We start from the raw sequence: 57050 nt of genomic DNA, 5'->3' as shown, positions 1-57050 counted from the left end.
CGACGATGCGCCGTCGATGCCGGTGTCGCCGGCGCCCATGGCCTGCGTCAGCACACCCACCACGGCGCCCTGCTTGTGCTTGCGAAAGCACCGGCGCACCAGCTCGGCGACCAGGCGCTGCGGCCCCATCACGTTGACCTGCCACTGGGCCAGCATGTCGTCGGCCGTGATCTTGCCGAACGGGGTGAGTGCCAGCAGTGGCGAGCCGGCGAGCACCACCCCCGCCAGGCGAGGAAGGGCTTCCAGGCGCTCGGCCGCGGCGAGGATGGAGGCCTCGTGGGACAGGTCGAGGGCCAGTGCCAGGCCGCCGGTGCGGGTGGCCACGGTGTCGGCCGCGGCGGCGTTGCGGTGGTAGCCGACGACGGGCACGTAGCCCCGCGCGGCGAGCTGGTCGCACACTGCGGCGCCGATGCCACCGGAGCCCCCGGAGACGAGGAAGTGGGGGGTGTCAGGCAACAAGGATCACCTCCGCACGGCCCTTGGCCAAGGTCTTGCCGTTCGCGCGGACCACGAGGGTCAGCACCACCATGCCGGTGGACGTGGACACCTCGGCCACGGTGCCTTCCACCTGCGCCGGCTGGTTCACGAAGAGTGGCCTGCGGAAGTCCATGGCGATGCTGGCCCACACGCTGTCGCGGCCCGGCAGCCGCATGCCGATCAGCTGCGATACCTTGGCGATCAGCAAGGCGCCGTACACCACGGCGCCGTCGAACTTCTTGCCCCGCGCGAACGTGTCGTCGGTGTGCAGCGGGTTGAAGTCGCCGGAGAGTTCGGCAAACGCCTGCATCTGCGCGGGCGTCACGGTGAAATCGACGGTGGCGCGCTGTCCTTCCTGCAGGTCGGCGAGCGTCAGCACCTGGGCGGTGTCGGGCACGAGCGTGTCCATGGTCAGGCGGTGGTGGCTTTCGCTTCGATCAGCGCGACGAATTCGCCCACGTTTTTCAGGCGGCCCACTTCGGCGGCCGAGAACTTCAGGCCGAACTGCTTCTCCACGGCGAGCACCAGGCGGATGTGGCTGAGGCTGTCCCACTCGTCCACGTCGTCGGCGGTGAGTTCGGGGGTGACCTGGATCGTGTCGTCGTCGAACACGTCGTGGAACAGGGCAGTCAGCTTGGCGTAGATGGCTTCGTTGGACATGGGGTTCTCTCTCGCAGCGGTGTTGTCGTGGGGTCGGTGCGGCTCAGTTGGCACTGGCCGCCTGGGTGCCAGGGGGCAAGACGTCGGCCGCCACGGCGGTGGCCAGGCGTTGCGCCCACAGGTTCGTCACGCGGGGTTTCGGGTGAACCTCGTCGCTGAAGTCGTCGTCTTCGGTGCCGAAGGCCGGCACCACCTTCACGCCCGGGCGGGCCTTCAGGCGGGCGAGCAACGGGTCCACGCGGCGGCGGTAGTCGGCCTGCAGCACGGCGCCCTGCGCGTGCCACGCGGGGATGGGCATGTCCACCAGCACCACGCGGCCGCCGTCGGCGAGGATCTGCTCGACGGTGCCCTCGAGCACGAGGAATGGCGCGTCGTTCAGCGTCTGGGCCGAGCCCATGTACGTGCGCCAGAACGCGAGGTACTTCTGCCGTTCGGCTTCGCTGATCACGGTGGCGTTGCGCTGTTCGTCGGTGATGACCTTCGGCTTGGCGGCGAGGTAGCTGCGCAGCGAGCGGGTGAGGTCGCGGGCCGTGCGGTCGAGCACGAGGTACGGGTGGATCAGCACCACGCCCCAGTCGAGGCGTTCGGGCGGCAGCACCGGCGCCGGCCCGTGGGCCGTGCGGCGGTAGAAGCCGTAGCGGTAGCGCTCGATGTCGATGTCGGTGTCGCCGGCATGGCGGTCTTCCGTGTACCAGCGGGCCTTGTCGTCGGCGAACAGGCCGTACCAGAGGCCGATCACGAAGGTGTTGTGGCGGCGCACCTCGGGTGACTGCACTTCACGCACGAGGTCGACGATCTGGCCCACCTGCGTGATGTTGGAGCCCCCCACCGACAGGTTGTGCACCTCGGCCTGTGGCAGCTGGGCCTGCATCTGCGCCTGGCGGAAGCCCGCCTGCATGTTGGACGCGCCCACCAGCAGCAGCTTGTCGGACGGGGTGTTGAGCTGGCCGCGTGCAAGGAACACGTACTTCGGCTCGGTCATGTAGAGCGATTGGGTGGCCTGGCCGGCGTCGAGCCGCTGGCCGAGCTGGGCGCGTGGCACGAGCAACAGGCTCAAGGCCAGTGCGGCGCCGTACAGGGCCACCATGGCGCCGATCAGCAGCGCGGTCTGTTTGAGGATCAGCTTCATTCAGAAGGCCCGGTAGACGAACTCGGGCGCCTTGTGGAAAAACGAGGCGACCGTGAGGATCACGAGTATCTGCAACGCGAGCGCGAGGTTGCGGACAATCACACCGTTGGATACGCCCGTCACGCCGGGTCGCACGGACTGCAGCAACGCCACCACGGCGTCCCACGCGAGGAACGCGATGCCCGCGGCCACCGACAGCCCGGCATAGCAGGCCAGCAGGCCCAGCACCCCCAGGCGCTGCACGAGGCCCGCGAGTTGCGGCATGTCGAGCCACAGGCACGACAGCGCGAGCGCGAAGTACGAGAGGGTCATGCCGCGTGCGAGGCCAATGGCCAGGGTCTTCTCGCCGAGGGCCTTGTAGCGTTTCTTGCCGAAGCGCTGGGTCATGAACACCTGCCACAGCTTGTTGATGCTGGCACCGGCGCCCATCAGGAGGCCGTAGACGACGAACACAGCCGTGGTGCCGTGCCACACGCCCATCACGAGGAACGTCACGAAAAAGGCGATGACACCGAGGTACGGCCCCGACCTGGGCGACGTGAACCGGGTGGCCAGTACCTTCAGCAGCGGGTTGAACAGGTAGGTCTTGAACCAGTCCGACAGCGTCATGTGCCAGCGCGACCAGAAGTCGAGGAAGTTGCGCGCGAGGAACGGCTGGTTGAAGTTCTCGGGCACGTCCTGGCCGATGAGCGTGCCCACGCCGATCACGATGTCCATGTAGCCGGCGAAGTTGGCGTAGAGGTACACCGTGTAGAACACCGCGGCGGCCACCGCCATGGCCCCGAGCACCGGCACGGCGGGGTGGGCCGCGGGGTCCAGCAGCCGGGCCGACATGTTCTCGAACAGGTAGTTGAAGATGGCCGATACCACGCCCACCTTCACGAACCCCTTGATCACGCGGGCGAACGCGCGGTACACCTTGTCCTCGTCGAGGGCGAGCGGCCGGGCGCTGTTGGCGGCGTGGTCCTGGTAACGCTGGATGGGGCCCGCGTTGAACGCGAGGAAGTTGCAGGTGTAGTTGAAGAACTGCAGCGGCGACACCGGCCGGTCGAGCTCGCCCTGGCGCGCGTCGATCATCAGGTGCAGCACGCGGAAGAGGATGTACGACAGGCCCACGATCAGGTACGGGAACGGCAGGGCCAGGGTGTCACCGAGGAAGCTGAACTTCTTCAGCACGATGAACGTGCCGATGGCCACCGCGAGCCCGAGGCCCAGCACCGCCGACGACCGGCTGCGACGGACCGCCTCGATCAGCACGAAGCACAACACGAGGAACGCGGCCAGCGGAGCCACCTGCTCGGCGCTGGTGACGTAGCTGCCGATGAAGACCAGGTTGGCCACCAGGAGCACGCCGCTGCGCCCGCCGGGCGACGGCATCAGGCTCGTCAGCAGCACGACGGCGGCGATGAACGCGATGAAGGTCAGGGATGTGAATGCCATGGGCCTCCTCCTCAGCTCGCGTTCAGTTTCCGAAGCAGCGGCGCCAGGGCTTCACGGAAGCGCTGGAAACCGGCGGCCGACAAGTGGAGCTTGTCTTGTGCGAAATAGTCGAGATGCGGTGAACCGTCGGGCTCGGCCAGCAGCGCGTGCAAGTCGAGCACCTTGACGTTGGGGCGGCCTTCGGCGAGCGAGGCGATCAGCTTGTTCAGCTCGGCCAGCTTGGCCGGTTCCACCGGGGCCTGCGCATGCTGGCGCGGCGGGATGGTGCACAACACGATGGGCACGCCGGGCGCCTGGCGCTGCGCCAGGTCCAGCACCGCGGTGAGGTTGGCACGCGATTGTTTCGGGTCCTGCAGCGCACTCAGGTCGTTGCTGCCGGACAGCAGCACGATGGCCTTCGGGTGCAGGTCGAGCACGTCTTCCTGGAAGCGGAACAGCAAGCCGCGGGTCACCTCGCCGCCGATGCCGCGGTTAGCCACCTTCAGGTCGGGGAAGTCCTTGGCCATCGAGCCCCAGCCGCCGATCAGCGAGTCGCCGGCAAACACGATGCTGCCTTGCTTGCGCTCGCGGTCCTGCCAGAAGGCCTTGCGGTTCTCGGTCATCCAGCCGAACACGCGGATGGCGCCCTGGCCGGGCCAGTCCTTGGCGGAGGCCGGGTAGGGGGTGGGGCCGGAGGCCGGCTCGGCCGGTTGGGCCGACACGGTGCCGGCGCCAAGCCACAGGGCCGCCAGCAGGAGCAGGGTGGATCGCATGGTGAGGTTCAGTCCAGGGCGTTCAGTTCAGCGGTCAGGCGGCGCACGCCGTCCTCGAAAGCCGCGGGCGAGGCCTGTGCCGCGAAGGCCTCGCGGTTGTGCAACACGACGGTGTCGCGCAGGCCGGGTTCGTCACGCAGGGCGCGCACGATCTGGAACGCGCGGTCGAAATCGCCGAACTCGAACAGGCAGGATTCGGGCAGGTACGGCCGCGTGCCGGGCATGTCGGTGGCCACCACCGGCACGCCGGATGCCATGGCCTCCAGCATCACCAGCGGCACCCCCTCGAAACGCGAGGCCATCAGCAGCACGTCGTGGTTGGCGAGCGCGGTGGCGGCGTCCTGCCAGCCCTCCAGCGTCACCCTGCCGGAGAGCCCGGGGTGGTCGCGCAGCGCGGCTTGCAGCGTGGGCAGGTACGGGCCTTCGCCGACGAACGAGACATGCACGTCGCGGCCGATCGCGGGATGGGCCACCAGGTGGTCGAGCAGGCGGTCGAGGCCCTTCTGGAAGGGTTCCAGTCGGCCGAGCACCAGCGCCCGAACCGGGCCCGGTTCGGGCGGCGCGGGGGTGTCCGGCGTTTCGAACGCGCCCGACACGGTGTTGGGCAGGCAGAACACGGGTTGCTCCACGCCCGACCAGTCGCGCAGTTCTGCCGCCTGCTGCGCCGTGATGGTGAGCCACGCCTCGGGCAGCTTGCGGTAGAAGCCCCGCACCTTGCGGTCGAGCCGGGCGCCGTCGGAAACGCCCATGTTCTCGAAGCTCGACACGAGCGGCACGTACAACACGGGGCGCAGGCCCAGCGCGCGAGCCGCGAAGAGGCCATGGCGCTGCGCCATCAGGCATCCTTCTGCCACCACGGCCCGGGCGGGCCGGTGAGCGCGCTTCAACGCGTACAGCTGGCGCATGAACTGCGCGAACTTCACGATGCGATTGACGCGGCCGCCGTGCGCCAGTTCGACCTCGACGGTGTGCACCTGGGCCGCGCCGAGCGTGGCCAGGCGGGAGCCCTTCGCACACACGAGCAGCGGCTCGACGTCACCCTGGCGCTGGAGCGATTCGATCCAGCGCAGCAGCATCACCTCGTGGCCACCGAACTCCGGGGCGAGGTCGATGAAGAGCCAGGTGGGCGGCCGCGAGGACGTGGTCCGGCCGGGCGTCGAGGCCGTGTCGCTGCCGGGCGGGGCAGGTTCGCTGGCCAGCTCGAAGGACATCTGCTGTCCGGATGGCTGCATGTTCAAGGTCCTTGTCATGGGCGTCGGTGGCGGGCAAATCAGGCCCGGGCCACGCGGAACGTGCGTGCCATGTCGAACAGCCGGCCGGTGAAGGGCCGGTTCAGGGTCACGCTCATGGCGATGTACAGCAGGCCACCGGTGGCGGCCATGGCAACGAGTCGGGGCAGCGCCGGCAGCCCGGGTACCACCCAGAGGCCCACGGCCTTGGCGGCCGCCGCGGCCAGCAGCGCGATCAGCAGCGTGCGGGCCGCGTTCGGGATCTGGGCGCCGAAGCCCAGGCCGATGGTGCGCTTCATGCGCCACATGTCGATGGGCGTGACGGCCATCGCACGGAACACCCACACGCCCATGGCGGCGTCGGTGGAGGTGCCGCCGATGGTCAGCATCCCGGCGGCGATGATGCTCATCTGCATGATCTGCGACGGAATGGAGTATTGAGGGTACCCGAGCGACGACATCAGCGGGCTCGCGAACATGCGCGCGAACGATTGGAACGTCAGCAGCGCGAGCACCACGATGTACGGAATGGCGGGTACCCACTTGGGCCCGAAGACCACGGCGACCACCTCTGGCGCGCAGGCGGCGAACACGGCGAACACCGGCATCGCCAGTCCGCACGTCAGCGTGACGGCGGCCCCGAACTTCTCGAACAACACGGGGCGGTTGTCCTGGTGCCGCGAGAACAGCGGCAGCGCGAGTTGCGAGACGGCCTGCCCCATCAGGTCGCGGAGCATGTCCACCGCGCGGAACGCGAGGTTCAGGTGGCCTGCCTGCTCAGGGCCGAACCGCGTGCCCACCAGCAGCATGAACACGCGCTGGATCGAGAACACCAGCAGCAACGACGCGGTGGCCTTGGCCCCGAACCGGGCGAGTTCCATGAAGTGCGTGCGCGAGAACGCGATGCTGGGCCGGAAGTCCGACAGTGCCCACAGCGTTGCGGTGGACAGGCCCACCATCAGCACCTGCTGGGCCACCAGGCTCCAGACGCCGGTGCCGAGCATCGCCATCGCGATGGCGATGGCGGCTGCCAACAAGCGGGCGACGAGCGACCGCACCGCGAGGCTGCGGAACTGGAACTCGCGCCGCTGCCAGGCGACCACCGCCGAGCCGATGCCCGTGGCGGGCAGGCTCAGGCTCATCCACTTGAGCACCTCGCCCCCCATCGGATCGTGCACCATCTGCGAGAACAGGTCGGCACACAACCAGCACAGCGCACACAGCAGTACGCCGAGGCTGGTGGTGGCCACGAACGCGGTGCTGAAGTGCAGCTTGTCGGCGTCTTTCTTTTGCACCAGCGCGTCGTGGAAGCCCATTTCGAGCGGGATGCCCAGCAGCTGGATCACGGCGAGCGCCATCGACGCCACGCCGAAATCGGCGGGCGACACATAACGCGCCAGGACCACCAGCGTGACGAAGGACACGCCGGACAAACCGATGCTCTCGAGCCCGGTCCAGATCAGCGAGCGTGCGGCCTTGGGGGATGAACTCGCCATGGGAAGACAGTGCGCAAATGACTCAGGCCGGGCGCCTGAACTGGGCTTTCCACGCCTCGATGGCGGCCGTGGGGAGGCGGATGGCCGTGGGCGTGGGCCCGTTGATCCAGCGGCCGATGGCGTCGATCTCCCTGCGTTCGATCACCGGCAGGCCGGTGTCGCGCGAGATCTCGGTGGCGCGGTTGTCGATGGCGAGGATGAGGCTGCGGCGGCCCATCTGCAGCGCGCGCATGCCGCCGTGCAGGCGCGAGCCCACGTAGTCGGTGTGGTTCTCGGCCAGGAAACGCGTGTAGGCCTTGAGCGAAGGCTGCAGGAACTTCACGCGGCCGTTGGCGAGCTTCTGGGCGTATTCGAAGTCTTCCGTCTGTTGCACCCAGAAGTGCACGTTCTTGTACGACTTGCAGAGCAGGTCGATCATGGCGCCGTCGGCCACCGGGTCAGGGTGGTAGCCGGTGAGCGTGGCCACCACCGTGTCGGCCTTTTCGGTTGGGATGGCGGCGCAGTGTTCGGGTGTGAGGTTCCACATCGTCACGCAGGCGGTATTGAGCACTTGCGGGATGGGGCAGGTGTCGAGCTGCGACTTCGAGTACTGGTCACGCACCGAGTGGGCGTGGTGCGGCGACAGGATCTTGCGCAGCATCAGCGACGCGTGTTTCGCGGGCGCCTTCTCGTAGTAGTGCCACCCGCAGCCGAGCAGGATGGCGGGCTTGCGATAGAAGTAATCGAGGATGGACAGCTTCCACTGGTTCCTGCGGATCATGCTCGACTTGAGCAGGTTGGATCCGCCCACGAACACGTAGTCGCAGTCGTTCATCACCCGGTACGACTCCCACAGATGGAACTCATGCGTGGCGAGCTTGACGAGGAAGGCGTCCGGGAACAGCTCGTCGATGACCCCCTGCGAGGCCTCGGTGATGATCTGGTCGCCGAGGTTCTGGCTGGTGACGCTGGTGTCGAGCAGCGCCACGCGGGTCATCTTCTGCATGTTGTGGTCGGCGGCCCGCGAGGAGGTGGCGGGGCCTTGGGCGGGCATGCCGCCGGGTTCGGTGAAGGTGTTTCGCATGTCAAGCGGCTCGGTCAGCGATGCGGGAAGAAGGATCGACGGCTCGGCCGGCCAGTTCGTGGCTGACGGCTTTGTCGACGATCGAGGAAAACAGCGAAAAATCCAGGGTCTTGTCGACGCGGTCGTGGCCCAGGCGGGCCAGTTCCGCGGCGCGTTGCGGGTTTTTCAGCAGCGAGATGCAATGCGCGGCGAAGGCGGCGGGTTCATCGGCGGTGAGCACCACGTCGTTCAGGTCGACAAGGCCGCGGTAGCCGCTGATGACCAGTGACGTGGCGATCACGGGGCGGCCGTAGAACAGCGGCTCGAGCGCCTTCACGTTGGTGCCGGCGCCAGACCGCATGGGCACGATGCTGGCAGTGGCGCGTGCGTAGGTCTGGCCCAGGTCGTCCACGAAGCCGAGCACGTCGACCCCTTCCACCCGCGACCAGCGTTCGGCCCGGTCGGCCGAGGCGGAACCGGCCAGCAGGAAGCGGGCGGCGGGCACCTCGCGGCGCACGAGCGGCCACACCGACCCGAGGAACCAGTCGACGGCGTCCTCGTTCGGCATGTAGTCGAGCAGGCCGATGAACATCAGGGCCGGCGACGGCGGCGGCGTGAAATCGGGTGGCCCCACCCGCGCCGGGCGCGGGGGCAGGTTGGGCAGCACCGAACTCGCGAGCGCGGGGAACACCTCGCGTTCGGCCTGGCGGCAGAAGAAGTAGTGGCGCCCGCGGTGGGGGGCGGTCTTGAGGCGGGCGCGCACGATCACGCGGTCGTTGAACACCCGCAACCAGGCGCCCACCCATTGCTTGAGGCCCTGCAGGGCCTTCCACGGCGGCTCGTACAGCGCGTCGTCGAAGTCGACGATCACGGGCACGTGGGCGGGCAGGGCGAGTTTCATGGCCGGGCGGATGTAGCGGCTGACGATCAGATCGTAGGCCGCCAGGTCCACGTGTTTCATGACTTCCCGGGTGAGTTCGTGCGACACCACGTCGAACCGCGGCGCGCGGGCGATGCCCTTGCTGTGGATCTGGAGGTCGACCACCCGGGTGGTGCCCAGCCGGGCCTCGGTGACCCGGCCGTGTTCGGCCTCGGGCGCGCCGAAGCTGAGCGCCAGCACCTCCACGTTGCCGTGACGGCTCAGGGCGTCGATCAGCAGCCTGGACCGGTGGGCCGAGCCCCACTTCTGCAGCGGAGAGATGTACGTGACTAAGAGGATTGCGGGGCGCGCCATACCTTCGGGTGTCGTGGGGCTCAGGGCCGGAACGAACACGGCCCTTCCGAGGCCGCGACAAGACTGCCGGTAAAACTTTCCGGACACGGCGAGGGGTTGGGGAAATCAGGGTTTGCCCGGCCCGCTGTGTCGAATGTTGCGACGCAGCACGCAAAAGTCGGGCCAAGGGACCCCCCCAGGTTCCCGGGTGTCAGGACCGGAACAACCGGGAGTACTGGACCTCGTGCTGGGCGGACAGGATCGCGAGCATGGGCGTGAACGCCTGGCGTTCGGAGGTGGGCAACGCCAGGGCGGCGTCGACGGCCGGGGGGATGGCGGCGAGCAGCGCGGACAACACGCGCTGGCCAGCCGACTGGCCAAGCGGCACGGCTTTCAGCGCCGCCTGGACCATGTTTTCGGCCCAACCGAACGCGAAGCTCAGCAGGGCCTCGCGCACGGGCGCGCCGGTGCGCTCGGCGGCCAGCGCGAACGCGATGGGCCACGTGGGCGCGGGGGGCAGGGCCGTCAGCGCCGCGACCTGGTCGTCCGTGGCCTGCTGGGTGAGCCACACGGCGAGCGAGCGGCCCATCTGCTCGGTCTGCAGGCGCATCTCGTGGGTTTCGCGGGTGACGGCCACCCAGGTGTTCAGCGCCGCGACGGCCGCCAGGTCACGCCGGCGCCAGGCGGCGAAGGCCTTGCCCGCCACGGCCAGTTCGCTGCGCACGAGGGCCAGGTGCAACTGGTCGGTGAGCCATGCCGCGGCCGTGGTGTCATTGTTCACGAGGCCGGCCTCGACGGCCGCCTCGAGCCCTTCTGAATAGCTGAAGCCGCCCACCGGCAGGGCCGGCGATGCGAGCCACATCAGCTTGAGCAGCGCTGGCGCCGGCAGGGCGGCCGGCGCCCGGTCGCGGCGCGCGCGCTTCACGGCCGAACCCAGTCGTCGGGACAGTCGAACGTGCGGATCACCTTGGCCGGCGAGCCGGCGACGATGGCGCGGGCCGGCACGTTGCCGCGCACGACCGAGCCGGCCGCGATGACCGCGTGGTCGCCCACCTGGGCGCCCGCCAGCACCATGGCGCGGGCGCCGATCCACACGTTGCGGCCGATGGTGACGGGTTCGACCGGGATGATCTGGCCGGGGCTGACCGGGTGGAAATCGGTGTCGTACACCATGGCCCCGTCACCGATCTTGGTGTGTTCGCCGATGCTCACGTGGCGGGCCGCGTAGATGTTCACGCCGTCGTTGATGAACACGTTGGGACCGACAGCCAGTTCGGCGCCGTGGCCCGCTTCCAGCCGCACCGGGGTGCGAAAGCTGCGGAACACCACGCCGGGGCCGAACGACAGGGTGCCGGCGCCGGCCAGCTGGGGCCAGCGGCCCATCACGCCAGGTACGTGCGTGAACGCGCGGCCTTCCAGGCGGAAGCGCAGGCGGCGCGCGAGGCGGACGAGGGATCGGAGCAGCGCAACGGGCGACGCCATCAGTGCGAATGCCCGTGGTCGTGATCGTGGCCGTGGTTGCAGCCCGGGCCGTGCACGTGTGGCGCAGGCGCGGCCTTCACCGCGATCGCGATGGGCTTGCGGGCCGGGGCCGGGGCGTGTTCGTGACCGTGACCATGGTCGTGGCCGCCCGCGGCGTAGGCGCCGCTTTCGGGTTCGAACGGGGCGTCGATGCTCGCGACGTCGAGGTGCATCTGGCGCAGCATGTCGGCGAGCACGTGGTCGGGTTCGAACTTCAGGTGGTCGGCCTGCAGTTCAAGCGGCACGTGGCGGTTGCCGAGGTGGTACGCGGCGCGCGTGAGGTCGAACGGTGAGCCGTGCTCGGTGCAGGCCGTGACCACCATCACCGGCTGCGGCGCGGCCTGCACGGCCACGAACGAACCGTCTTCGGCCAGCAGCACGTCACCGCCGCGGACGACGGTGCCGCGCGGCAGGAACACACCCAGCGCTCGGCCGGACGAGTCGGTGGCATCGAAGCGGCTCTTCTGGCGCACGTCCCAGTCGAGGCGCACGGTGGGGGCACGGTTGACCAGGGCGCGGGCGAGGCCCTGGCCGCGGGGAATGAGCTTGTTGACGGTCAGCATGGTGGTCGGTGGGGTGAAGCGACAGGTGCCAGTGTGACACCTGCGCGCCATGGTCGTTTGTGTCGGCCCGGAAATCCGGACGCCGTGATTCTTTGCGCGTGCTTCAAACCCGGGTTGCAGGCGTGCGGTCTGATGGCTGGATTTTCCCCAACTCCCGAGAAGACCCCGCCATGAACCGATGCCTCCGCCTTGTTGTGCCACCCCTGATGGTTTTCGCGACCCTGTCGCTGGCCGCTTGCGGTGGCGGTGAAGCCTCGGTGGGCGGGACGCTGACCGGCCTGCCGGACAGCACGAGCATCGTGCTGCAGAACAACGCCTCCGACGACCTCACGCTCACCAACGACGGCACTTTCTGGTTCTCGTCGGCCGTGAGCGCGGGCGATGCCTACGCGGTCACCGTGCTGACCCAGCCGGTGGGCGCCTCGTGTTCCGTCACCAGCGGCACCGGCACGGTCGACAGCGCCGGCACGGACGTGAGCGCCGTCGTGGTCACCTGCGTGCGCAGCGCCACCATCGTGGGCACCGTGACAGGGCTGCCCAGCGGCACGAGCGTGACCCTGAGCAACGGCACGGTGCTGCTGCCGATCGCCAGCAACGGCACGTTCGCATTCCCCGGCGTGCTGGCGGCCGGCACGGCGTACGCCGTGACCGTGTCCACGCAGCCCGCGGGCCACACCTGCACGGTGTCGAACGGCACCGGCACCGCCGTGGCGAACACGTCCACCGCGGTGGTGGTGACGTGCGTCTGAGCGCACGTCAGAACAGGAAGTAGCGCTGCGCCATCGGCAGTTCGGTGGCGGGTTCGCAAGTCAGCAGCACGCCGTCGGCACGCACCTCGTAGGTCTGCGGATCGACCTCGATGTGCGGCGTGCCGCTGTTGTGCACCATGTCGGCCTTCGTGATCTTGCGGGTGTTGCGCACCGCTTCCACGCGCCGCTGCAGCCCGAGCTTTTCCGGCACGCCGGCGTCCACCGCGGCCTGCGACACGAAGGTGAGGCAGGTGTTGTGCATGGCGGCACCGTACGCGCCGAACATCGGCCGGTAGTGCACCGGCTGCGGCGTGGGGATGGAGGCGTTCGGGTCACCCATCGCGGCCGCGGCGATCATGCCGCCCTTCAGGATCAGCGACGGCTTCACGCCGAAGAGCGCCGGTTTCCACACCACGAGGTCGGCGAACTTGCCCACTTCCACCGACCCGACGATGTGCGAGATGCCCTGCGTGACCGCCGGGTTGATGGTGTACTTGGCGATGTAGCGCCGCACGCGGAAGTTGTCGTGGCGCGCGTTGTCTTCCGACAGGCTGCCGCGCTGCGCCTTCATCTTGTGGGCCGTCTGCCACGTGCGGATGATCACCTCGCCCACGCGGCCCATGGCCTGGCTGTCGGACGACATCATCGAGAACACGCCCAGGTCGTGCAGGATGTCCTCGGCGGCGATGGTCTCGCGGCGGATGCGGCTCTCGGCAAACGCCAGGTCTTCCGCGATGGCCGGGTCGAGGTGGTGGCACACCATCAGCATGTCGAGGTGCTCGTCCACCGTGTTGATGGTGTACGGCATCGTCGGGTTCGTCGACGACGGCAGCACGTTGGGCAGGCCCGCGGCACGGATGATGTCGGGCGCATGGCCGCCCCCCGCACCTTCGGTGTGGAACGTGGCGATGGTGCGGCCCTTGAACGCGTCGAGCGTGCTTTCCAGGAAACCCGATTCGTTCAGCGTGTCGGTGTGGATGGTGACCTGCACGTCGTGCTTGTCGGCCACCGTCAGGCACGTGTCGATGGCTGACGGCGTGGTGCCCCAGTCCTCGTGCAGCTTCAAGCCGTAGGCACCGGCCTCGATCTGTTCTTCCAGCGGGCGCTGCTGGCTGGCGTTGCCCTTGCCCTGGAACCCGAGGTTCATCGGGAAGCTCTCGGCCGCCTTCAGCATCGAATGGATGTGCCAGGGGCCGGGCGTGCAGGTGGTGGCGAACGTGCCGGTGGCCGGCCCGGTGCCGCCGCCGAGCATCGTGGTCACGCCGCTCATCAGCGCTTCCTCGATCTGCTGCGGGCAGATGTAATGGATGTGCGAGTCGATGCCGCCGGCGGTGACGATGTTGCCTTCGCCGGCGATGATCTCGGTGCCCGGGCCGATCACGATGTCGACCCCGGGTTGCACGTCGGGGTTGCCCGCCTTGCCGATGCCGCTGATGAGGCCGTTCTTGAGGCCGATGTCGGCCTTCACGATGCCCCAGTGGTCGATGATCAGCGCGTTCGTGATCACGGTGTCGGCCACGTCGGCGGCCACGCGCTGGCTCTGGCCCATGCCGTCACGGATGGTCTTGCCGCCGCCGAATTTTACTTCCTCGCCGTAGCCGCCGGCGAGCAGCGTGAAGTCCTTTTCCACTTCCACGATGAGGCCCGTGTCGGCCAGCCGCACCCGGTCGCCGGTGGTGGGGCCGAACATCTCGGCATACGCGCGTCGGTTGATGGTTGCCATGGGGGGTCAGTCAGGAAGTCAGAGCGGGCCTTGGACGAGGGCGCGGAAGCCGTACACGTGGCGGTCGCCCGCGTAGTCGACCAGTTCCACCGTGCGCTGCTGGCCCGGTTCGAACCGCACCGCGGTGCCCGACGCGATGTTCAACCGCTTGCCGCGGGCGGCCTCGCGGTCGAACAGCAGCGCCGGGTTGGTTTCGGCAAAGTGGTAGTGGGAGCCCACCTGCACCGGGCGGTCGCCGCTGTTCTCGACCACGAGGGTGAGCGTGGGGCGGCCCACGTTGATGGGGTGGTCGGGGCCGTCGGTGAACAGTTCGCCGGGGATCATGGCGATGGCCTCAGGCGAGCAGCGCGAGGCCGAACACGGCGACCCCGGCACCGGCCAGGCGCGGCAGCCAGCGGTTCGTGCCGCGCAGCGCGAGGCCGAGGCCGATGCCCGCGCCGTGCAGCAGCGCGGTGGCGGCCACCATGCCGGTGACGGCGGCCGCGGTGCCCGGGCCGGCCAGCTCGGTGCCGTGGGCCACGCCGTGGAACAGCGCGAAGACGGCCGCCAGCGCCGCCCCTGCGGTGGCGGGCAGTTGCCGGCCGGTGGCCACGAGCAGGCCCAGCACCAGCAGCGACGTGGCGATCATGGGTTCCACCGCGGGCAGCGCCAACCCGGCCAGGCCCAGCAGCGCGCCCGCGAGCAGCGCGCTCGCGAAGGCCACGGGGGCGAGCCACATGCGGCGGCTGGTCATCGCGCTCCACACGCCGAGGGCCACCATGGCCGCCAGGTGGTCGAGCCCGGTGAACGGATGCGAGAACCCTGCGGCCAGCGAGGACAGCGTGCCATGGTCGTGCGGGGCGGCACCCCCGGTGTGGGCGGCGGCAAGCAGCGGGAGGGCGCTGCCGGCGAGGGCCAGCAGGCGGGCGAGGCGGGGGCGGGTCATGGCGGCTCCTGGGGTCACGCGATGGGCTGGTGCACGGTCACCAATTTGGTGCCGTCGGGGAAAGTGGCTTCGACCTGGATGTCGGGGATCATTTCCGGCACCCCTTCCATCACGTCGGCCCGGGTCAGGATGGTCTTGCCCTCGCTCATCAGGGCGGCCACGGTCTTGCCGTCGCGGGCGCCTTCCATGATGGCGGCGGTGATCAGCGCCACGGCCTCGGGGTAGTTGAGCTTCAGGCCACGGGCCTTGCGGCGTTCGGCCAGCAGGGACGCGGTGAAGATCAGGAGCTTGTCCTTCTCGCGCGGGGTGAGTTCCATGAGGGGGGCGGGCTGGGTTCGGTGGCGAGTATCTTAAGGCGGACCGCCGGGGCGGGCCGGATAATGTCAGCATGAAGCGTTCCACCATGCCGCCCGTCGGCCCCGCGATCCTGCCCGTGCCGTCCGAGGTGCCGGGGGATGCGGTGCAGCGGGTGGTCAAGGTGCGGCGCGACTACAACGCGTGGGTGGCCCGCGAGACGATGGAAGACTACGCGCTGCGGTTCACGCCGCGCAGCTTTCGCAAGTGGTCCGAGCTGCGCGTGGCCAACACCGCCTTCGGCGCCGCGTCGTTCCTGGTGCTGGAGGCCGTGGGCGCCACGCTGCTGGTGGAGTACGGGTTCGTCAACGCGTTCTGGGCCATCCTGGCCACCGGGCTGATCATCTTCCTCGCCGGCCTGCCCATCAGCGTGTATGCCGCCCGCTACGGCCTCGACATGGACCTGCTCACCCGCGGCGCGGGCTTCGGCTACATCGGGTCCACCATCACGTCGCTGATCTACGCGTCGTTCACGTTCATCTTCTTCGCGCTCGAGGCGGCCATCATGGCCTATGCCCTCGAGCTGGCGTTCGACATTCCGCCGGCCTGGGGCTACCTGATCTGTGCGCTGGTGGTCATCCCGCTGGTCACGCACGGGGTCACCGCGATCAGCCGGCTGCAGGTGTGGACGCAGCCGCTGTGGCTGGTGCTGCTGGTCGTGCCCTACGTCTACGTGTTCCGCCACAACCCCGGGGTGCTGGACGGTCTCGTCCACTACGGCGGCGGCAATGGGCAGGAGGCGCAGTTCAACGTCCACCACTTCGGCGCCGCGATGACGGTGGGCATCGCGCTCATCACGCAGATGGGCGAGCAGGCCGACTACCTGCGGTTCATGCCCGAGCGCACCGCGGCGAACCGCCGCCGGTGGTGGACCGGGGTGCTCGTGGGCGGCCCGGGCTGGGTGGTGCTGGGCGTGGTCAAGATGCTGGGCGGGGCGCTGCTCGCGTACCTGGCCATCAGCCACATGGTGCCGGCCGATCGCGCGGTGGACCCGAACCAGATGTACCTCGCCGCCTACGAGTACGTGTTCCCGCACACCGGCTGGGCCATCGCGGCCACGGCGCTGTTCGTCGTGGTGTCGCAGCTGAAGATCAACGTGACGAACGCCTATGCGGGCTCGCTCGCCTGGTCCAACTTCTTCGCGCGGCTGACCCACAGCCACCCGGGCCGGGTGGTGTGGGTGGTGTTCAACACGCTGATCGCGCTGATGCTGATGGAACTCGACGTGTTCCGCGCCATCGGCAACGTGCTCGGGCTGTACGCCAACATCGCCATCGCCTGGATCATGGCGGTGGTGGCCGACCTGGTCATCAACAAGCCGCTCGGCCTGTCGCCGAAGGGCATCGAGTTCAAGCGGGCCCACCTGTACGACGTGAACCCGGTGGGGGTGGGGGCGATGGGCGCGGCCTCCGTGCTGTCGGTGGCTGCGCACCTGGGCGTGTTCGGGCCGCTGGCGCAGGCATTTTCGGCGCTGATCGCGCTGGTCACGGCGTTCGTCACGTCGCCGCTGATCGCGTGGTTCACGCGCGGCCGCTACTACATCGCCCGCTCGCCGGCGCCGCGGGGCCTCTTCACCGGCTTGAAGCACTGCGTGGTGTGCGAACGCGAATACGAGGTGGACGACCTGGCCCAGTGCCCGGCCTACCTGGGCCAGATCTGCTCGTTGTGCTGTTCCCTCGACGCCCGCTGCAACGACCTGTGCAAACCCGACGCGCGGCTGTCGGTGCAGTGGAGCCGGGCGCTGCGCGCGCTGCTGCCGCAGCGCATCTGGCCATACCTGGAAACCGGCCTCGGACACTACCTGCTGCTGATGGCCGTCGTGGTGCCGGTGCTGGCCGGCCTGTTCGGCCTGCTGTACCAGCAAGAACTGCGGATGCTGGGAGAACAGGCGCCGGTGCTGGCGCCACTGCTGCGCCTGGGGTTCCTGAAGGCCTTTGCGGCGCTGCTGCTGGTGAGCGGCATCGTGGCCTGGTGGCTGGTGCTGACCCACAAGAGCCGGCAGGTGGCGCAGGAGGAATCGAACCGGCAGACCCAGGCCGCACACGAACAGACGCTGGCGCTGCGCCGCGAGATCGACTCCCACCGCCGCACCGACGAGCAACTGCAGCAGGCCAAGCGGCAGGCCGAGCTGGCCAACGAGGCGAAGAGCCGCTACATCACCACCGTGAGCCACGAGCTGCGCACGCCGCTCAACAGCATCCTGGGCTACGCGCAGCTGCTCGAGCAGGACGCCGCCATCCCCGCGAACCGCAAGCAGGCGGTGAGCGTGATCCGCCGGGGCGGGGATCACCTGCTGTCGCTGATCGAGGGCACGCTCGACATCGCCCGCATCGAAGGGGGCAAGCTGCGCCTGGAATCGAAGCCCATGCGCTTTCGCGATTGTGTGCAGCAGATGGTGCGCCTCTTCGAGCTGCAGGCGGCCGACAAGGGCATCGCGTTCCGGCACGACATCGCCGACGCGCTGCCCGAGGTGGTGCGTTGCGACGAGAAACGCCTGCGGCAGATCCTGATCAACGTGCTCGGCAACGCCGTCAAGTTCACGCACGTGGGCCAGGTGTCGTTTCGCGTGCGCTACCTGCGCGAGATGGCGGTGTTCGAGATCGAGGACACCGGCCCCGGCATCCCGCCCGACGAGATCGAGCGGGTGTTCGAGCCCTTTGCACGTGGCACCGAGACCACGAGTGGCGGCACGGGCCTGGGCCTCACCATCAGCAAGATGCTGACCGACCTGATGGGGGGCGAGATGTCCGTCACCAGCACGCCCGGAGAGGGCACGGTGTTCCGCATCCGGCTGTTCCTGCCGGCGGCCCGTGGGGCGTCGGTGGACCAGGAGGTGACCCGTGCGGCTCGCGTGGGCTACCGGGGCCCGCGCCGCCGCATCCTGATCGTCGACAACGAGGAGGTGGACCGCACGCTGCTCGCGAGTGTGCTGGAGCCGCTCGGGTTCGACCTGCTGCAGGCTGCCTCGGGCCACCGGTGCCTGGAGGTGGTGGCCGGCTTCCGGCCCGACGCGGTGCTGATGGACCTCGCGATGCCCGGCATCGACGGCTGGGCCACCATCCGCGCCATGCGCGCGCAGCAATTGAGTGACGCCCCGGTGGCCATCGTGTCCGGCAACGCGTTCGACAAGGAGCTGGAGAACGACGTGGGCGTGCGGCCGGAGGACTTCGTGCTCAAGCCCGTGCGCGTGAACGAACTGCTCGACTGGCTGGGCGCCCGGCTGGGCCTCGACTGGATCGAGGACGCGGCCGAACCCGCCCCCGAGGCCGTGAAACCGCACTGGGTGCTGCCGTCGGTGGCCCACCTCACCGCGTTGCAGGAGCTGGTGGCCCTCGGGTACCTGCGCGGCATCCACCGCAAGCTCGACGAGATCGAAGGCGACAATGCGGCCCATGGCAGTTTCGTGGCCCACCTGCGAGGGCTCGCCCGCAACTTCCAGCTCGATGCCCTGACCGCCCTCATCGCCCAGTCGATCCATGACCGACACCCTTCCTGACCGCAGCGCCTCGGACCTGGTGCTCGTCGTTGACGACGTGCCCGACAACCTGTCGGTGCTGCACGACGCCCTCGACGAGGCCGGCTACACCGTGCTCGTCGCCACCAACGGCGAGGGCGCCATCCAGCGCGCGGTGCAGGCCGTGCCCGACATCGTGCTGCTCGACGCGATGATGCCCGGCATGGACGGTTTCGAGGTGGCGCGCCAGCTGAAGGCCCGGCCCGAGACCGCCCACATTCCGATCATCTTCATGACTGGCCTCACGGAAACCGAACACGTGGTGGCCGCCTACCGGGCGGGCGGGGTGGACTACGTCACCAAACCCATCCGCCCGCAGGAGGTGCTGGCGCGCATGACGGTGCACATGCAGAGCGCCCGCCAGGCGCGGCAGGCCCGCAACGCGCTCGATGCCTTCGGCCACGCCACCATGGCCATCCACGCCGACGACGCACTCACCGCGGGCAAGGCCGTGTGGCAGACCCCGCTCGCGCGCGAGCTGATGCAGCGCTACTTCGACGCCCCGGTGGGGCAAGTGCCCGAGGACGTGCTGGCCTGGTTGCGCTCGCAGGCCGATGGCGACCCGAAACCGCTGACCGTGACCCGCGAGGCCAAGCAGCTCGTGCTGTCGCTGCAGCAGCGCACCACCGACGACGACTGGCTGGTGGTGATGCGCGAGGTGTCCGACGCCGCCGTCGTGCAGGCCCTGCTGCAGGCCTTCCGGCTGACGATGAAGGAGGCGGAGGTGCTGTACTGGGTCGCGAAGGGGAAAACCAACCGCGACATCGGTGACATCCTGGGCAGCAGCCCTGCCACCGTGAAGAAGCACCTCGAGCACGTGTTCGAGAAGCTGGGGGTGGAAACCCGCAATGCGGCCGCCTCGCTGGCGATCGGGAAAGTGCGGCTGCTGGCCTGAGCGGTCACCGGCGCAGGCGACAGCACGTCACCCCGACGAAGTCGGGCCTACCGGGGCCGTGGCGCGCCTGCCTTCAGTGGGTCCCGACTTTCGTCGGGATGACGGGGCGGTGCATCTACGCCGTCTGGCGTATTCCTGGAAACCCGTCCGCTCCGTAACCTTGGTCTTGTCGTCCCCCGGGGCACCAAGACTCAACCAAGGAGCGTTCGTTCATGAAAGCCAGCCGTCGCAATTTTGCGCAATCCCTGTCGGCCGTCGCACTGGGTGTTGCCGCCCTGAGCCTGCCGCTGTTCGCCCAGGCCGCCGACACGATCAAGGTCGGTGTCCTCCACTCGCTGTCGGGCACGATGGCGATCTCCGAGACCGTGCTGAAGGACGTGGCCCTGATGGCCATCGACGAGATCAACGCCAAGGGCGGTGTGCTCGGCAAGAAGCTCGAGCCCGTGGTGGTCGACCCGGCGTCGAACTGGCCGCTGTTTGCCGAAAAGGCGAAGCAGCTGATCAGCCAGGACAAGGTGGCCGTGATGTTCGGCTGCTGGACCAGCGTGTCGCGCAAGTCGGTGTTGCCGGTCGTGGAAGAACTCAACGGCCTGCTGTTCTACCCGGTGCAGTACGAGGGTGAGGAACTCAGCAAGAACGTGTTCTACACGGGTGCCGCGCCGAACCAGCAGGCCATCCCCGCCGTCGAGTACCTGATGAGCAAGGCCGGTGGTGGTGCCAAGCGTTTCGTGCTGCTGGGCACCGACTACGTGTACCCCCGCACCACCAACAAGATCCTGCGCGCCTTCCTGAAGAGCAAGGGCGTGGCCGACAAGGACATCGACGAGAAGTACACCCCGTTCGGCCACAGCGACTACCAGACCATCGTCGCCGACGTCAAGAAGTTCTCGGCCGGTGGCAAGACCGCGGTGATCTCCACGATCAACGGTGACTCGAACGTGCCGTTCTACAAGGAACTGGGCAACCAGGGCCTGAAGGCCACGGACGTGCCGGTGGTCGCGTTCTCGGTGGGTGAAGAAGAGCTCCGCGGCGTCGACACGAAGCCGCTGGTGGGCCACCTGGCCGCCTGGAACTACTTCATGAGCGTCAAGAACCCGACGAACGACGAGTTCAAGGCCAAGTGGGCAGCCTACGCCAAGGCCAAGAAGCTGCCGGGCGCCGACAAACCGCTGACGAACGACCCGATGGAAGCCACCTACATCGGCATCTACATGTGGAAGCAGGCCGTCGAGAAGGCCAAGAGCACCGACACCGACAAGGTGGTAGCCGCGATGGCCGGCCAGACCTTCAAGGCCCCGAGCGGCTTCGTCGCCAAGATGGACGAGAAGAACCACCACCTGCACAAGCCGGTGTTCATCGGCGAGGTCAAGGGTGACGGCCAGTTCAACGTCGTGTGGAAGACCCCGGCGCCGGTGAAGGCCAAGCCGTGGAGCCCGTACATCGAAGGCAATGACAAGAAGAAGGACGAGCCCGAGAAGAAGTGATCCGCCGGCCCCTTCGGGGGCCGACCTGAAGGAAAACCGGGGTGCGTCTGCCACCCCGGTTGTGGTTGGAACTCCCATGGATTTTCTGTCGATGCTGCCCCGTGTTGCCGCCCGCGCGGCCCTGCTGCTGGCGTTGTCGTTCGGCGCGCTGGCAAGCCACGCGCTGACGCCCGAACAAGCCCGCGGCCTGGCCGCCGGTGAAAACGACGAGCGCATCGCCGCGCTCGCGAAGTCGCTCGAACGCGGCGACGAGGGCCTGGCCACGTTCGTGCAGGCGATGCTCGACGACACCGTGAAGGTGGCCGGCGACAAGGTGTTCGTGATGAAGGGTGAGCAGGCGACGGACGCCGCCACCGGCAGCCCGGTGCCGTTGCCCGACGGTGCCGAGGACGTCATCAACAGCAACCAGATGCGCCGCGAGCTCGATGGCGCGCTGGCCGCGCTGAAACTCTTTTCCAAGGACGTGGCCGAGCGCCGCGCCGCGGCCCGTTCATTGAAGGAAGAGGCCGATGACTCCCGCCTGCCCCTCATCGAGAAGGCCCTCGCCACCGAAACTGACGAGGAGCTCAAGGCCCAGCTGAACCAGATCCGCGCCGCGGTGATGGTGTCGTCGCCCGACGTGGCACGCCGGCTGGATGCCGCCAAGACGCTGGCCACGAGCCTCACCCCCGCCACGAAGACCTTGATCGCCGATCGGCTCAAGCCCGCGGCCGAAGGTGGCGAGGACGACGTGGCCGTGCGCAGCCAGCTGGAGATCGCGTTGAAGGCCATCGACAGCCGCCTTGCCTGGGGCGAACGGCTGGGGGTGATGTTCACCGGCGTGAGCCTGGGCAGCATCCTGCTGCTGGTGGCGCTGGGCCTGGCCATCACCTACGGCCTGATGGGGGTCATCAACATGGCCCACGGCGAACTGATGATGATCGGGGCGTACGCCACCTACCTCGTCCAGAACCTGTTCCGCGCCTACCTGCCGGGCCTGTTCGACGCCTACGTGCTCGTGGCCATCCCGGTGTCGTTCCTGGCCGCGGCCGGCGTGGGTGCGGTGCTCGAACGCAGCGTGATCCGCTGGCTCTACGGCCGCCCGCTCGAAACGCTGCTGGCCACCTGGGGCATCAGCCTCGTGCTGATGCAGGGGGTGCGTTCGCTCTTCGGTGCGCAGAACGTGTCGGTCGAGAACCCGGCCTGGCTGTCCGGCGGTGTGCAGGTGCTCAGCAACCTGACGCTGCCGTACAACCGCATCGCCATCGTGATCTTCGCCGGCATCGTGCTGGCCGGGGTGTCGCTGCTGATCGCGCGCACGCGGCTCGGCCTCTTTGTGCGCGGTGTCACGCAGAACCGCAAGATGGCCTCGTGCGTGGGGGTGAACACCGCCCGCATCGACACGTATGCGTTCGCGCTGGGCTCGGGCATCGCCGGGCTGGCCGGCTGCGCGCTGTCCCAGGTGGGCAACGTGGGCCCGGACCTGGGCCAGGGCTACATCGTCGATTCGTTCATGGTGGTGGTGCTCGGGGGTGTGGGCCAGCTGGCCGGCACCGTGTACGCCGCGATGGGCCTCGGCGTGCTGAACAAGCTGCTCGAAGGCTGGCAGGGCGCCGTGCTCGCCAAGATCATGGTGCTCGTTTTCATCGTCATCTTCATCCAGAAGCGGCCGCAGGGCATCTTCGCGATGAAGGGCCGGAGCGCCGAAGCATGACCCCGATCGACCCCACCCGGAAAGCCTTGGCATGAGCGCCGTCCTCTCCACCCCCTCGATGCCGGCCTTCGGGCCGACCACCCGCCTGCTGACACCCAGGGCCTGGACCGGGGTGTTCGCCGCGCTGCTGGCCGTGCTGGTGCTGGTGCCGCTGCTGAACATGGCCGTGCCGGCCGACAGCGTGTTCCACCTGAGCGACTACGCGGTGCAGCTCACCGGCAAGATCATGTGCTACGCGATCTGCGCGCTGGCGATGGACCTGATCTGGGGCTACACCGGCATCCTGTCCCTGGGCCACGGCGTGTTCTTCGCGCTCGGCGGCTACGCGATGGGCATGTATCTGATGCGGCAGATCGGCCGCGACGGCAACTACCAGAGCGACCTGCCCGACTTCATGGTGTTCCTCGACTGGAAGACGCTGCCGTGGCACTGGTCCGTGAGCGACAGTTTCGTGGCAACGCTGCTGCTCGTGGTGCTGGTGCCGGGCCTGCTGGCCTTCGTGTTCGGCTTTTTCGCGTTCCGCTCGCGCATCAAGGGTGTGTACTTCTCGATCATCACGCAGGCGATGACGTACGCGGCGATGCTGCTGTTCTTCCGCAACGAGACGGGGTTCGGCGGCAACAACGGTTTCACCGACTTCAAGCGCATCCTGGGCACGCCGATCGCCACGCCCAGCATGCGCATGACGCTCTTCGTGTTGACGGGCCTCACGCTGATCGGCTTTTTCCTGCTGGCCCGCTGGCTCGTGGGCAGCAAGTACGGGCGCGTGCTGCAAGCCATCCGCGACGCGGAGAGCCGCGTGATGTTCACCGGCTATGACCCGCTGCGCTACAAGCTGTCGATCTGGGTGATCTCGGCCGTGATGTGTGGCATCGCCGGCGCGCTGTACGTGCCGCAGGTGGGCATCATCAACCCGGGCGAGATGGCGCCGTCGGCCAGCATCGAGATCGCCATCTGGGCGGCGGTGGGCGGGCGGGGCACGCTCGTGGGCCCGATCGTCGGCGCGTTTTTCGTGAACGGCGCGAAGAGCTGGTTCACGCAGGCCTTCCCCGAGTTCTGGCTCTACTTCCTCGGCGGGCTGTTCATCGCCGTGACGCTGTTCCTCCCCAACGGCATCGTGGGCCTGGCCCGCAAGTTCACCCGCAACGGCAAGGCCGAGGAGACGAAGGCATGACACCCGACCTGATGGAAGCCGGTGTCGAGGCGCTGCGCCACCTGGAAGAGAAGCGATCGGCCGCCACGGAAAGCGGCGGCCGCGGGGCGAGCTACGGCCGCGTGGTGCAGCCCGGGGTGCTGGACGTGTCCCACGGTGCCATCCTGTACCTCGACGACATCACCGTGAGCTTCGACGGCTTCAAGGCGCTGAACGCGCTGAGCCTGAGCATCAGCGCGGGCGAGCTGCGCTGCATCATCGGACCGAACGGTGCCGGCAAGACGACGATGATGGACGTGATCACCGGCAAGACGCGGCCCGACGCAGGCAAAGCCCACTTCGGGTCCACGATCGACCTGCTGCGCCTGCGCGAGAACGAGATCGCCTCCATCGGCATCGGCCGCAAGTTCCAGAAGCCCACGGTGTTCGAGCACCTCACCGTGTTCGAGAACCTGGAGCTGGCGCTGAAGGCCGACCGTGGGGTGCGCTCGTCCATGTTCTTCCGCCTGAACGGCGAGCAGCTCGACCGCATCGGCGAGATCCTCACGCTCATCCACCTGAAGTCCGGTGCCCAGCGCGTGGCGGGCCTGCTGTCGCACGGCCAGAAGCAGTGGCTCGAGATCGGCATGCTGCTGATGCAGGACCCGAAGCTGCTGCTGCTCGACGAGCCGGTGGCGGGCATGACCGACGAGGAGACCGAACGCACGGCCGAGCTGTTCCTGTCGCTCGAGGGCAACCACTCGCTGGTGGTCGTGGAGCACGACATGAAGTTCATCGGCGAACTGACGCAGGGTGGCAAGAACGGCAAGAAGGTCACCGTGCTGCACGAAGGCAGTGTGCTGGCCGAAGGGCTGCTCGCCGACGTGCAGGCCAACGAGAAGGTCGTCGAGGTCTACCTCGGCCGCTGAACAAGGACTACGGACATGCTGAAGGTCGAAGGGGTCAACCAGTACTACGGCGGCTCGCACATCCTGCGCAACGTGGGGTTCGAGGCGCGGCTCGGCGAGGTGACGGTGGTGCTGGGGCGCAACGGCGTGGGCAAGACCACGCTGCTCAAGAGCCTGATGGGCGTGGTGCCGGTCAAGACGGGCACCATCCAGCTCGATGGGCACCCGATCACGAACGACACGCCGTATGAACGCGTGCGCAAGGGCGTGGGTTACGTGCCGCAGGGGCGCGAGATCTTCGGCCGCCTCACGGTGGAGGAGAACCTGCGCATGGGACTCGCCTACAAGCCCGGCAGCACGCCCGTCCCGGCGGAATTGTTCGAGCTGTTCCCGGTGTTGAAGCAGATGCTGCACCGCCGCGGCGGTGACCTGTCGGGCGGGCAGCAACAGCAGCTGGCCATCGCGCGGGCGCTGGCGGCCGGGCCGAAGCTCCTGATCCTCGACGAACCCACCGAGGGCATCCAGCCCAGCATCATCAAGGACATCGGCCGCGTGATCCGCATGCTGGCCGACCGCGGCACGATGGCCATCGTGCTGGTCGAGCAGTTCTACGACTTCGCGGCCGAGCTGGCGGACCAGTACCTCGTGATGGAACGCGGCGAGGTCATCCAGCGCGGGCGGGGGAGCGACATGGAGGCCGAGGGGGTTCGGCAGAGGATGTCGATCTGAGGGCGATCCATGTCATCCCGACGAAAATCGGGACCCACCCTCGAGCGTGACGCACCAGCACGCAGTGGGCCCCGGCGTGCACCGGTGTGACGGCTCCTTCAGTGGCACTCCACTGTTCCGGGCGCACACACGATCGCGTTCGCCTGCAAGTCCACCCCGTCGGCCGTGCGGCCGTACAGCGCGAGCATCTTGTAGTCGCCCGCGGCAAGTGCCGTGCTGCCATTGCGAAGGTGCACGGTGGCCGACGTGGCGGCGGCGGACACGCGGCCCTCGCCGATGCGGCCGATGTCGTCCTGGCCGCAGCGGGCGCGGTCGGTGCAGAACGTCGATCCGTTGAGGCCCAGCGGGCCGCGCGGGAACGTCCAGGCCGCCGTGAAATCGGCCTCGGCATTGGCTGCAAGCGAGAACGCGAGCAGGTTCAGGCGGGCGGCCGGGGTGAGCTCGGGCCACGGCATGTTCTGCATGGCCGCCCACAGCGGGGGCACCCCTTCCACCTCGACCTCGAACGACGCGTTGGGCAGGCCGCCCGCGGCAAAGGGCGTGTCGCAGCTGGCATCGCTGTAGGTGGTCACTGTCACGCTGCGGCCACCGCGGAAGAAGTTGCGGACCACGTCGTCGCCGAAGGTGCCCTCGGGCAGCGCGACCCACGTGTCGTCGGCGCTGCGCAGCGCGCCCACGTTCGGATCGAGGCTGCGCGTGTTGCTGTAGCCGTTTTCCTGCCACAGCGACAGGCGGCGCACGGTGCCGGTGGCGAACCGCTTGTAGTAGGCAATGGTCACGTCGTGGCCATCGTGATCGCGCTGGGTGATCCTGGCACAGGCCACGCCGGTGACGGCCGGGATGTCGAATGCGATCGCACGCGAGTAGCTGTATACCGGCGTGTCACCGTCGAGGCGCACGTCGCGCTGTGCCTTCGCGGACGCGTGCACGCCGATGCCGTCGAGGTCGCCGACGAACTTCCACGCACCGGCCTCCTGGGTCACGCCCATGCCCTGGCCCACCGGCTGGACGCCGCCGTCGAGGCCCTGGATCACGAAACTCACGCGGCACACCGGGTTCGCGCCGGTCAGGTCGCAGCGGCCGAGCGTGGGGCTCAGCAGCTTCGAGCCGAACATCTCCTGCTCGGCAAACATCGTGCACAGGCCGGTGGCCACGTCGGCTGGGCCGGACAGGCTTTCGCCGTCCTCGCTGCTGATTCGGGCCGTAGAGGCGAGGCTTGCCTCGATACCCGTGGTGGCGTTGCTGCACGCCGCTGAACTCGCGAACGCGGCGCTCATGTTGCGGAACAGCGTTTCCAGGCCGCCGAGCGACAGGCTGCCGGCGCCTGCGGCGGCCGTGAGCGTGCCCACCTGGACACCCTGCTCGAGGTAGAGGTTGCCGGTGCCGAGGCGCGGGGTGATCTGCACGAAGGGTTTGCTCTGGTCCACGCCAGTGTTGACACCGATGGCGTCCAGCACCTTGTCATAGCCGGTACGCGAACCGGCGTCGAGCGTGCCGCCCACGAAGTCGAACGAGGCCGGCACATTGCCCGCGGCCAGCACGCTGGCCAGGCCGTTGCGCAGCGTGACCTGGGCGCCATTCACCGCAGTGGCGGACAGGGCCGTGTTGCTGCCGTCCATCAGGTCGGCGGGTGCCTGGCCGGAGGCCAGCAGCACGGTGGCCGTTGTCAGCGGGGTGACGTTGGCCGTGCCCGGGCCCTGTGTCACGGAGTAGATGCACAGGTAGTTGGCGCCGGCGTATCCGCAGGCCTCGATGCGGAACGGGGCCGCCCCGGTCAATTCGGGAATCGTGTAGGTGCCGTTTTCATGCACGGCGATGCCGCTGGCGACCACCGTGCCGGTGGCGTCCAGCACCCGCAGCGTGCCATCGGTGATGGGTGCGCCCACGGCGACGGTGCCGGACAGCGCGGTCGACGGGGCGCTGGTGCCGCTGCTGTCGGGAGAGTCGCTGCCGCAGCCTGTCAGGAGGAGGGCGGTGGCGAAGCCGGCGGCGCCGTATCGGGTGAGGTTCATGGAGCGTCCTGTTCGATGGAGTGGCGCGCACGGACACGACGATCGGCCGCGCGTTCCCGGGTTTCGGCAGGTGGCGCGGCCCCTTGAGCACGAACCCCTGTTCACCGTGCGTTCATGCCACCGAACACGAAAAGAAAAAGGGCCCGCACGAAGCGGGCCCTGTTCGAGAGGAACGGAAATGGAATCAGAGCGCGTTGCCCAGCTCCGTGGCGGGCGTCGACGAATCGGCCGCCACCACCAGCACGGTGTCGGGCAGCACGGTGACCAGCCAGTCGGCGTTGTCAGCCACGGTGACCGGGGCGCGGAACACCGGCGTCTTCGAACCCGCGGCCGTGATCACGAGCCAGTAGACATGGTTGCCTGCGGTCACTTCGATCGAGTCGTTGCCGGTTTCCGGGCTCGACGCACGGAAGTCGACGGACGGGAAGGCCGGCGTCTGCGTGGCGAGGTCGGCGTTCGGTTCGGTCAGGTAGACGTCGATGTCGGCCTGGTCGAACGCGGCGTTGAGCACGCGGATGCGGCCCTTGTCGGTCGTGAGGCTCTTGTTGTACGGGTCCCGGATGTTGATCAGCTCGGTGGTCGAGTTGGCGCCCGGGATGGCGACCAGCGTGTACTTGTTCCCGCGCGTGGCCGCAAACGTGGCGGTGCCCGCGGTGACGTTGCCGGTCGTGGTCTTGATGACCCACGTGGCATCGGCTACCGAGACGTCGAAGTAGTTCGAGGCGCCCTTGTACGGCACGTTCGTCACATCGGACGACTGGGCCACGTCGTTGCGGAACAGCGAGAGGTTGGGGCCGAGCGGCACGGCGTGCACGAAGCGCACGTTCGGGTCGGCGACGTCCAGGCGGTCGTCGAGGTCGTCGCTACCGCCGCCGCAGGCAGCGACGAGGAGCACGGGCGCGCAGGCCAGCAGCAGGAGCTTGATCATCTTGTTCATAGGTCACCTCGGTTGGAATGGAATGCGAGTCGATCGGGGCGGCTTCCGCGCGTGTCGGAATCGGTCCGGTTGGTGAGATCGACTGTAGGATCGACTTGTCTCTCGCCCTGTCGGGCGACCGGCGGGCTGTATGTCGGCATGGCCTGAGTGTCTTGTCGGACAAGACCTGCACTGACCCCGCCCAAGGGCCTGGGGGACAATCCCGATCCCACTGCTTCCGGTCGCGCGATGATCACCGTCCACCACCTCAACGATTCCCGCTCGCAGCGTGTGTTGTGGCTGCTCGAAGAACTCGGCCTGCCCTACGAGATCAAGCACTACCAGCGTGACCGCAAGACCATGCTCGCGCCACCGGAGCTGCGCCAGGTGCACCCGCTCGGCAAGTCCCCGGTGATCACCGACGGCGATGCCACCGTGGCCGAATCGGGGGCCATCATCGACTACCTGGTCGAGCGCTACGGCAACGGCCGCTTCGTGCCGTCCGCGGGCACACCCGACCACCTGCGCTACCGCTACTGGCTGCACTTTGCGGAAGGTTCGGCGATGCCTCCGCTGCTGCTCAAGCTGGTGTTCGAACGCATCAAGCGCACCAGGATGCCGTTTTTCATCAGGCCCATCGCGCGTGGCATCGCCGACAAGGTGCTTGGCACCCTCGTCGATCCGAACCTTGCGCGCCAGCTCGATTTCATGGAAGGTGAGCTGAACCGCAGCGAATGGTTCGCGGGCAATGAGTTCACCGCCGCCGACATCCAGATGAGCTTTCCACTCGAGGCGGCCAAACAGCGCGCCGGGCTCGATGCGGCGCGGCCGAAGCTGATGGCGTTCGTGGCGCGCATTCATGCGCGGCCCGCGTACAAGCGCGCCTTGGAACGCGGCGGCCCGTACTCCTTCTCAGACTGATTGGGCCCCCCAGTCGCTTCGCTCCTGCCCCCGAGGGGCGCCCGCGGTCGCCCGGGGGACCCGGCCTCGGCGGTAGCTTGATCTGCGGCGTCGCTTCGCTCGCCTTCCTGGCGTTCGCGGTTCGGGGCGTTGCTTGCTTCGCTTGCTCGCCGCTCGTCACACTCGCCAGATGCGAGGCATCGGGGCCGGGAGGTCCCAGGCGCCCTTGCGCCAGCGGGTCCACACCGATGTCAGCAACTGCATGGCAGGTTCGACGCGGTGGGCCAGGGCCCGCACCACCACGACCTGCGTGTGCGGTGACGTGGCGCCCGCCGTGGGAGCGAGTGCGTGGCTGGCGATGGCCTCGCGGGCGTCGGCGAGCAGCGTGTCGCGGCGGGCGGTGGGCAAGGCGCTTCCGGCGGCGAACCACATCGTGGCCATCACGCTGCGGCCGGCCCAGCCGAGTGGCGATTGGAGCAAGCGTTGGTCGGTGCCATCCACCGTGCCGCGTTCGAGCCAGGTGTCGCGCGTCCCATCACCGAGTCGGATTTCCTGCGTGAAGCGGCCCGCGTCGAACGGCGCATTGCTGGCGGGCAGGCCGAGGGCCAGCACGTCCCAGCCGATCATCTCGGCGTCGGGTGCCAGCGAAAACGACATGCGGTTCTCCGCCTGCAGGCGCGGGTAGCACAGCGTTTCGAGCGGCAGCCATTCGAGGCGCGCGCCGTCGTCTACCTTCACGGCCACTGTCTGCAGGGCCTGCTCGCCGGTGCTGCGGTAGAAGCGCGTGGCACCGGGGGTGGTGATGAAGGCGTGGGCACCGCCCTGCACGTGGGCATCGATGCCGAGCACGTCGCCGCCGGCGATGCCCGCGGGAGGGTGCACCAGCACGTTGTGGCAGATGCCGGCGCCCTCGGGGTACAGGCTCTGCAGGATGCGCAACGGGCCGGTGTGCCGGTCCGCGACGACGGTGCGTGTGCCGTCGTGACGGTAGTTCAGTGCCAGGTGGCCGTGCCAGCTCATCGGTGGGGTTTGGAGGGAGAGAGGGGAGAGGGAAGGGCCGGCGCCGCGGCATGGCCCTGCGTGGGTTTGAGCAGCACGACCACGGCGCCGTGTCCGCCTTCGGAGGCGCGGGCCTGCACGAAGGCGATCACCTCCTGCTTCTGCACGAGCCACGAGCGCACCTTGCCCTTGAGCACGGGCTCGCGGCCAGGCGAACCGTTGCCCTTGCCATGCACCACGCGCACGCAGCGCAGGCCGCGGCGCACGGCGTCGCGCAGGAAGGCGGCGAGCTGCTCGCGGGCGTCGTCGCGGCGCAGGCCGTGCAGGTCGATCTGGGCCTGGATGGTCCAGCCGCCGCGGCGCAGCTTGCGCACCACGTTCACGCCGATGTCTGAGCGGCGGTAGGAGAGCGCTTCGTCGGTGTCGAGCAGGGATTCGACGTCGAACTCGTCGGAGATGGCTTCGCGCAGCACCGCCTGTTCGTCGCGTTCGCGCTGGCGGGGCTCGGGCAGTGGCGACGTGGGCTGGGTTTCCACCCGGCCGTGGGACGGCAGCGTGCTGACCTTGCCCACCGAATGGGCGAACAGGTTGCGCTCGCGTGCAAGGCGGGCCTGTTCGGCCTTGTCGCGGGCGGCCCGTTCGGCGGCCTCGCGTTCGGCCTTGTGCAGTGCCGCGCGCATCTCGCCCAGGTCTTGCAGGCTCGTGATCTTCACAGCAACCCCCGTTCGGCGAATGACACCACGTCGTCGCGGCCTACCACCAGGTGGTCGAGCACACGCACGTCGACCATGGCCAGGGCCGCCTTCAACGTGGTGGTGAGGTATTCGTCGGCCCGGGACGGTTCGGCCACGCCCGACGGGTGGTTGTGCGCCAGCACCACGGCCGCGGCGTGCAGTTCGAGCGCGCGGCGCACCACCTCGCGCGGGTACACGCTGGTTTGCGTGAGGGTGCCCCGGAACATCTCCTCGAGGCACATGAGACGGTTCTGTGCATCGAGGAACAGCACGGCGAACACCTCGTGGGGCAGGTGGGCGAGGTGCAGGCGCAGATGGTCCTTCACGCGGCCGGGGCTCTCGAACACGGGCCGCTCGGCCAGCTGGTGGGTGAGGGAGCGGCGGGCCAGCTCGAGCACGGCGCACACCTCGGCGCGTTTGGCGGGGCCGAGGCCCTTGACCTGCTTCAGCTCGTCCGGCGTGGCGTGGAGCAGGCCGGGCAGGCCCGAGAAATGGTCGAGCACGCGCTGGGACAGCTGCAGCACGGACGTGCCCCGCACACCGGTGCGAAGCAGCAGCGCAACCAGTTCGGCATCGGCGAGGGCGGCAGGGCCGCGCGCGAGCAATTTCTCGCGCGGGCGGGCGTCGGGGGGGAGTTCTTTCAGCACGGGAGAATGCTAATTCAGGGCATTTGGGGACCGGCTTCGTCCGGGCACCTAAAATTGGCCCTCAGTCTATCGAACCGGGATATTCCTTGAACCACGTTCAACAGGGCTCGTTCCTGACCCTGCACTACCGCCTGGCGGGGCCTGACGGCGCCGACCTCATCAACACCTTCGCCGAGAAGCCAGCCACGCTGTCCCTCGGTACGGGGGAACTCGCCCCTGCGATGGAGGCCCGGCTGCTCGGCTTGGCCGAAGGCACGCGCACGTCGTTCCAGCTGGCGCCGGGCGAGGCATTCGGGGAACGCAACCCCGAAATGCTCCAGCGCGTGAAACTGGCATTGCTTCACGAATTGGGGGACCCCGATGCCGAATACGGCCTCGGCGACGTGGTGCAGTTCCCCACGCCCGATGGCCAGGCGTCGTATGCCGGGGTGGTGCGCGAGGTGGGCAGCGATTGGCTGCTGTTCGACTTCAACCACCCGCTCGCCGGCAAGCCGGTGACCTTCGAAGTGCATCTGATCGGGGTACTGTGATGACCACGACTGCTCCCACCGGCGTCGATGAAGTGCTGCTGGCCGAACCGCGCGGATTCTGCGCGGGTGTCGACCGGGCCATCGAGATCGTCGAGCGCGCCATCCGCAAGTTCGGCGCGCCCATCTACGTCCGCCACGAGATCGTGCACAACACGTACGTGGTCAACGACCTGAAGGCCAAGGGCGCCATCTTCATCGAGGACCTGGACGACGTGCCCCCCGGGGCCACCCTCGTGTTCAGCGCCCACGGGGTGTCGCAGGAGGTGCGGCGCGAGGCCGCCCGGCGCGGCTTCAGCGTGTTCGACGCCACGTGCCCGCTGGTCACCAAGGTGCACGTGGAAGTGGCGAAGCTGCACAAGGAAGGCTACGACTTCATCATGATCGGCCACAAGGGCCATCCGGAGGTCGAGGGCACGATGGGGCAGCTCAACGAGGGCATCTACCTCGTCGAGGACGTGGCCGACGTGGACACGGTGCAGGTGGCCCAGAGCGACAAGCTCGCCGTGGTGACGCAGACCACGCTGTCGGTGGACGACGCGGCCGACATCCTGTCCGCCGTGAAGCGCCGCTTCCCGAACGTGCGCGAGCCGAAGCAGCAGGACATCTGCTACGCCACCCAGAACCGCCAGGACGCGGTGAAGGTGCTGGCGCCGCAGGTCGACGTGCTGATCGTCGTGGGCAGCCCCACCAGCTCCAACAGCAACCGCTTGCGCGAGCTGGGTGAGCGCCTGGGCGCCAATGCCTACATGGTGGACCACGCCGACGACCTGAAGGCCGAGTGGTTCGAGGGCCACCGCCGCGTGGGCCTCACGGCCGGGGCGTCTGCCCCGGAGATCCTCGTCACGCAGGTCATCGAGCGCCTGCGTGCGCTCGGGGCCGTGTCGGTGCGCAAGATGCCCGGCGTCGAGGAAACCGTGCATTTCCCGCTGCCGATGGGCCTTGGCGACAAGGCCATGGCCGGCGTCACGCCGCGCTGATCCTCACCGATTTTTCCTGGAAGAACATCCCCACCATGCTCGACATCACCCTGCTGCGCAAAGACCTCGACAGCGTTGTCGCCGCGCTGGAGAAGCGCAAGTCGCCCCAGCCCTACCTCGACGTGGAACGGTTCCAGTCCCTCGAGAACGAGCGCAAGGCCATCCAGACCCGCACCGAGGAACTGCAGGCGAAGCGCAACAGCCTGTCCAAGCAGATCGGTGGCATGAAGGGCCGCGGCGAGGACACCACCGCCGTGATGGCCGAGGTGAATGGCTTGGCCGACGAGCTGAAGAACTCGGCCGACCGCCTCGACGTGTTGCAGAGCGAACTCTCCACGCTGCTGATGAACGTGCCGAACCTGCCGCACGAGAGCGTGCCGGTGGGCGCCGACGAAGAGGGCAACCTCGAGCTGCGCCGCTGGGGCACGCCACGTGTGTTTGACTTCGAGGTGCGTGACCACGTGGACCTGGGCGCACCGCTCGGCCTCGACTTCGACACGGGCGCCAAGCTCTCGGGCTCGCGCTTCTCGTTCCTGAAGGGCCCCATCGCCCGCCTGCACCGTGCGCTCGCGCAGTTCATGCTCGACATGCAGACCGTCGAACACGGCTACACCGAGTGCTACACCCCCTACATCGTCAACCGCGAGGTGCTCGAGGGCACCGGCCAGCTGCCGAAGTTCAAGGAAGACATGTTCTGGGTGAGCCGTGGCGGCGACGAGAACCAGGCCGAGCAGTACCTGATCTCCACGTCCGAGATCTCGCTGACCAACAGCGTGCGCGAGCAGGTGCTGCCGCTCGATGCGTTGCCCATCAAGCTCACGGCCCACAGCCCGTGCTTCCGCTCCGAGGCAGGCAGCGCCGGCCGCGACACCCGCGGCATGATCCGGCAGCATCAGTTCGACAAGGTCGAGATGGTGCAGATCGTGCACCCCGAACGCAGCTACGAAGCCCTCGAGGAAATGACGGGCCATGCCGAGGCTGTGTTGAAGAAGCTCGGCCTGCCGTACCGCGTGGTGCTGCTGTGCACGGGCGACATGGGTTTCGGGTCCACGAAGACGCACGACCTGGAGGTGTGGGTGCCGGCGCAGAAAACGTACCGCGAGATCAGCTCGGTGTCGAACACCGAAGGTTTCCAGGCGCGGCGCATGCAGGCCCGTTTCAAGAATGCCCAGGGGAAAAACGAACTCGTGCACACGCTGAACGGTTCGGGCCTGGCGGTGGGGCGCACGCTGGTGGCGGTGCTCGAGAACTACCAGAACGCGGACGGTTCGGTGACCGTGCCGGAAGCCTTGCGGCCGTACATCGGCGGGCTCGAAGTTCTGAAAGCTTGAGCAGGCGCTCAAATCTGGGCTAGAATCTGCGGCTTGGCGCCGACCCGCCAGAAGCAACACCAGGAGAGGTGGCAGAGTGGTCGATTGTACCTGACTCGAAATCAGGCGTACGGCAACGTACCGAGGGTTCGAATCCCTCCCTCTCCGCCAGAAGTACCCTTGAAAATCAAGGCGTTATAAGCCCGCATCAGCGGGCTTTTTCGTTTCCGGGCGCTGAGTCCGCGTTACTGCGTCGGCCGGCCCCGCATCAGCCCCCACCTCACGCTGTTCAGGAATTCTTCCCCGTCGCGCCTCACCGGAACCCGGTACTCGGGACGGTCTTGGCTGGCGCGTGCGACTGGGCGGCTTCCGGAGCACATATGGGCTTTCCGATCCTTCAAGAAAAGGAGCCACTGTTCGCCCACGACCATTGACAGCGCGCAAGTCGAGCGGCCCGCCACGACGACAATTTCATCCTTCACTGCAGAAGGCGACCTGAGCGACTCCATCACGCGCACTCGGTACGACATGCCCGCCTCTTGGTCCTTCATGGTTTCGAGGACTGCAACGAGAATGATCTCTTCCGAGCGAGCCAGCAGGTCTGCGACTTCCTCTTTCTCGGGGTCATAGGGGGCGACACAGCTGCATGCGAGTGCTGACTGGGCGGCTAGCGTAAAGACAATGCCGATGGCGAGTCGAAGCATGGATGTTGGTCGTATGAGTGGTGCGCGCATTGTGCCTCTCTGGTCCGTTCTTGCACCCCGGCGGCAACCCGAGCGTCGCAGGCTCGGACCCCATCAAGCAGGCAAATCCGTGGCGGCCTGCCGCTGCTGTTCCCTGTCTGCCAGCAGATCAACGAAGGCGCGTACTTTCGCCGGGCGGAAGCGCGCCGCAGGGAACACGGCGTGAATGCCACCGGAAGGCAGGTGCCATTGCGGAAGGACGTGGATGAGTCGGCCAGCAGCGACATCTTCGGCAACGGCATAGTCCGGGAGGACCGAGAGGCCTGCGCCTTGGAACACGGCCTCCCTGACCGCGAGGGTGGCATCGAGAAAGATGGAGGCATGCACATTCACGGTGTGGCGTTCGCCGCCATCGAGCGAGAAACTCCATCGGAGGTGCTCGCGCAGGGCCGTGTTGGCGATGAAGGGCAGGCTGGCCAGGTCTTCCGGATGATTGACCCGCGCAGACTCCCGCGCCATGCGGGGTGACGCCACCAGCAATTGCCGGAAGGTGCCGATCTTCCGCGCCTGGAGGCTGGTCTCTGCCAGCCAGCCGACCCGGATTGCCAGTTCGATGTTGCCTGACATGATGTCCAGCGTTTGATCGCTCAGGATGGCGTCTACCTTGCACGCGGGATAGCGTTGCGTGAAGGCGGCGATCGCCGGCACGACAACGCCCACGCCATAGTCGAAGGGCGCGGTGAGCCGCAGCATGCCGGACGGTTCTGACGATGTTTCGGCCAAGTCGTCGAAGGCGTGTTCGGCCTCGCGCAGGATCAGGGCGCAACGCAGGTAGAACGCCTGGCCGACCTCGGTGGGCTGCACCTTGCGGGTGGTGCGAACCAGAAGCGACGTGCGGAACTCGCGCTCCAGCCGGGCAACCTGCTGGCTGACCACGGCCTTGGTGATGCCCAGGCGCTCCGCTGCCGCAGTGAAAGATCCCGTCTCCACCACGGACACGAAATAGGTCAGGCGCCTCAGGTTTCCCAGCGCGCCCAGGCCGGTCTCAGCTTGATTGTTTGCTTTCAAGATACATTGTGTTTATCACGTATGTATTTAAGAGTCAATCGACCTTGTCTACCATCGGCACCAAGCAAACAAGGCGTCCCGATGAACAAGACCGTGCACTACCTCTTCGACCCCCTCTGTGGCTGGTGCTACGGGGCGGCACCGGCGGTCTCCGCACTGCGCGACCTTCCCGGTGTCAGCCTCGAGTTGCTGCCCACCGGCCTGTTTTCCGGCGAGGGTGCCCGGCCGATGGACGATGCCTTCGCGGCTTACGCCTGGGCCAACGACCAGCGCATCGAGCGCCTGACGGGACAACGTTTCACCGAGCAGTACCGCCACCGGGTGCTCGGCGACCGGGGGCCGCGCTTCGACAGCGGCCCCGCCACGATGGCGCTCACCGCCGTGCGGTTGAGCGATCCGGCCCGGGAGCTGGAAGCGCTCAAGGCCCTGCAGCACGCGCGCTACGTGGACGGCGCCGACACGACGTCGCCGGCGACGCTGGCCGGTCTTCTGGATGCACTTGACCTCAAGGCGGCCGCTGCGAGGGTCGCGCATCCCGATGCGGAGCTTGTCGCTGCCAACCGCGCACGCATGGACCGGGCTCAGGCGCTGATGCGAGAGTTTGGCGCTCGTGGCGTGCCCACCTTGATTGCCGAATCAGGTGCGAAGCGCTGGATGCTGGACCTCACGGACTCCTATTCCATCCCTCATGCACTGGCCAGCCAGCTGGAGGCCGCATGAGATTTGTTCAACGGTGTCGAAGGAAAGACGCATGTCAACACGCAGAGAAGTGATCCAAACTGTAGCCGTCGCGGGTGTCGCGACGGCCATCCTCGGAGTGAAGAACGCCATGGCTGCCAATACCCAACTGACCTACAAGCATTTCCCCGCCGGCGAGAACGGATTCTTCCGTGCCCCGGTGCTGATTTCCGGCGCCCGCGAGGCCGTCCTGATCGACGGGGGTTTCACACTTCCCGATGGCAAGGCGCTGGCCGAGGCCATCAAGGCCAGCGGCAAGAAGCTCACGACCGTCTACATCAGCCAGAGCGATCCCGATTACTACTTCAGCCTGGCGCCCATCAAGGCGGCGTTTCCGGAGGCCAAGGTGATCGCTGCGTCGGCCACGATCGCAGCCATCAAGGGCAACGTGGAAAAGAAGCTGGCGACCTGGGGCCCTCAGCTCAAGGAAAACGGTCCGCAGGCCCTGGCGGACATCGTGATGCCCGAAGCCTTCGACGGCCGGACCCTCACCGTGGACGGCCAGACCCTCGAGATCACCGACGCCGATGGCCTTGCCAACCGCCGCTACATCTGGGTGCCTTCGCTCAACGCCATCTTCGGCGGCGTGCTGCTGTTCTCGGGCGTTCACGTGTGGACCGCCGACACGCAGGGCGCCGAGGGCCGCGCGGCTTGGGTGAAGACGCTTGACGCGATGGCTGCACGCAAGCCGGCCGTGGTAGTCCCCGGCCACATGGCTCCGGGTGCTGCGACCGACGCCACGGCGATCCGCTACACGCGCGACTACCTCATGGCGTTCGAGGAAGAGCTTGCCAAGGCCGCTGACAGTGCCGCCCTGATCGCGGCCATGACCAAGCGCTACCCGAGCGCGGGCATGGGCGTGGCGCTGCAGATCGGCGCCAAGGTTGCCAAGGGCGAGATGAAGTGGGGCTGAGGCGATGACGACGAACGTCGACATCGTCCGTGCCCACTACGCGGCGTCGGCACAGGGGAACATCGACGAGATGATGGCCCAGGTGTCGCCACAGGTGCGCTGGACCGAAATGGCGGGCTTCCCCTGTGCGGGCACGTGGGTCGGCCCGAGGGAGGTTGTCGACAACGTCTTCGCCGTTCTGGGAAGGGATTGGATCGGCTACCGATTCGAACTGCAAAACCTCATCGACGGCGGCGATCAGATCGTCGGGGTGGGCACCTACCACGGCACTCACCGAGCCACGGGAAAGGAAATGCAGGCCCGAGTGGCCCACGTCTGGAAGTTGCAGGACGGAAAGATCGTGGCCTTCGAGCAGTTCACGGACACGCTGCTTGTCAGGCAGGCGATGGGCTGAGAGGCCCACCGGCCCCGAAGGCCCTGGCCGATCGGTGCCGACTGATCAGCGATATCGCGCACCCTGGACATGTCCTGCGCGATGGTGTCCCTCCATATCGAGAGCCTGGGTCGATGGCCGGGAAGGGCCGCCCTTGCATCGGACCACTCACCGGGTGAACCTGACGGAGGCCGGCGCCGAGGCGCTGCCGCCAAGTGGTCGAACTGGCTCGAGGAGCATCAATTTCGTGCACGCAGTGATCGCTTCGTACTTGCCGTTCGCTCGAAGCACGCCATTGCGAAACTGACGGCTCCATCTGACATGTAAGGGGATACGGCATGGGCGTGTGCTTCTCGAAATCGAGCGGGACCTCAAGCAGGCGCGGGCAGGATGCCGGTTCCGCGATGGGCTCATCCGCGCCACGCAATCGCCATGCACAAGGGCGCACTGCCAGCCAAGCCAGCAGTCACTTGAGCGGCTTGAGCGACTTGAGCCGCAATCGATCCGGGACATCCGACGCCGAGGTGGCAGCGTTCCAAAGGCAACGGACGGCGATGCTGTCGTCGGCGCGGCGACAGGCTCAATCCGAAGCGCGGGCCGCGGTGACCGATGTCCTGGAGTTGGTGCGGGAAACCTACTACAAGCCCAACTTGAAGTCGGGCAACAAGGTGAATGGCGACGGCGGACCCGAAGAAGTGGTCCGGCAGGAGAAGGCCAGGTTAGAGGTCGACCGGATCCGCTTGAAAACCGATCCCCTGACCGCCGCCATGCAGGGAAAGGCCCATCAGTGTCAGGAGTTGGCGCTTCTGGCGATGCATCACCTGCAAGAGCGCGGGCTGGAAGCACAGATTCTCGAGCTCGGTGGCGATGACCAAGCGGTGACTCACGCTGTCGCCATCATCGGTCCAGCATCAAATCCCTTGCCTGCAGCCATGACGGAATGGCATCGGGACGTGTACGTTTGTGATCCGTGGAGCAACATCGCCTGCAGTGCCAGGGAATATCCCGCTGAGTTCACTCGCAAGATGCAGAAGTGGGAGGACAGGGGCAAACTGGTTGGCTTTCAGACCAAGGGCTTCGTCCTGCCGACCGATAGGGCGTGGGTGAACGATGTTCTGCACGGAGGAAAGATGGTCTAGGAGTCTGGAGCCTCTATCTGCTTCGCCTTTCCATCTTCGCTTTCCCAGCCGTCCTCCAACTGTGTGAGCGTGCCGTCCACAATGAAGCGATGACAACGATTACCCGATTTCGGTTCATTCCGGACACCAACGACCCTGGTCTTCGACAGCTTTCCGACGAGGAATATCAGGCTGCGCGGAGCCATGGCGACAGACCGGTCAAGGATAGATCCGGGATGGAGCGCTTCCCTCGAGAACTTACTGCAGCGCGTATCAAGGACCTCAACCCAGGCCAGCTTGCACCTCGTCGGCAGTTCGTCCTGCGCCCGTCCCACGATCTGAAGGCCGTTGCGTACAACGCCCGTCCAAACAGCTTTCCCGCTTCGACCGGCACATCGCAAACCAATGTGGTGTGTCTGACCGACGGCATGGGGCCTTGCATCGCTGTTGCTGTCGGTGGTGAACGGATGGGTGCCGGTGCCTCGTCCGTCAGCGCCAAGGTCCGAGTCTTCCATGTGTTTCCGGACAACGTCGACGTGTCAGGCAGCCTGGGCGACTATGTCCGGCGCCTTCAGCGCGACGGGCTTCGTGTTCGCGCTGCGCTGCATGGAGGAGAAAACGATCTGGAGAAAAGCCGCCAGGCATCCGCCGAGATCAGATCCGTGCTCCAAGGGCTCGGCGTTCAAGTGGAGTTCGACGAGGCGTGCGAAAGGCGCGATGGGCGTGACAGTCTTCTGGGAGCGGTCATTGACGATCAGCACAAAGTTGACTTTGTCACGGAACTTGCACAGCGGCTTTGAAAAGCGTGCGCGATAGCGGCGTTCCGGGCGACGGTCGGGCGAGCCATGGCGAATCCGCTGAAGGGCGGATTCGTTCGGTCTGATTGGGCCTTACTCCATCGGCGCCGAACGCGCTTGTCTGAACGACAAGCGAAACGTTCGCAGGTGCAAGCGATCGCTCAGTACCCGACCTTGTCTGTGTAGGCAAACAGCCGGTCGCCGTAACTGCCACCCCACTGGTAGCCGTAGCGGCGCTCGGGCTCGATGTCCATGAGGTTGTACCGCTTGCCGGCGCCCGGAGGATTGTCGGTGGGCAGCCGGCCGCTGAAGAAGCCGACATCGGTGTCAAGGTCGTAGAAGCGGTACCACATGGTGCTGCCGGCTTTCGAGACGATCTGGTTGAACTTGTCGTCCGTGCTGCCCGACGGGCGGCTGACATATGCCGTGTCTTCGACCTTCACCGCAGGGTTCTTGTACCAGGCGATGGCGGACTTGACCGCGGATTTGATGGCCGGGGTCTGAGGGCGCGTCATCAGGAACGCGACGACGAGCACGGATTCCTGGCCGCTCTTGGAGGGCAGTTCGAAGGAGCGTGCGCCGCGCGGCGCGTAGGTGACAGGATCGTGCTGGGCGCACCACACGGTCTTGACACCGGCCTGCACGATCTGCGCCTTGAGGATGAAGTCGACTCCCTTGTCGATGGCCACGGTCAGCTTGTCGCGCTGTGCGGCCGTGAAGACATCGCCTTCGAACGGCGCCTTGCGTTGCGCCGCATGATCGAGCAGCGTCATCACGCGGATCATGGCGTTGTCATTGAAGGTGACGTAGTTCGAGTAGATCGTTCCTGTGCGGGCAGGATAGACCTGGGGCCAGCCACCCGACGAGTACTGCATGGTCAACAGGAAGTCGAGCGCCTTGCGCGCGGCATCGCGATACGCCGCGACGCCTGATCGACGATACACATCGGACAGGAACAACAGCTCCGTCACCGTCGCATCGTTGTCGATTGTGCCGAGTTCGACGCCGCTGGCGCCTTTCCATCCGGACCGTTCGGCCTTGCCGTCCCAGGCCGTGTCGTAGACCTTGACCGCATTCTTGTAGAAGCCGCCATGCGGCATCTGCCACGTGATCATCTTGTCGGCCCGCACCTTGTCGGCCGCAAGTTTGGCTGCGTCATCCGAGGCCCCGCTCAGCCACTCCGTGTAGCCATTCAGTTCCTTGTAGACCGGGTTGCCGGTCTGGGAAAGCATTTCACCGGCGGGCGCGGGCGCGGGCGCGGGCGCGGGTGCGGGTGCAGGTGCAGGACTTGGAGCTGGAGCTGGAGCTGGAGCTGGAGCTGGAGCTGGAGCTGGAGCCGGAGCCGGAGCCGGAGCCGGAACTGGCGTGTCGCTTGTCCCCCTCACTTCGCATTGTTTGGCCACGCCCGGTGCCGGGTCCGAGCCAAAGAACGCGGCGGTGCACTTCCCGGTTCCATCGACTTGAAGCTTGATCCACTTGGAGCCTGCGCCGTAGCGAACCGTCTGCTTGCCGCTGACAGCGAATGACTGGCCTTCGCCAGCGATGCGCGTCCAGGTGGTCGTGGCCAGGTCCACGTCGGCCGGGCCAGTGCCTTGTTCGTCGACGTTCTCCACCGCGGCGCTGTCGCTGCCTCCGCAGGCTGTCAAGATGACGGCCCCGCTCAACGCGGCCATCAGCGCGAACCGCTGCCGATGCTGCGATGACAACCGGGCTGGGAGGTGTGGGGGGATTTGACGCAAGTTCATGGGTATCTTTTTGTTGTGGCTTGTCGACGGACTCCTCACCCAGCGCTTCATTCGTCTCAGCCGTTTTGCGGTGACGCGCGATGTTCACTCATGGGAATTGAACCGGCGCGGCATCAATGGTGCGGAGATGTAATGACCGTAAGCGGTGAATCAATGCGCCTTGTCGTTGTGCGTGGCCACGCTGCGCTACTTCCGGTTCAGCTTGCGTCGCACGGTCCGGCAATCAGGCTGCTGGCGCGGTCGATCAGCGGGAAATGGCATGGACATCTCTTGCGCATCGGACCTATGCTGCGCAGGCCAACTGTGTTGTTGAAGCGTCCGACAGAAAAGAGGCAGCGGAGCGCGCTGTAAGTCTCGGCCAGTTGGCAGGCATCTGAATGGTGCCAGGGAGTGTCAAATGGACCCTAGCCTCAGTCTGGGCCGAATGGCTTCGTGCAACGGCGCCTGTGCGGTCATCGCGATTGGTGTGCTTGTTGTGCGCGTGGCAGAGGGCGCGCATCCATGACGCCTGCGGCAACCAGCGTTTCAAGCGATCTGGCCAACCTGTTTGCCGGTGGCGGCGAGATGGGCGAGATCATGCGCGCCACGGATTGGTCCAGCACCCAGCTGGGGCCGGTCGAAACCTGGCCGCGCAGTCTCAGGACCATGCTCGGTGTCGTGCTGGGCAGCCGGTTTCCCATGCTGCTCTGGTGGGGGCCCGACCTGCTGCACCTCTACAACGACGCCTACCGCCCCATCTTGAGGGACAAGCACCCCGCGTCGCTCGCCGCACCCGCCGCGCAGATCTGGGCCGAGATCTGGGACGTCGCGGGCCCCATGGCCCGTGATGTCCTGGCGGGTGGGCCTGCCACGTGGACGGAAGACCTTCAACTGTTCATCCAAAGTGGCGCCATGGCCGAGGAAACGTACTTCACGTTTTCGTACAGCCCCGTCCCTGGTGACGACGGCAAGGTCGGTGGCCTCCTCAACACGGTGCAGGAAACCACCGCGAAAGTTCAGGGTGAACGCCAGATCCGCATGCTGCATGATCTGGCAGCACGGGCCGCGCAAGCGAAATCCGAGAACGAGGCCTACCAGATCACCGCAGAGGTTCTGTCAGCCAACGAACTGGACGTTCCCTTCGCATTGTTCTACGTGCTGGAGGGGCGCAACGCGCATCTCGTGTCCGCCGGTGGCTGGAAGGGATACAACGGCAGCGCCAAACCAGCCCACGTGGCCATCCAGGATGGCGGCGCGGCGTCCTGGCCGTTCGCGGAGGTGATTCGAACCGGGCGTGATGTCATCGTCGACGATCTCACCTCCCGATTCGGGCCGATGCCAGTGGGGCGCTGGAATGAGCGGACCGAACGCGCGATCGTCCTGCCGCTGATCCGTGCCAATCAGTCTGTGCCTCACGCGCTTCTCGTGGCGGGGATCAGTCCGCACCGTGAGTTCAACGATCGGTACCGGGCGTTCTTTCAGGCGACGGCCGATCAGGTGATCAGTGTCACGGCCAACGCCCGTGCGTACGACGCGGAGAAGAAGCGCGCCGAAGCGCTGGCAGAGATCGACAGGGCGAAGACGACCTTCTTCAGCAACGTGAGCCATGAATTCAGAACGCCGTTGACGCTGATCCTCGGGCTCGTCGAGGATGCCATTGCGAACCACGGGGCCCTGCAGGGTGAAGACCTCGAGGTCGTTCACCGGAACGGCGTCAGGCTGCTGCGCCTTGTGAACAGTCTGCTCGATTTCACCCGCATTGAATCGGGCCGCCTGCAGCTTGCGTTCGAGCCTACTGAGCTTTCCACGCTCACCACCGAGCTGGCAAGCGCGTTCCATTCGCTCCTTGAACGGGCGGGGCTGAAGCTGATCATCAATTGCCCGGCGCTTCCGGCGCTCATCCACGTCGATCGCTTGCAGTGGGAAAAGATCGTCCTGAACCTGGTGTCGAATGCGTTCAAGTTCACCTTCGAGGGCGAGATCGAGGTCTCGCTCAGCTGGCACGGAGAACATGCCCGACTGTGCGTGCGCGATACCGGGACGGGCATTTCCGCGAGTGAGTTGCCGCGCATCTTCGAGCGCTTCCACCGGATTCCCAATGCGCGAGGGCGCAGTTTCGAAGGCACCGGGATCGGCCTGGCCCTCGTGCAGGAGCTTGTCAAATTGCATGGGGGAACGGTGAGTGCGTCGAGCGTCGAGGGACTCGGTACCTCGTTCGTGGTCACGATTCCGGGCGGCACGGGGCATCTGCCCGCCGATCAGGTCGTCTCCGGACAGGACGGCGCACCGAAAATTGGCGAGGCGACGTCCCAAGCTGTTGAGGTTTCCCGATGGCTCCCGCAGGGCGACGCACCCCCTGTCACGGAGATGCGCACGCCAGCGCCGCCAGCGAATCGAACCACTGCGCCAAAGGCTGGACGCATCCTGATCGCCGATGACAACGCCGACATGCGTGAATACCTGAGCCGGCTGCTTCGATCCCAGTGGGAGGTGGAAGTGGCCGGCGATGGGGAGATGGCGCTTTCCAGTGCGCGCGCGCATCCGCCGGACCTGATCTTGAGCGACGTCATGATGCCCAAACTTGATGGCTTCGGTCTGTTGCGCGAACTGAGGTCAAGCGCGAAGACACGCACCATCCCCGTGATCCTTCTTTCCGCGCGCGCTGGCGAAGAGGCGGTGCTGGAAGGCCTCGATTACGGTGCCGACGACTACCTCGCCAAGCCGTTCACCACACTGGAGCTGCTCGCGCGCGTGCGCACGCACTTGACCATGGCTCGTTCGCGGAATGAACTGAACGCCGAACTCGCGCGTGCGAACGAGGAACTCGAGGCGTTCAGCCATTCGGTCGCCCATGACTTGCGCTCACCGTTGCGCAGCATCGACGGATTCAGCGCGTTGGTGCTCTCCGACCATGGTGCATCGCTGGATGAGGACGCGCGAGACCATCTGGAACGTGTGCGGCGCGCGACCCGGGCCATGGACAAGGTGATCGACGACTTGCTGATGCTCTCACGCGTCGGACGCGCCGAACTGCAGCGCCAGTCGGTCGATCTGAGCGCACTGGCGCACGAGGTGCTGGAAACACTGCGCCAGCAAACGCCCGGACGACAGGTGCGCGTTGAGCTCCAGGCAGGACTGACGGGCCTGGGCGATCCGGGCTTGCTGCGCATTGCACTCGACAACCTGCTTGGCAACGCCTGGAAATACACGGCCCGGCAACCGAACGCATGCATCGCGTTCGGAGCCACCATGGAGGAGGGGGAGCAGGTCTATGTCGTGCGCGACAACGGTGCCGGCTTCGACATGAATGACGCCGGAAAACTGTTCGGCGCGTTCCAGCGTCTGCACACGGCGGAAGAATTCCCCGGGACCGGGGTTGGTCTGGCGACGGTCCAGCGGATCGTGCGCAAACACGCGGGACGCATCTGGGCCAGGGCGGCCGTGGGCGAAGGTGCGGCTTTCTACTTCACGCTGCGTTGAGCCGTCTCGCCACGCATCAAGCGAAAGCCCGGTGTTGCAGAAACCCGCCCCCATGCGCAATGATGTCCAGCCGGGCGGGCTGACCGCGGTCGCCCGGCCGGATGACGAGGCCCGTTGCAGGGGCCACCCTCCCGAAGGGCAAGAGCATGTCCAAAGACAAGATTCTGCTGGTCGACGACGACCCGGGTTCGATCCGGCTGCTGGGACGCATTCTGGCGGACGTGGGCGACCTGCGTTTTGCCACCAGCGGTGAAGACGCCCTCGGCGTGGCGAAGGAATTCCTGCCGGACCTGATGCTGCTCGATGCCGAGATGCCCGGCATGAGCGGCTTCCAGTTGTTCGATGCGCTCAGGGCCGTGCCGGCGCTCGCCGACGTGCCGGTGATTTTCGTGACCAGCCACAGCGAGCCGGAATTCGAAGTGGCCGGCTTCGAGTTGGGGGCGGCGGACTTCATCGCCAAACCCGTCAGCGCACCCCTCGTGCTGGCCCGGGTGAAGACGCAGTTGCGTGCCAAGCACCTGTCCGACGAGTTGCGCCGCATCGCCAAGATCGACGCGCTCACCGGCGTGGCCAACCGGCGGCGCTTCGACGAATCGCTGGAACGCGAATGGCGGCGGGCCCATCGCAAGGGCGACGCCATTGCGCTGCTGTTCATCGACGTCGACCACTTCAAGCTTTTCAACGACCACCATGGGCACCCGGCGGGCGATGCCTGCCTGCGTTCGCTGGCGGAGGCCATGGCCGGGGCCTGCCTGCGCCCGGCCGACCTGGTCGCGCGGTACGGCGGTGAGGAGTTCGCCGTGCTCTTGCCCCAGACGCCGCGAAGCGGGGCCGAACACGTGGCCCACCGCCTGCTCGATGCCGTCGATGCCCTGGGCATCCGGCACAGCGCATCGCCGTCGGCCGGCCACGTCACCGTGAGCGTTGGCATCTCCTGCTACGACACCGACAGCGCGTGCTGGGTGGATGCGGCATCGTCGGAATCGCGTTTCCTGGCCGACCTCGGCTTGCGTTGCTCCGCCAGTGACCTGGTGCATGCCGCCGACAGGGCGCTCTATGCCGCCAAACGCAGTGGCCGGGCGCAGGCCAAGTTCCTGGACGTGGCCGATACCGATTCCGCCGTGGCGGCCCGTGATGCCAGTCCGGCGCGGCGGCACCGCCGTGCGTGACAGCACGCCCTGATGCCGCGCGCCGACCCGCCCATGGCCGCCTCACGACCGGGCTGGCGTCCGTCGACCGTCACCGGGATCGTGCTGCTGGCGCTCGTCTACTACGGGGTCGCGCGAGCGAGCCTGGGCTTGTCGTTCGCGTCGACGAACGCTTCCCCCGTCTGGCCCCCCTCCGGCATTGCACTGGCTGCGTTGCTGGTCGGTGGCCCGAGGCTCGGGGCTGGCGTGTTCATCGGGGCCTTTGCGGCGAACCTCACCACGTTCGTTGGCAATGGCGTGGCGCCGTGGGGCCCGGCGGCGCTTGTGTCGGCGCTGATCGCGGCCGGCAACATGGCCGAAGGCCTGCTCGCCGCCTGGGCCTCACGGCGCTTCATCCGCGGCGAAATGTTCGATTCGCCGCAGGGTGCCTACGTGTTTGTCGCGGCGGCCCTGGTGGCCGCGATGGCGTCGGCCAGCGGTGGGGTGGCAGCGCTTGTCGGGTCCGGCATCGTCCCGGGGCATCTGGCCGGAACGGTGTGGCTGACCTGGTGGCTGGGCGATGTGACCGGCCTGCTGGTGATCGCACCGCTGCTGCTGCAGCTGCGCACCTGGCGGCCGCGGCGGGTGAATTGGCGGCGAGGTGTGCTGACCGTGGCGGTCTTTGCCGCGGCCAGCGGGCTGGCCTTCGGCGGTCTTCTCGACGCGGGGCACGCGAACCGGCTGATGACGTTCGGGCTGGTGGTCTTCATCGCGGGGGCGGCCTACAGGCACGGGCCGTTGGGCGCCACCTCGGCGACCTTCGGCATCGCGGTGTTGTCCATCGCGGCAACGATCCACGGCCGCGGCCCGTTTGCCAAGGCCACGGCCAACGATTCGCTCATCTCGCTGGACGGCTTCCTGGCCCTGTGTGCCATCACGGGCATGGTGCTGGCGGCGTCTCGCCAGCGCGCCCATGCTGCCGAGGGGCCGGCCGTGCACCGCGGCGGCCAGTTGCCCGCCGCGATGCTGTTGGCCGGGCTGGCGGCCACGGTGCTGGCGTGGCACTTCACCGCGGCCGACACCGAGCGGCGTGCGGCGGACCGCTTCGATGACATCGCCCGTGACATCCAGGCCAGCGTGCAGGAGCGCATGGGGGTCTACGAACAGGCGTTGCGTGGCGGGCGAGGGTTGTTCGACGCGTCGGTGCGTGTCGAACGCGGTGAATGGCGCCAGTACGTCGAGTCGCTGACCATCAACCGCAACTACCCCGGCATCCAGGGGCTCGGGTTCTCGGAGCGCGTCTCGCGGGCCGATCGGCAGCGGTACGTCGAGCAGGTGCGCGCGGACGGGCTCCCGGCCTTCGACTTCCATCCCGCCGGGGAGCGTGATGAATACACCAGCATCACCTACCTCGAACCCTTCGACGAGCGCAATCGCCGTGCGCTGGGCTACGACATGTACTCGGAACCCGTGCGGCGCACGGCGATGCTGCAGTCGCGTGACAGTGGTTCGCCGGCCGTGTCGGGCAAGGTCCGGCTGATGCAGGAGTCCGGTGAAGACCGTCAAGCGGGTTTCCTGATGTACGTGCCGGTGTACCACCGAGGCGCGCCGGTGGACACGGTGGCGGCGCGCCAGGCCGCGTTGAAGGGGTTCGTCTACGCGCCGTTCCGCATGGATGACCTGATGCACGGTGCGCTCCAGCGGGTGGACCTGTCGAGCGTGTGCCTCCGGATCTTCGACGGCGACCAGGTCGATCCGGCGGCCGTGATGTACATGAACGCCGCGCAGTGCCAGGCGAGCTATCCGCACCAGTTCGTGCAGGCCGTGCCGATGCAGGTGGCGGGGCACCGCTGGACGGCGGAGGTGAAGTCGACGCAGGTGTTCGAGGCGGCCGTCGAAAGGCCCAGATCGCCCTCGTGGCGGGCACGGTGATCAGCCTGCTGCTGTTCACGGTGGTGCGCTCCCTCGCGGTCACCCGGCAGGACGCGCTGGTGCTGGCCGACCAGATGAGCGCGGCCCGGACCGAGGCTGAGCAGCGGTTCCAGTCGCTCACCGAATCCGCCAGCGAATGCATCCTGGTACTCGACGAACGCGGCAGGGTGGTGTTCTGCAACCACGCCGGCACGCGGCTGTTCGGGCAGGCGGCCGACCAGCTGGCCGGCCGCGACGTGAGTACCATGCTGGCCCCGCCGCCCGGCTTCGCGGACTGGCACGACGTGAGCCAGGCCGGGGTACCCGCATCGGGTGTCTTCGAGACCGCCTGCCATGGCGCGGCCGGCACCGAGGTGCCGGTGGAGGTGTCGCTGGGCACGTGGTCGGGCCAGGGGGGCGGGCGGTTCTTCAGCCTGATCGCGCACGACATCTCGACGCGCCGGCGGGCCGAACTCGAACTGCGCGAGGCGATGCAGCACGCCGAGCAGGCCAACCGGGCCAAGAGCCACTTCCTTGCCAACATGAGCCATGAGATCCGCACCCCGATGAACGCGGTGATCGGCCTGTCGTACCTGCTCGGCCAGACGCCGCTCGATGAACCGCAGCGGGCCTTCCTCGACCGGATCAAGGTGGCCAGCAAGTCGTTGCTGGCGGTGATCAACGACATCCTCGACTTCTCCCGCATCGAGGCGGGCGAACTGACGATCGAGCGCGCGCCGTTTTCGCTGGCCGGTGTGCTGAAGGAACTGACCGACGTGATGGCCATGCAGGCCGATGCCAAGGGCATCGCCTTCGACGTGGAAGTGCCCGGCACGTTGCCCGAGGTGATCACCGGCGACGCCGCGCGCCTTCGGCAGATCCTGACCAACCTGCTGTCCAACGCGATCAAGTTCACCGACCGGGGGGGTGTGCAGCTGCGCATCGAGCGGCTCGCCAGTGGTCCGGCCGAGGTGGTCCTGCGCTTTGCCGTGCAGGACAGCGGCATCGGCATCGCGGCGGACGTGCAGCCGCGGCTGTTTGCCCCCTTTGCCCAGGCCGACGCGTCCACCACCCGGCGTTTCGGTGGCACGGGCTTGGGCCTGTCGATCGTCAAGCGGCTCACCACCCTCATGGGTGGCAACGTGGGCATGGCCAGCGAACCGGGGGCCGGCAGCACCTTCTGGGTGGTACTGGACTTCGCACTGGCGGCGCCCGAGGACCTTGCCCGCCAGACCCCGTCACCCCGGGCCCCCAGCAAGCGCGACCTGCTCGGCGTGCGGGTGCTGGTGGTGGACGACAGCGACATCAACCTGGACGTGGCCCGGCGCATTCTCGAACACGCCGGGGCGCAGGTGACGCTCGCCGAGAACGGGCAGGAGGCCTTGGCGCGCCTGCAGGCCCGGCCCGACGCGTTCGACGCCGTGCTGATGGACGTGCAGATGCCGCTGCTCGATGGCCACGAGGCCACGCGCCGCATCCGGGGGGCGCTCGGGTTGACCGGCCTGCCGGTCATCGCGCTGTCCGCGGGTGCCCTGACCGGGGAGCGGGAGAAGGCGCTGGCCTCCGGCATGAACGACTTCATCAGCAAGCCGTTCGATGCGGGGGACCTGGTCCATGCGCTGCGGCGCCACGTGCGGCCTCCGGTGGAGATCGACACGGCGGCGGCCAGCCTGCTGCCGCCTTGGGCGGTGCCCGCTACCGTGCCGTGGCCGGAGGTCGACGGGATCGACACCAGCGACGTGCAAGCGCGCCTGGATGGTGACGTGGACCTGTTCCGGTCGATGCTGAAGCGCCTGCTCGACGAGTTCGAGGTGGTGCCGCTCCCGCGGGACACCGGCACGCTGGCGGCAACGGCCGGCCGCATGCACAAGCTGCGGGGCATGGCCGGCGCCCTGGGGGCGGTGGCCGTCCGCGACCTGGCCGGCGTCGCCGAAGTGGCCTGCCGTGCCGGCGACGTGGCCCGTGCCGGGCCGGCCCTGGTTCAACTGGCCGACGCGCTGCAACGCGTGCGCGCGGGCGCGCGGACCGTGCTCTCGGCGCTGTCTGCCCCAGTCGCCGGCGCCGGCGCCGCGGATGACCTGCCTCCCCGTGCGCTGGACGATCTCCTCGACCTGCTGCACCAGCGCAGCCTGTCGGCCACGCAGCAGTTCCGGGTCTTGTCGCCGCAACTTCGGCAGCGGCTGGGGCACGACCTGTTCGAGCGGCTGTCCGCCCACGTGGACAACCTCGAGTTCAACGAGGCGGTGAGCCTGCTGGAGGCTCGGTCACGGGACTTGCTGGTCAACGGGGCGGCCTGAGGCCGCCGCCGCTGTCAGCCCGGCGTCTTCGCCCCCGACGTGTCCATGCGCGCGGTCTGCGCGTCGAGCAGCACTTCCGGTTCGTCGGTGGCCACCTGGGTCGGGTTGTCGAGCTGCGCGTGCAGCTTCGCCGTGTCGAGGTCACCCGTCCACTTGGCCACCACGATCGTGGCCACGCCGTTGCCGACCAGGTTCGTCAGCGCGCGGGCCTCGGACATGAAGCGGTCGATGCCCAGGATCAGCGCGAGGCCGGCAACCGGCACGTGACCCACGGCCGACAGGGTGGCGGCCAGCACGATGAACCCGCTGCCGGTGATGCCGGCTGCCCCCTTCGACGTGAGCAGCAGCACGGCCAGCAGCGTGATCTCCTGCATCAGGGTCATCGGGGTGTCGGTGGCCTGGGCGATGAACACGGCGGCCATCGTCAGGTAGATGGACGTGCCGTCGAGGTTGAACGAGTACCCCGTCGGGATCACGAGGCCCACCGTCGTCTTCTTCGCGCCGAGGTTCTCCATCTTCTCCATCATGCGCGGCAGCACCGACTCGCTGGACGAGGTGCCGAGCACGATCAGCAGTTCCTCCTTGATGTATCGCACGAACTTCCAGATCGAGAAACCGTGGACGCGCGCGATGGTGCCGAGCACGATGAAGACGAACAGGAAACAGGTCAGGTAGAACGAGCCCATCAGCTTGCCCAGGGACAGCAGCGACCCGACGCCGTACTTGCCGATGGTGAAGGACATGGCACCGAACGCGCCGATGGGGGCGGCCTTCATGATGTAGCCCACCACCGTGAACAGCACGTGCGACGTGCGCTCGATGACATCGAACACCAGCGTGCCGCGGCCGCCGAAACGGTGCAGCGCGAAGCCGAACAGCACGGCGATCAGCAGCACCTGCAGGATCTCGCCCTTGGCGAAGGCATCCACGACGGTGGTCGGGATGATGTTCATCAGGAAGTCGGTGGTGGTGCCGAGCTTGCCGGGGGCCGTGTAGGCCGCGATCGACTTGGTGTCGATGGTGGAGGCGTCGATGTGCATGCCGGCGCCAGGCTGCAGCAGGTTGACGACGACCAGGCCGATCACGAGCGCGACGGTGCTCACCACCTCGAAGTACAACAGCGCGAGGCCGCCGGTGCGGCCCACCTTCTTCATGTCCTCCATGCCGGCGATACCCACGACCACGGTGCAGAAGATGATGGGCGCGATGATCATCTTGATCAGCTTGATGAACGCGTCACCCAGCGGTTTCATCTGCTCGCCGAGCGATGGGTAAAAATGACCGAGCAGCACGCCGATCACCACCGCGGTGAGGACCTGGATGTAGAGAGAGCGATAGAGCGGGCTCTTCGTCTTCGTAGGGGTAGCAATCGACATGGTGCTCATAGGGTTTCTCCCGGACACAATCAGAAGATCGGCACTGTAGGCTGTTGCGGCGCTTTTTATGTTGTGGGAACCCACATCCCGCTGGCGACGCCCGCTCGGGCCCGGTCTAGCCCATCGGCGACGCCGAACGTGGATCGTTCGACTTGCCCAGGTGCACCTGCGTGCCGTACCCGCGGTACTGGTTGTGCAGCTTCTGTGCGCGCTCGAGGTGCGTGGCGGAGGCGTCGATCTTGGCGCTGTGGCGCTCCAGGGTGTGGAGCGCCAGGTCGATCAGCTTCGAATTGAGGGTCTGTTCGGCCGCCTGGAGCAACTGTTGCACCGCTTCTCCCGGCGCGCCGTTCACGGTCCTGGACACGGCCTCTTCGGCACCCGCGCAGATGCGGGCGTAGGCCGTGTGGATGACCGTCTCGAAGGGCGCCTGCGAACGGGCGGCGCGCACGAGCAGTTCGCACGTGGTGCGCGACACGGCGAAGCGCCGTGCGAGCACGTCGACGTCGTGGACGATGTCACCGAGCTGCAGTTCGCTGCGCTGCAGGCGGGCCAGCAAGGCGAGCAGGTTGCAAGCCGCCTCGAACTCGAAGTTGGGTGAGGTGACTTCATCGATCAACACGTGGGCGTCGCGCACCGCATCGGGCACGCGGCGTTCGATCAGCGCCTTCAGCGCGGAGATGACCGTCTCGAACCGCCGCAGCCGAGGGCTGTCGGGGAGAGGGACACGTGCAGCCACCATGCTGCTGTACGAGCCCGCCAGGCCCCGCTTGTCGTTCAGGTCGAACTGGACCGCGGCCAGCAGCACGAGGCCCTGGAGATCGTAGATGCGCGAGTTGAGCCCGAGCTTGGCGGCCTTCGCGAGCGCCTCGGCGGCTTCCTTGGGTTCGCCGTAATAGAAGGCCAGCAGGCCGTGCTTGACACTGCGCGAAACGCTGCCGGGTGTCAGTGAGGAGGCCTGCCGAATTGCGGCGAGGGCCATGTCGGGCAGGCCCTGGTCGAGCAGCACGCGGCCCATGACGTCGTAGGCGTCTGCATAGCTCGGCTGTTCGTTCAGCAGGCTCTCCAGCGTGCGGCGGGCCTGCACGTGGCCGCCTGTGTCGTACTGTGCGCGCGCGACACCGAGCCGTGCCCACGGCACCGCGCCGGCCTGCAGGATCGCGTCGAACAGCAGTTGTGCCGCATGGGGCTTGCCCAGCCACAGCCACAGTTCGGCCCCGATGCGCGCTGCCTGGATCCACGCGGGGCCACGTGTCTTGAACCGGATCTCGCACAGCTCGGCTGCGTCGGCGTAGGCGCCCTTCTCGACGAGCGTGATGATGTCCTTCAGCGTCTCCTTGCGCTGGCGGGCCTGCAGCAGCCGCTGGCCCAGCGCATCCTGCGTGTGCGGCTTGAGCAGGTAGGCATCCAGCGCGGCTTCGGCCGCTTCGGCCACCTTGGCATACCCCGCTTCGCTCGAGATCATCACGACCACGGTGGACAGCGGCAGCAGGTGCGCCAGCCGCAGGTCGTCCATGATGTCCTGCCCGTTCACGGGTTCGTCGTCGAAGTGGTACTCGCAGATCACGATGTCGAAGGGCTGTGCCTCGAGCAGGCGCCGTGCGTCCTGGGCGCGCCTCGCCTGCGTCACGTTGGTCACGCCGAATTCGTGAAGCATCGCGGTCAGCACACCCCGCGATGCGGCGTTGCCGTCGACCACGAGTGCCTTCGATTTGCCGATGTCCGGATCGAGGGGGCGCATGGAGCGTCCTTTGTTCAGGCGTGCGCGGCGATGCGCCGGATGGTCCCGCGTCTCGCCCTTCACGGAACACGCATCTTGTGCCGTGGCGCCTCGCGTGGCAATGCCGAAGATGATGAATGACGCTGGTGCGAAAGCGCTTTGCGACACCCTCTATCCAGTGCGTGCGATCGGGTGTCACATCAGCGTCAGCAGGTCGTTCAGCAGGTGGCGCCGACGTTGAATGGCGAAGGCTGCAGGGGGGCTGCGTGAGGACGATCCCGGTGGAGGCGGCGCTGTGGACCTCGCTGAGGAAGTGGGCGGGCCGCGGCGGGCCTTCAGGTCGTGATGGCGGTGTCCGGCAGGCCCGCCGCGAACATGGTCGCGTGGCGGCGTGTCAGCAGGCGGGCAATGTCGGGGTCTCCGCGTTGCACAGCCTCGAGCAACTGGCGGTGGAAGGTGGCATGGACGGCGGCGCGCTCGCGCGTCAACCTCACCTGGTCGCCGTGCCGGCTGTGCACCAGGTCGAGCAGGGTGTGAAGGAGCAGCGCGATGGCCGGGTTGCCACAAAGGTCGCCGACCAGTGTCTCGAACTCGCGCACCACGCGCACGCGCAACCCTTCATCGGGCGAACCGTCGAACCCCGCGTTCGCGGCGACGTATGTGGCCAGCCGTCGCGGAACCGCAGTGTCGTTCGACGCGGCGAGCAGGGCCGCGGCTTCCTCCAGCACGGGACCGATCGCGCTGGCCACGTGCTGCAGCGTGGTAGTGCGTGCGCTCAGGTAGATCGCCGCCATGCGGGACACCGCCTGTGCCGACGGAGGCTGGGCGAAAAAGCCGCCTCCGATGCCACGCTTGATCTTGAGCAGCATCTCGTGCTCCAGCAGGCGCGCCGCCTGGCGAAAGGTGGGGCGGCTCACCCCTACCTCGGCGATGAGCTGTTCCTCCGACCCGAGGAAGGCGCCCGCCTCCGGGGCCGCCAGGATGCGGGTGCGCAGCGCATCGACCGCGTGCTTCACCAGAGACGAGCCACGGGTGTCAGCCGGCTCGGCGACCTCCTTGGCCGGGCCCTCGCGGCGGGCACCTCGCCCGGTCACGGCAGTGGCCTTCTTCTTGGCGGGAGCGCGGGCGCCGAACTTGGACGCAGCCATGAGGGGTCTTTGGAGGTGTGGGAATGGGCGGGATTATGTCGCACCGTCCGTTAGCGTTACCGCCATGAAAACACCAGCCCGCTTTCTCGTTTCGAAGGGGCTCCAAAGAGGCTGCGAATGGCTTCGTGGGGTCGTGCTCGCGCGCGACCGGCCCGGGTCAGGCGAGTTCGCTGCGGCGCGGCAGGTCCGCGCCGCGGCGCGAGCAGGTGATGGCTGCCGCCCGGCCGGCGAAGGCCAGCGCAGACTCGAGGGATGCCTTGGGCAGCGTGCGCAGGGCCTCGGCCGACAGGGCATCGTGTTCGGCGAGCCAGGTGAGCAGGGCACACTGGAACGTGTCACCGGCGCCCACCGTGTCCACCAGGGTGGTGGGCACGGCTGGCACCGACACGGCGTGCGCGGCCGTCCAGGCCAGGGCCCCGTCGCCACCGCGTGTCACCACCACCAGCGCCACGCCGCGTGCCAGCCACTCGGCGGCCAGCGTGGCCGGGTCGGTGTCGGGGTACAGCAGCCGCAGGTCTTCGTCGCTGACCTTCAGCAGGTGGGTGCGCGGCAGCATCCACGCAAGGGTTTCACGCCAGGCGCCCACCGACGGTTCCACGTTGAGCCGCACGTTGGGGTCGTAGCTGATCAGGCTGCGCGTGTGTTCGCGCTCGATGAGCGCCCGCTGCGTGGCGCCCACTGGTTCGACCACCATCGCGAACGAGCCGAAGTGGAAGGCGCGTGCCTCGGGCGGCACGCGGGCGAGGGCGGATGGGGGCACGTCGCGGTCAGCGCCACCTTCCCCGTAGAACGCATACGACGGCACGCCCTGCGCATCCACCCCGACCAGGCTGACCGTGGTGCGGGCCGACGTGGTGTGTTGCGTGCGCGGGTCCACGCCTTCGGCGGCCAGCGCGTGGCGCAGGCGGTCGCCCAGGAAGTCGGTGGACAAGCCGCCGAAAAAACCCACCGGCTGGCCCATGCGGGCGAGGCCGATGGCCACATTGAACGGCGAACCGCCGATGCGGGCATCGAGTGCAAGCCCCGACGGGGTTTCGCCGCTGGCAAACACGTCCATCAGCGCTTCGCCGCAGACCACGAACATGGGATCACTCCTTGAGAAAGACACGGGTGCTCACGCGAGGACCGCGTGGCGTTTGGGCGTAAGGATGCCCTCGGTTGCTGACGATTGTCATGGGGTTTTCCATTAATCAATCGCCTTGATTTATTAAAGGCGAGCGCCCAGAATTCCCTGGTCATTCGCAACGGAGCCTTTTGTCATGCGCCTGAACCCCTTGTCCATGTTGTCCGCCGCCGTCCTGGCGCTGCTGTCGTCCACCACCGTGATGGCCGCCGACCCGCCGGTGATCGGCCTTGTCACCAAGACGGAAACGAACCCGTTTTTCGTGAAGATGAAGGAGGGGGCCGTCGAGGCCGCCAAGAAGGACGGAGCCAAGGTGGTGGCCAGTGCCGGCAAGGCCGACGGTGACAACGCCGGCCAGGTCACCGCCATCGAGAACCTCGTGGCGGCTGGCGCCAAGACCATCCTGATCACCCCGAGCGATTCCAAGGCCATCGTGCCCGCCATCAAGAAGGCGCGTGACAAGGGTGTGCAGGTGATCGCCCTCGACAGCCCGACCGATCCGGTCGAGGCCACCGATGCGCTGTTTGCCACCGACAACTACAAGGCCGGCGTGCTGATCGGCGAGTACGCGAAGGCCGCGCTGGGTGGCAAGGCCGCGAAGATCGTCACCATCGACCTGATGCCCGGCCACCCCGTGGGCGCCCAGCGCCACAACGGGTTCCTGAAGGGCATGGGCCTGCAGACGCTCGAGGCCAAGAGCAACGAGCTCGCCAAACCGTCCGAGGTCGTCTGCATGGCCGATGGTTTCGGCGACCAGGCCAAGGGCCAGACCGCGATGGAAAACTGCCTGCAAAAGGTGCAGGG

The 57050-nt window shown here is 67.5% G+C and carries 51 protein-coding genes and 1 tRNA gene (2 of these 52 only partly in view); 23 read left to right on the top strand and 29 right to left on the bottom strand.

The annotated features are described in order from the left end of the window. The 13 genes from ASC87_RS17500 to ureE form a co-directional block, all read right to left on the bottom strand. Positions 1 to 456 carry the 5' portion of an SDR family oxidoreductase gene (locus tag ASC87_RS17500; protein WP_056664752.1) on the bottom strand. It extends 234 nt beyond the left edge of the window, so the window shows 456 of its 690 coding nt (coding positions 1-456); it begins with the start codon at positions 454 to 456; its stop codon lies off the left edge, out of view. Further along, positions 449 to 886, bottom strand: coding sequence for a MaoC/PaaZ C-terminal domain-containing protein (locus ASC87_RS17495; RefSeq protein WP_056664750.1), 438 nt, complete (start codon positions 884 to 886; stop codon positions 449 to 451). The genes ASC87_RS17500 and ASC87_RS17495 overlap by 8 nt, the downstream gene beginning before the upstream one ends. A gap of 2 nt (positions 887 to 888) precedes the next feature. Continuing rightward, positions 889 to 1137 carry an acyl carrier protein gene (locus ASC87_RS17490; protein ID WP_056664748.1) on the bottom strand — a complete coding sequence of 83 codons (249 nt, stop codon included), beginning with the start codon at positions 1135 to 1137 and terminating at the stop codon, positions 889 to 891. 43 nt (positions 1138 to 1180) lie between these two features. Continuing rightward, positions 1181 to 2266, bottom strand: a complete 1086-nt coding sequence (locus tag ASC87_RS17485; protein WP_056664745.1) for a hypothetical protein — start codon at positions 2264 to 2266, stop codon at positions 1181 to 1183. Next, the gene (locus tag ASC87_RS17480) at positions 2267 to 3706 is read right to left on the bottom strand and encodes an MBOAT family O-acyltransferase (RefSeq protein WP_056664742.1); all 1440 of its coding nucleotides are present in this window, start codon (positions 3704 to 3706) and stop codon (positions 2267 to 2269) included. It lies immediately after the preceding gene. An 11-nt stretch (positions 3707 to 3717) separates the two neighbouring features. Further along, on the bottom strand, positions 3718 to 4458 hold the full coding sequence (locus ASC87_RS17475) for a GDSL-type esterase/lipase family protein (protein ID WP_056664735.1): 741 nt from the start codon (positions 4456 to 4458) through the stop codon (positions 3718 to 3720). An 8-nt stretch (positions 4459 to 4466) separates the two neighbouring features. After that, positions 4467 to 5690, bottom strand: a complete 1224-nt coding sequence (locus tag ASC87_RS17470) for a glycosyltransferase family 4 protein (protein WP_162255177.1) — start codon at positions 5688 to 5690, stop codon at positions 4467 to 4469. Between the two features lie 38 nt (positions 5691 to 5728). Continuing rightward, on the bottom strand, positions 5729 to 7183 hold the full coding sequence (locus ASC87_RS17465) for a lipopolysaccharide biosynthesis protein (RefSeq protein WP_056664730.1): 1455 nt from the start codon (positions 7181 to 7183) through the stop codon (positions 5729 to 5731). Positions 7184 to 7205: 22 nt separating this feature from the next. Beyond that, positions 7206 to 8246, bottom strand: coding sequence for a polysaccharide pyruvyl transferase family protein (locus tag ASC87_RS17460; protein WP_056664726.1), 1041 nt, complete (start codon positions 8244 to 8246; stop codon positions 7206 to 7208). Between the two features lies 1 nt (position 8247). Then, positions 8248 to 9459 (bottom strand): glycosyltransferase family 4 protein, encoded by a 1212-nt coding sequence (locus ASC87_RS17455; protein WP_056664724.1) that lies wholly within the window; start codon positions 9457 to 9459, stop codon positions 8248 to 8250. Between the two features lie 190 nt (positions 9460 to 9649). After that, complete coding sequence (locus tag ASC87_RS17450) at positions 9650 to 10300, bottom strand: urease accessory protein UreF (RefSeq protein ID WP_056665096.1); 651 nt, start codon at positions 10298 to 10300, stop codon at positions 9650 to 9652. Between the two features lie 59 nt (positions 10301 to 10359). After that, complete coding sequence (locus ASC87_RS17445; protein WP_056664721.1) at positions 10360 to 10920, bottom strand: DapH/DapD/GlmU-related protein; 561 nt, start codon at positions 10918 to 10920, stop codon at positions 10360 to 10362. Continuing rightward, positions 10920 to 11522, bottom strand: a complete 603-nt coding sequence (gene ureE / locus ASC87_RS17440; RefSeq protein ID WP_056664718.1) for an urease accessory protein UreE — start codon at positions 11520 to 11522, stop codon at positions 10920 to 10922. Before ureE ends, ASC87_RS17445 begins: the two co-directional genes overlap by 1 nt. 206 nt (positions 11523 to 11728) lie before the next feature. On the opposite strand from ureE, the gene ASC87_RS17435 reads away from it, so the two are divergent. Further along, complete coding sequence (locus ASC87_RS17435; RefSeq protein ID WP_056664713.1) at positions 11729 to 12271, top strand: hypothetical protein; 543 nt, start codon at positions 11729 to 11731, stop codon at positions 12269 to 12271. A gap of 7 nt (positions 12272 to 12278) precedes the next feature. Here the strand turns inward: ASC87_RS17435 and ureC are convergent, their stop codons facing one another. Genes ureC through ureA form a run of 4 tightly spaced genes read right to left on the bottom strand, consistent with a single transcriptional unit; the run spans position 12279 to position 15236 of the window. Next, complete coding sequence (gene ureC, locus ASC87_RS17430; protein WP_056664710.1) at positions 12279 to 13994, bottom strand: urease subunit alpha; 1716 nt, start codon at positions 13992 to 13994, stop codon at positions 12279 to 12281. 18 nt (positions 13995 to 14012) lie between these two features. After that, positions 14013 to 14318, bottom strand: a complete 306-nt coding sequence (locus tag ASC87_RS17425; protein WP_056664707.1) for an urease subunit beta — start codon at positions 14316 to 14318, stop codon at positions 14013 to 14015. A 10-nt stretch (positions 14319 to 14328) separates the two neighbouring features. Next, positions 14329 to 14919 (bottom strand): HupE/UreJ family protein, encoded by a 591-nt coding sequence (locus tag ASC87_RS17420; RefSeq protein ID WP_056664704.1) that lies wholly within the window; start codon positions 14917 to 14919, stop codon positions 14329 to 14331. Positions 14920 to 14933: 14 nt separating this feature from the next. Further along, positions 14934 to 15236: an urease subunit gamma gene (gene ureA, locus ASC87_RS17415; RefSeq protein ID WP_056664701.1), complete on the bottom strand. Its 303-nt coding sequence runs from the start codon at positions 15234 to 15236 to the stop codon at positions 14934 to 14936. A gap of 71 nt (positions 15237 to 15307) precedes the next feature. On the opposite strand from ureA, the gene ASC87_RS17410 reads away from it, so the two are divergent. The 7 genes from ASC87_RS17410 to urtE all read left to right on the top strand — a co-directional run bounded on the left by ASC87_RS17410 (position 15308) and on the right by urtE (position 25628). Further along, a complete protein-coding gene (locus tag ASC87_RS17410; RefSeq protein ID WP_056664698.1) occupies positions 15308 to 18769 on the top strand; it encodes an ATP-binding protein in 3462 nt (1153 codons plus the stop codon). Beyond that, complete coding sequence (locus ASC87_RS17405; protein WP_056664695.1) at positions 18750 to 19682, top strand: response regulator transcription factor; 933 nt, start codon at positions 18750 to 18752, stop codon at positions 19680 to 19682. The genes ASC87_RS17410 and ASC87_RS17405 overlap by 20 nt, the downstream gene beginning before the upstream one ends. Before the next feature lie 212 nt (positions 19683 to 19894). Then, entirely contained in the window at positions 19895 to 21166 is a 1272-nt protein-coding gene (urtA, locus tag ASC87_RS17400; protein ID WP_056664692.1) for an urea ABC transporter substrate-binding protein, read from the top strand. A gap of 91 nt (positions 21167 to 21257) precedes the next feature. Next, a complete protein-coding gene (gene urtB, locus ASC87_RS17395; protein ID WP_056664689.1) occupies positions 21258 to 22859 on the top strand; it encodes an urea ABC transporter permease subunit UrtB in 1602 nt (533 codons plus the stop codon). 31 nt (positions 22860 to 22890) lie between these two features. Further along, the gene (gene urtC / locus ASC87_RS17390; RefSeq protein WP_056664686.1) at positions 22891 to 24033 is read left to right on the top strand and encodes an urea ABC transporter permease subunit UrtC; all 1143 of its coding nucleotides are present in this window, start codon (positions 22891 to 22893) and stop codon (positions 24031 to 24033) included. Then, on the top strand, positions 24030 to 24920 hold the full coding sequence (gene urtD, locus ASC87_RS17385; RefSeq protein WP_056664683.1) for an urea ABC transporter ATP-binding protein UrtD: 891 nt from the start codon (positions 24030 to 24032) through the stop codon (positions 24918 to 24920). The genes urtC and urtD overlap by 4 nt, the downstream gene beginning before the upstream one ends. A 15-nt stretch (positions 24921 to 24935) precedes the next feature. Continuing rightward, positions 24936 to 25628 (top strand): urea ABC transporter ATP-binding subunit UrtE, encoded by a 693-nt coding sequence (gene urtE, locus ASC87_RS17380; protein ID WP_056664680.1) that lies wholly within the window; start codon positions 24936 to 24938, stop codon positions 25626 to 25628. A 98-nt stretch (positions 25629 to 25726) separates the two neighbouring features. On the opposite strand, the gene ASC87_RS17375 is transcribed toward urtE, so the two are convergent. Together ASC87_RS17375 and ASC87_RS17370 are read right to left on the bottom strand one after the other, a co-directional pair. After that, complete coding sequence (locus ASC87_RS17375) at positions 25727 to 27640, bottom strand: hypothetical protein (protein ID WP_056664677.1); 1914 nt, start codon at positions 27638 to 27640, stop codon at positions 25727 to 25729. A 184-nt stretch (positions 27641 to 27824) separates the two neighbouring features. Beyond that, a complete protein-coding gene (locus ASC87_RS17370; protein WP_056664674.1) occupies positions 27825 to 28577 on the bottom strand; it encodes a DUF4397 domain-containing protein in 753 nt (250 codons plus the stop codon). Positions 28578 to 28805: 228 nt separating this feature from the next. Between ASC87_RS17370 and ASC87_RS17365 the strand changes: the two genes are divergently transcribed. Beyond that, complete coding sequence (locus ASC87_RS17365; RefSeq protein ID WP_056664672.1) at positions 28806 to 29477, top strand: glutathione S-transferase family protein; 672 nt, start codon at positions 28806 to 28808, stop codon at positions 29475 to 29477. 156 nt (positions 29478 to 29633) lie between these two features. Here the strand turns inward: ASC87_RS17365 and ASC87_RS17360 are convergent, their stop codons facing one another. Genes ASC87_RS17360 through radC form a run of 3 tightly spaced genes read right to left on the bottom strand, consistent with a single transcriptional unit; the run spans position 29634 to position 31833 of the window. Then, a complete protein-coding gene (locus ASC87_RS17360) occupies positions 29634 to 30476 on the bottom strand; it encodes an urease accessory protein UreD (RefSeq protein WP_056664669.1) in 843 nt (280 codons plus the stop codon). Further along, on the bottom strand, positions 30473 to 31168 hold the full coding sequence (locus ASC87_RS17355) for a Smr/MutS family protein (RefSeq protein ID WP_056664666.1): 696 nt from the start codon (positions 31166 to 31168) through the stop codon (positions 30473 to 30475). The genes ASC87_RS17360 and ASC87_RS17355 overlap by 4 nt, the downstream gene beginning before the upstream one ends. Continuing rightward, positions 31165 to 31833, bottom strand: coding sequence for a DNA repair protein RadC (radC, locus tag ASC87_RS17350; RefSeq protein ID WP_056665093.1), 669 nt, complete (start codon positions 31831 to 31833; stop codon positions 31165 to 31167). Before radC ends, ASC87_RS17355 begins: the two co-directional genes overlap by 4 nt. An 89-nt stretch (positions 31834 to 31922) precedes the next feature. On the opposite strand from radC, the gene ASC87_RS17345 reads away from it, so the two are divergent. From ASC87_RS17345 to ASC87_RS17330, 4 genes are all read left to right on the top strand, one after another. Next, positions 31923 to 32366 carry a peptidylprolyl isomerase gene (locus ASC87_RS17345; protein ID WP_157604097.1) on the top strand — a complete coding sequence of 148 codons (444 nt, stop codon included), beginning with the start codon at positions 31923 to 31925 and terminating at the stop codon, positions 32364 to 32366. Beyond that, complete coding sequence (ispH, locus tag ASC87_RS17340; RefSeq protein ID WP_056664663.1) at positions 32366 to 33343, top strand: 4-hydroxy-3-methylbut-2-enyl diphosphate reductase; 978 nt, start codon at positions 32366 to 32368, stop codon at positions 33341 to 33343. Before ASC87_RS17345 ends, ispH begins: the two co-directional genes overlap by 1 nt. A gap of 35 nt (positions 33344 to 33378) precedes the next feature. Further along, positions 33379 to 34674: a serine--tRNA ligase gene (gene serS / locus ASC87_RS17335; RefSeq protein ID WP_056664660.1), complete on the top strand. Its 1296-nt coding sequence runs from the start codon at positions 33379 to 33381 to the stop codon at positions 34672 to 34674. Between the two features lie 62 nt (positions 34675 to 34736). Next, positions 34737 to 34824 (top strand) — tRNA-Ser (locus ASC87_RS17330). Positions 34825 to 34898: 74 nt separating this feature from the next. On the opposite strand, the gene ASC87_RS17325 is transcribed toward ASC87_RS17330, so the two are convergent. Together ASC87_RS17325 and ASC87_RS17320 are read right to left on the bottom strand one after the other, a co-directional pair. Next, a complete protein-coding gene (locus ASC87_RS17325) occupies positions 34899 to 35357 on the bottom strand; it encodes a hypothetical protein (RefSeq protein ID WP_056664657.1) in 459 nt (152 codons plus the stop codon). A gap of 93 nt (positions 35358 to 35450) precedes the next feature. After that, positions 35451 to 36407: a LysR family transcriptional regulator gene (locus tag ASC87_RS17320; RefSeq protein ID WP_056664654.1), complete on the bottom strand. Its 957-nt coding sequence runs from the start codon at positions 36405 to 36407 to the stop codon at positions 35451 to 35453. Positions 36408 to 36485: 78 nt separating this feature from the next. Here ASC87_RS17320 and ASC87_RS17315 point away from each other — a divergent pair, with 78 nt between their 5' ends. The 5 genes from ASC87_RS17315 to xopAF all read left to right on the top strand — a co-directional run bounded on the left by ASC87_RS17315 (position 36486) and on the right by xopAF (position 40346). Then, complete coding sequence (locus tag ASC87_RS17315; RefSeq protein WP_056664651.1) at positions 36486 to 37124, top strand: DsbA family protein; 639 nt, start codon at positions 36486 to 36488, stop codon at positions 37122 to 37124. 31 nt (positions 37125 to 37155) lie between these two features. Beyond that, positions 37156 to 38055, top strand: coding sequence for an MBL fold metallo-hydrolase (locus ASC87_RS17310; RefSeq protein WP_056664648.1), 900 nt, complete (start codon positions 37156 to 37158; stop codon positions 38053 to 38055). 4 nt (positions 38056 to 38059) lie between these two features. Further along, entirely contained in the window at positions 38060 to 38449 is a 390-nt protein-coding gene (locus ASC87_RS17305) for a nuclear transport factor 2 family protein (protein WP_056664645.1), read from the top strand. 458 nt (positions 38450 to 38907) lie between these two features. Then, a complete protein-coding gene (locus tag ASC87_RS17300) occupies positions 38908 to 39567 on the top strand; it encodes a hypothetical protein (RefSeq protein WP_200954398.1) in 660 nt (219 codons plus the stop codon). Positions 39568 to 39656: 89 nt separating this feature from the next. Beyond that, positions 39657 to 40346, top strand: a complete 690-nt coding sequence (gene xopAF, locus ASC87_RS31940; RefSeq protein ID WP_157604096.1) for a XopAF/AvrXv3 family type III secretion system effector — start codon at positions 39657 to 39659, stop codon at positions 40344 to 40346. 158 nt (positions 40347 to 40504) lie between these two features. Here the strand turns inward: xopAF and pelA are convergent, their stop codons facing one another. Then, complete coding sequence (gene pelA / locus ASC87_RS17290) at positions 40505 to 42139, bottom strand: pectate lyase (protein ID WP_235582196.1); 1635 nt, start codon at positions 42137 to 42139, stop codon at positions 40505 to 40507. Positions 42140 to 42589: 450 nt separating this feature from the next. Here pelA and ASC87_RS17285 point away from each other — a divergent pair, with 450 nt between their 5' ends. From ASC87_RS17285 to ASC87_RS17270, 4 genes are all read left to right on the top strand, one after another. Continuing rightward, positions 42590 to 45547, top strand: coding sequence for an ATP-binding protein (locus ASC87_RS17285; protein WP_056664634.1), 2958 nt, complete (start codon positions 42590 to 42592; stop codon positions 45545 to 45547). Positions 45548 to 45693: 146 nt separating this feature from the next. Then, complete coding sequence (locus ASC87_RS17280) at positions 45694 to 46716, top strand: diguanylate cyclase domain-containing protein (RefSeq protein ID WP_056664631.1); 1023 nt, start codon at positions 45694 to 45696, stop codon at positions 46714 to 46716. Positions 46717 to 46749: 33 nt separating this feature from the next. Next, positions 46750 to 48606 (top strand): CHASE domain-containing protein, encoded by a 1857-nt coding sequence (locus ASC87_RS17275; protein ID WP_162255176.1) that lies wholly within the window; start codon positions 46750 to 46752, stop codon positions 48604 to 48606. After that, positions 48603 to 50882, top strand: coding sequence for an ATP-binding protein (locus ASC87_RS17270; RefSeq protein ID WP_157604094.1), 2280 nt, complete (start codon positions 48603 to 48605; stop codon positions 50880 to 50882). Before ASC87_RS17275 ends, ASC87_RS17270 begins: the two co-directional genes overlap by 4 nt. A gap of 14 nt (positions 50883 to 50896) precedes the next feature. Here the strand turns inward: ASC87_RS17270 and ASC87_RS17265 are convergent, their stop codons facing one another. The 4 genes from ASC87_RS17265 to ASC87_RS17250 all read right to left on the bottom strand — a co-directional run bounded on the left by ASC87_RS17265 (position 50897) and on the right by ASC87_RS17250 (position 56207). After that, positions 50897 to 52258, bottom strand: a complete 1362-nt coding sequence (locus ASC87_RS17265; RefSeq protein WP_200954403.1) for a dicarboxylate/amino acid:cation symporter — start codon at positions 52256 to 52258, stop codon at positions 50897 to 50899. 115 nt (positions 52259 to 52373) lie between these two features. Then, positions 52374 to 53996, bottom strand: a complete 1623-nt coding sequence (locus ASC87_RS17260) for a response regulator (protein WP_157604093.1) — start codon at positions 53994 to 53996, stop codon at positions 52374 to 52376. Between the two features lie 314 nt (positions 53997 to 54310). After that, complete coding sequence (locus tag ASC87_RS17255) at positions 54311 to 55123, bottom strand: FadR/GntR family transcriptional regulator (RefSeq protein WP_056664618.1); 813 nt, start codon at positions 55121 to 55123, stop codon at positions 54311 to 54313. Positions 55124 to 55280: 157 nt separating this feature from the next. Beyond that, positions 55281 to 56207: a carbohydrate kinase gene (locus ASC87_RS17250; RefSeq protein WP_056664615.1), complete on the bottom strand. Its 927-nt coding sequence runs from the start codon at positions 56205 to 56207 to the stop codon at positions 55281 to 55283. A gap of 196 nt (positions 56208 to 56403) precedes the next feature. Between ASC87_RS17250 and ASC87_RS17245 the strand changes: the two genes are divergently transcribed. Next, positions 56404 to 57050, top strand: partial view of a sugar ABC transporter substrate-binding protein gene (locus ASC87_RS17245; RefSeq protein ID WP_369820773.1) — the 5' portion only. It continues 340 nt past the right edge of the window; only the first 647 of its 987 coding nucleotides appear in the window; the start codon lies at positions 56404 to 56406; its stop codon lies off the right edge, out of view.

The organism is Rhizobacter sp. Root1221, assembly GCF_001425785.1.
Classification (GTDB): Bacteria; Pseudomonadota; Gammaproteobacteria; order Burkholderiales; family Burkholderiaceae_C; genus Rhizobacter.
The sequence above is the reverse complement of the archived record's forward strand: the minus strand, read 5'-3'. Positions and strand labels throughout refer to the sequence as shown.

Bases quoted from the DNA above. Each gene is read 5' to 3' on its own strand.
- ASC87_RS17495 (WP_056664750.1), bottom strand. From the start codon at position 886: ATGGACACGCTCGTGCCCGACACCGCCCAGGTGCTGACGCTCGCCGAC.
- ASC87_RS17490 (WP_056664748.1), bottom strand. From the start codon at position 1,137: ATGTCCAACGAAGCCATCTACGCCAAGCTGACTGCCCTGTTCCACGAC.
- ASC87_RS17485 (WP_056664745.1), bottom strand. From the start codon at position 2,266: ATGAAGCTGATCCTCAAACAGACCGCGCTGCTGATCGGCGCCATGGTG.
- ASC87_RS17480 (WP_056664742.1), bottom strand. From the start codon at position 3,706: ATGGCATTCACATCCCTGACCTTCATCGCGTTCATCGCCGCCGTCGTG.
- ASC87_RS17475 (WP_056664735.1), bottom strand. From the start codon at position 4,458: ATGCGATCCACCCTGCTCCTGCTGGCGGCCCTGTGGCTTGGCGCCGGC.
- ASC87_RS17470 (WP_162255177.1), bottom strand. From the start codon at position 5,690: ATGCAGCCATCCGGACAGCAGATGTCCTTCGAGCTGGCCAGCGAACCT.
- ASC87_RS17465 (WP_056664730.1), bottom strand. From the start codon at position 7,183: ATGGCGAGTTCATCCCCCAAGGCCGCACGCTCGCTGATCTGGACCGGG.
- ASC87_RS17460 (WP_056664726.1), bottom strand. From the start codon at position 8,246: ATGCGAAACACCTTCACCGAACCCGGCGGCATGCCCGCCCAAGGCCCC.
- ASC87_RS17455 (WP_056664724.1), bottom strand. From the start codon at position 9,459: ATGGCGCGCCCCGCAATCCTCTTAGTCACGTACATCTCTCCGCTGCAG.
- ASC87_RS17450 (WP_056665096.1), bottom strand. From the start codon at position 10,300: ATGTGGCTCGCATCGCCGGCCCTGCCGGTGGGCGGCTTCAGCTATTCA.
- ASC87_RS17445 (WP_056664721.1), bottom strand. From the start codon at position 10,920: ATGGCGTCGCCCGTTGCGCTGCTCCGATCCCTCGTCCGCCTCGCGCGC.
- ureE (WP_056664718.1), bottom strand. From the start codon at position 11,522: ATGCTGACCGTCAACAAGCTCATTCCCCGCGGCCAGGGCCTCGCCCGC.
- ASC87_RS17435 (WP_056664713.1), top strand. From the start codon at position 11,729: ATGGTTTTCGCGACCCTGTCGCTGGCCGCTTGCGGTGGCGGTGAAGCC.
- ureC (WP_056664710.1), bottom strand. From the start codon at position 13,994: ATGGCAACCATCAACCGACGCGCGTATGCCGAGATGTTCGGCCCCACC.
- ASC87_RS17425 (WP_056664707.1), bottom strand. From the start codon at position 14,318: ATGATCCCCGGCGAACTGTTCACCGACGGCCCCGACCACCCCATCAAC.
- ASC87_RS17420 (WP_056664704.1), bottom strand. From the start codon at position 14,919: ATGACCCGCCCCCGCCTCGCCCGCCTGCTGGCCCTCGCCGGCAGCGCC.
- ureA (WP_056664701.1), bottom strand. From the start codon at position 15,236: ATGGAACTCACCCCGCGCGAGAAGGACAAGCTCCTGATCTTCACCGCG.
- ASC87_RS17410 (WP_056664698.1), top strand. From the start codon at position 15,308: ATGAAGCGTTCCACCATGCCGCCCGTCGGCCCCGCGATCCTGCCCGTG.
- ASC87_RS17405 (WP_056664695.1), top strand. From the start codon at position 18,750: ATGACCGACACCCTTCCTGACCGCAGCGCCTCGGACCTGGTGCTCGTC.
- urtA (WP_056664692.1), top strand. From the start codon at position 19,895: ATGAAAGCCAGCCGTCGCAATTTTGCGCAATCCCTGTCGGCCGTCGCA.
- urtB (WP_056664689.1), top strand. From the start codon at position 21,258: ATGCTGCCCCGTGTTGCCGCCCGCGCGGCCCTGCTGCTGGCGTTGTCG.
- urtC (WP_056664686.1), top strand. From the start codon at position 22,891: ATGAGCGCCGTCCTCTCCACCCCCTCGATGCCGGCCTTCGGGCCGACC.
- urtD (WP_056664683.1), top strand. From the start codon at position 24,030: ATGACACCCGACCTGATGGAAGCCGGTGTCGAGGCGCTGCGCCACCTG.
- urtE (WP_056664680.1), top strand. From the start codon at position 24,936: ATGCTGAAGGTCGAAGGGGTCAACCAGTACTACGGCGGCTCGCACATC.
- ASC87_RS17375 (WP_056664677.1), bottom strand. From the start codon at position 27,640: ATGAACCTCACCCGATACGGCGCCGCCGGCTTCGCCACCGCCCTCCTC.
- ASC87_RS17370 (WP_056664674.1), bottom strand. From the start codon at position 28,577: ATGAACAAGATGATCAAGCTCCTGCTGCTGGCCTGCGCGCCCGTGCTC.
- ASC87_RS17365 (WP_056664672.1), top strand. From the start codon at position 28,806: ATGATCACCGTCCACCACCTCAACGATTCCCGCTCGCAGCGTGTGTTG.
- ASC87_RS17360 (WP_056664669.1), bottom strand. From the start codon at position 30,476: ATGAGCTGGCACGGCCACCTGGCACTGAACTACCGTCACGACGGCACA.
- ispH (WP_056664663.1), top strand. From the start codon at position 32,366: ATGACCACGACTGCTCCCACCGGCGTCGATGAAGTGCTGCTGGCCGAA.
- serS (WP_056664660.1), top strand. From the start codon at position 33,379: ATGCTCGACATCACCCTGCTGCGCAAAGACCTCGACAGCGTTGTCGCC.
- ASC87_RS17325 (WP_056664657.1), bottom strand. From the start codon at position 35,357: ATGCTTCGACTCGCCATCGGCATTGTCTTTACGCTAGCCGCCCAGTCA.
- ASC87_RS17315 (WP_056664651.1), top strand. From the start codon at position 36,486: ATGAACAAGACCGTGCACTACCTCTTCGACCCCCTCTGTGGCTGGTGC.
- ASC87_RS17310 (WP_056664648.1), top strand. From the start codon at position 37,156: ATGTCAACACGCAGAGAAGTGATCCAAACTGTAGCCGTCGCGGGTGTC.
- ASC87_RS17305 (WP_056664645.1), top strand. From the start codon at position 38,060: ATGACGACGAACGTCGACATCGTCCGTGCCCACTACGCGGCGTCGGCA.
- xopAF (WP_157604096.1), top strand. From the start codon at position 39,657: ATGACAACGATTACCCGATTTCGGTTCATTCCGGACACCAACGACCCT.
- pelA (WP_235582196.1), bottom strand. From the start codon at position 42,139: ATGAAGCGCTGGGTGAGGAGTCCGTCGACAAGCCACAACAAAAAGATA.
- ASC87_RS17285 (WP_056664634.1), top strand. From the start codon at position 42,590: ATGACGCCTGCGGCAACCAGCGTTTCAAGCGATCTGGCCAACCTGTTT.
- ASC87_RS17280 (WP_056664631.1), top strand. From the start codon at position 45,694: ATGTCCAAAGACAAGATTCTGCTGGTCGACGACGACCCGGGTTCGATC.
- ASC87_RS17275 (WP_162255176.1), top strand. From the start codon at position 46,750: ATGGCCGCCTCACGACCGGGCTGGCGTCCGTCGACCGTCACCGGGATC.
- ASC87_RS17265 (WP_200954403.1), bottom strand. From the start codon at position 52,258: ATGTCGATTGCTACCCCTACGAAGACGAAGAGCCCGCTCTATCGCTCT.
- ASC87_RS17260 (WP_157604093.1), bottom strand. From the start codon at position 53,996: ATGCGCCCCCTCGATCCGGACATCGGCAAATCGAAGGCACTCGTGGTC.
- ASC87_RS17255 (WP_056664618.1), bottom strand. From the start codon at position 55,123: ATGGCTGCGTCCAAGTTCGGCGCCCGCGCTCCCGCCAAGAAGAAGGCC.
- ASC87_RS17250 (WP_056664615.1), bottom strand. From the start codon at position 56,207: ATGTTCGTGGTCTGCGGCGAAGCGCTGATGGACGTGTTTGCCAGCGGC.